The following is a 57671-nucleotide window of genomic DNA, read 5'->3' as shown; positions in this document are numbered from 1 at the left end:
TCGGCCGGGCCCCATCCGTTGACGTCCAGGCCGAACCCGTTGATCGTGGCGTTCGTCCCGACGCCGATGATGGTCTTGTTCGAGCCGACGTCGAGCATGTCGTCGCCGTTGTCGTTGATCGTGCCGGAGACCCGCACGATCCGGGGGACGTCGTCGGCGACGGCCGCCGCGAGCTGCGCGTAGGTGCTGACGGTCACGGTCGGGCCGCCGGCGCCGCCGTTGGTGCCGGTCCGCCCGTACGCGGTCATGGTGGCGAATCCCACCGGGGTCGTAGTGGCCTGGGCGGTGGCGGGCGCCCAGCCGGTCATGGCGACTGCGCCGACGATGGCGATCGAGGCCGCTTTCCTGCCAAATCCGCTGCTCACAACCGAACTCCTTGCTGGTCCGGCAGGACCTGAGGTCCCGCGTCCGGAAATACCCCCAGCGGCTGTTCCCGATGGCGAACAGTAGGAAAGCGCTTTCCTTATGTCAACGTGCCATGAAAGTTTCAGCGCATCACGTAAGGGCTGCTGCTGGAGTGCCCGGCCTCGTTGGTGGCCGTGACGGACGTCCAGGCGCCCTCCGGCGGCACGTACGGCACCCACGCCGACTCCAGCCGATCCCGCACGTGCCACTCCTGCGCGACCACCGCCCCCTGCGGATCGAAGCGCAGGTGGCCGCCCTTCAGGTTGTATCCCTCGACGAGCAGCCCGGCCCGCCCGTTCAGCTCTTTCCGGTACGCGTTGACGATGATCGGCTGCTGCCACCCCGCCGCGATGTCGTCGGCCAGTGAGGGGGTGTCGTGGCGGGCCTGGCAGGTGAAGAACGGGTCCCACTTGTAGGAGATGATCTTCATGGCGTGCGGCCCGGCCGCCATGATCTGCTGGTCGAGCCGGTTCTTGGTGGTCCGCCCGCGATGCGGCAGCGGATCCAGCCGCCCGCACTCCCCGGCCACCGGCGTGGGCTCGAAGCCCTCCGCGTTCACCCACAGCTCCACCCCGTCGGGCACCCGCTGCGCAGCCGCCTCGACGTAGTCTCCCGTGGACCCGTAGTACGCCTGGGCGTTGCTCACGTCCCCCACCATCGGCGTCAGCCGCGCGGCCACCTTGGCGTCGGATTCGTGCTCCCCGTGCACGGGCACCTTGCCGGTCCCCCGCCCGTCCTGCACGGCGATCGCCATCGGCAGCCCGGCCCTGGTGCCGGCGATGTCGGCCAGCCCCTCGGCCACCTGCGACGGCGGGAACCCGCGGCCCCTGCGCGCGTCCACGTACGGACTGACCACGATCTTCTTGTCCGGCAGCGCGGCGGCGACCACCTCGTGCTGGGCCGCGTACAACTCGACGATCGGATCCTTGTCCGCCCGGGCCCGCATGGCCAGCTCGAACGACTGGTAGACCCCGCCGAACGCCGGCAGCCCCTTGAACCGCTCCTCGTAGTCGGCCAGCACCCGCGCGGTGAAGGCGTTGAGCGCGCCGACGTGCTCCAGGTCGGGCTCCCACGACTTGTCCTGCTTCTGCGGCGCGGCGGGCAGCCCGGGAAAGACCGTCATCCCGTACGCCGCCGCCTCCCGCACCAGGTTGCCCAGCCCGTCGCCGTCGGTGGTGACGAGCACGAGGTCGTGCTCGGCGTCGGCACAGGACTCGGCCAGCGTCAGCCGGTAGAAGGTCCGTCCGCCGCTCTCGATCCGCCGGTCGATGTCGGGGCAGCGCAACATGCCCTGCCCGAACTCCTCGCTGGTCGTGTACGTGTAGAGCTGCCGTACCTCCTTGCCGGGCACCTCGGCACACGAACGGCCATCGACCTGGCAACCGGGAAAGTCGAGATCCTCACGGGCGTTGAACCTGGGCCCGAAGGTGATCATCGTGTCGCCGCCGATCGCGTGGATCGCCTCGACCATGCGCTGGGTGACGCACTGGTCGGCGCGCGGGATGACGAAATGGCCGGTGATCGGGTACGGCGCCACGACCCGGGTGTCACGCGGCGGGCATCCTTCCTCCGGCACGGCCTCGGGATCGTCCGGCAGGACCATACCCATCACGCCCATCGTGCCCACTACCAGGGCCACCGCCACGACCAGCCACAGGATCCGGTGCACCCACGCCCCTTTCACGCCACCCCCAGCCTACGCGGCGACCCGGTGCGAGCGGCTCCCCGTTGATCGCGGAGAATGGCGGCAGGGGGTGGGACATCGTGCGTATCGATCTCAGCGGCAGAACCGCGCTGGTCACCGGCTCGACCCAGGGAATCGGGGCGGCCATAGCCACGGGGCTGGCGCGGGCCGGGGCCCGTGTGGGGATCAACGGCCGCAGCGAAGGTTCGGTGGCGGCGGCCATCGAGCGGATGAACGGCGACGGCACGCGTTACGACGTGGTCGCGGCGCCGGGCGACGTCGCGACGGAGGACGGCTGCGAGCAGGTCCTCGGCCTGCTCCCGGACGTGGACATCCTGGTGAACAACCTGGGCATCTTCGGCGCCAAGCCGGCGCTGGAGATCGACGACGCGGAGTGGCGGCGCTACTTCGAGGTCAACGTGCTGGCGGCGGTCCGGCTCACGCGTACGTACCTGCCGGGGATGCGCGAGCGTGGCTGGGGCCGGATCCAGTACATCGCCAGCGACTCCGCCGTCGTCATCCCGCAGGAGATGATCCACTACGGCATGTCGAAGACCGCGCTGCTGGCGGTCTCCAGGGGGTTCGCCAAGGAGGCGGCGGGCAGCGGCGTGACGGTCAACTCGGTCATCGCGGGGCCGACGCACACCGGGGGTGTGGAGGAGTTCGTCTACCAGCTCGTGGACAAGGACCTGCCGTGGGAGGAGGCGCAGCGGGAGTTCATGCGGCTGCACCGGCCGCAGTCGCTGCTCCAGCGCCTGATCGAGCCCGAGGAGATCGCGAACCTGGTGGTCTATCTCGGCTCGCCCTTCGCCTCGGCGACGACGGGCGCGGCGGTGCGGGTGGACGGCGGGTACGTGGACTCGATCCTGCCCTGAAAACGCCGCACTCGGTCCTCCCCTGAAAGCGCCGCATTCGGTCCTCCCCTGAAAGCGCGCCATCCCCTCCCACCGCAGGGGGATGTGACCTGAGCGGGCCGGGGCCAGCCTGAGTGCATGATCCTCAACACCCTGCTGGCGGGCGCCCTGACCCTTGGCACTCTCGCCGCCCCGGCTCCCCCCGCCGTGACGTGGAAGGAGTGCCCGGCGTACTCCGACGACGTGCTGCGCTCACGCGGGCTCGCAGAGAAGGACTTCCCCGAGTTCAGACGCCTGCTCGCCCGTACGGACTGCGGCACTCTCAAGGTCCCCCAGAACTACGCCGACCCCGGCGGCAAGCAGATCACCATCGCCCTGACCAGGCTGAAGGCCACCGACACGAAACGAAGGCTGGGCAGCCTGGCGGTAAACCCGGGCGGGCCCGGCGGCAGCGGCTACCTCATGCCGTTCGAGCTGATCATGTCCGGCCTGAAGGTGAACGACCGCTACGACCTGATCGGCGTCGACCCGCGCGGCATCGGCTACAGCACGAAGGCCGCGTGCGAGGGCCTCATGCCGAAGGAGCCGCCACCCGGCCCGATCACCGAGGCGCAGGCCAGGAAGGAGTACGCGGCGGCGGCCAAGGCCAACCACAAGTGCGGCACGTCGGACCCGGGCTTCATCGGGCAGCTGACGACCGCGAACATCGCCCGCGACCTCGACCGGGTCCGCGCCGCGCTGGGCGAGCGGAAACTCAACTTCCTGGGCGTCTCATGGGGCACCTGGCTGGGCACGACCTACCGCGCCCTGTTCCCCGGCAGGGCAGGACGCATGTGGCTGGACAGCGTGGCGAACCCCGTCCCGAAGATGGACCTGTTCACCGAGGTGCGCGCCATGGCCACCGACCGGAACTTCCGGCGGATGGCCGCGTGGATCGCCGAGCGTGACGCCGAGTACGGGTTCGGCGACTCAACGGACGAGGTGGTCGGGGCGCTGACCCGGCTGCGCGAGAAGTACGCCGCCGACCCCGTGACCTTCACCGACATCGACGTCACCATCGACGGCCGGATGATCGCCGAGGCCGCGGGCCAGCCCAGCGTGGCCTGGCCGGACGTGAGCGAGGTGCTGGGGGAACTGGTGGACGCCACCGGGCCGGAGGCGCCGCCCGCGCTCAAGCGCCTCTTCCACGAGAACGGACCGCCGGCGCCGGAAGACGCGCCGGAGCGCCAGAACCTGGTCGCCCAGGTCGCGCTGTTCTGCAACGAGGACTTGGGGCCGCGGACGTTCGAGCCGGCCTGGAACGCCTACCGGCAGCGGCTGAAGCGCTACCCGGTGACCGGCGAGGCGAGCGCGTTCCGCCCGCTGTGCGCGGGCTGGCCGCTCCCGCCCCAGCCGTCACGCCCGGCCAAGGGCGGCGGCTCGCTCGTGTTGTCGGGTCACCTGCACGAGAACCAGTCCCCGTATGAGTGGACGAAGCAGACGCGGGCGGCGGCCGGCGGGCACGTGGTGACGATCGACGACGACGTGCACGGCTCCGCGCTGCGGACCCCCGGCTGCCTGGCGGCGATCGCCGCCTACTTCGAGACCGGCCGCCTCGCGAACACCTGTCCGGGTGTGCCGATGCCGTCCCGATGACCCTATGCCGTTACATTCCGCCTTCCCCCCGCCAACCGCGATGAGCTGGGGGAAAGGCATTTCAGTGATAGCCGAAGCCGTTCACGGCCTTCTCGCCCTTGACTTGACGAAATACCACCAGTCACATCTTTAACAAAGGCAACAAGGCAACTCTTTGCAGGCGGATTCAGATCATGTTAGAAGGGAGAGAAGCAGAGAGGACCGGGCACAGTGACGGTGATTCTCGACAGCATCTCCGTACGGCAACGCGGAGAGACCTGGCTCGACGACATAAACCTGGAATTAGCCGATGGAATGACCACTCTCATCGGCCCGATGACGGCGGGAAAGACGACTTTGATGCGCGTCGCCGCCGGTTTGCTGACGCCCGACTCGGGGCGCGTGGTGGTCAACGGAAAAGACGTCACCAAAATCTCGGTGCGAAAACGTTCGGTCGCTTTCGTCTATCAGCAATTCATCAATTATCCGTCGCTGACCGTCTACGAGAACATCGCCTCCCCGCTCCGCCTCGACGCCCGCTTCCGCGGCGACGGCGTGGACCGGCGGGTGCGCGAGGTGGCCGAGCTCATGGGCCTGGCCGACCTGCTCGACCGCCGTCCCGCCGAGTTGTCGGGCGGCCAGCAGCAGCGCACCGCCATCGCCCGCGCCCTGGCCAGGCCCGTGGACGTGCTGCTGCTCGACGAGCCACTGGCCAACCTGGACTTCAAGCTGCGCGAGCAGTTGCGCGCCGACCTGAAGACCATGTTCACCGGCTCCCCCGGAGTGGTGCTCTACTCCACCGCCGACCCGAACGAGGCGCTCACCTTCGCCGCGCCGACCGTGGTGCTGGGCGAGGGCCGGGTGCGGCACGTGGGCGACGTCGCCGACATGTACGCCCACCCGCCCACTCTCGCCGTGGCCGCCACGCTCAGCGACCCGCCGCTCAACCTGCTGCCGGGCGTCGTACGCGACGGCCGCATCGAGGTGCTCGGCACCTCCTTCCCCGCGCCCCGCGCGCACGCCTCGGGCCGTGACGTGCTGCTCGGCGTGCGTCCTCACCAGGTCTCGATCGGACGCGACGGCCCTGGCACGCTGGAGTTGCCCGCCGAGATCAGGCTCGCCGAGGTGACCGGCAGCGCGACCTTCCTGCACCTCCTCCTGGAGGGCGGCCGTCACCTGGTCGCCCACCTGCCGGGCACGCAGGCGTTCACACCCGGCGAATCCACCCGGGCGTACGTGGATCCCGCGCACATCTTCGTCTTCGACGAGGAGGGCGGCCGGCTGCTGGCCACCAGCGCCGCGGAGGTGGACCTGCATGGCTGACATCCGGCTGGAGGGCGTGGGCCACAGCTACGACGGCGGCCGGACGTGGGCGCTCAAGCCGATGACGTGGACGTGGCGGAGCGCGAAGGCGTACGCGCTGCTCGGCCCCAGCGGTTGCGGCAAGACGACGCTGCTGAACATCATCTCCGGCCTGATCACCCCCACCGAGGGCCGGATCTTCTTCGACGAGGAGGACGTCACCGGCGTGCCCACGGCGGGCCGCAACATCGCGCAGGTCTTCCAGTTCCCCGTCCTGTACGAGGAGATGTCGGTCTACGACAACCTCGCCTTCCCGCTGCGCAACCGCCGGGTCCCGAAGAAGGAGATCGACCAGCGGGTCCGCCAGGTCTCCCGGCTGCTCGGCCTCGACCACGTGCTCAACCGCAGGTCACGCCGGCTGGACGCGGGCCGCCAGCAGATCGTCAGCCTGGGCCGCGGCCTGGTGCGCTCCCAGGTGGCGGCCGTGCTGCTCGACGAGCCGCTCACCGTGGTGGACCCGGCGCTGAAGTGGACGTTGCGCAGCAAGCTCAAGGAGATCCACCGCGACACCGGCCACACGCTGATCTACGTCACCCACGACCAGACGGAGGCGCTGACGTTCGCCGACGAGGTGGTGGTGCTCAACGACGGAGCGATCATGCAGGCCGGGGAGCCCGCCGAGCTGTTCCTGTCGCCGGCGCACGAGTTCGTGGGCCACTTCATCGGCTCGCCCGGCATGAACATGTTGCCCGCCGAGGTGGTGGGCGGGGTCGTGCGGGTCGGCGAGTCCGACGTGGGAGCGGTCGGGAACGGCCTGCCGCCCGGTCCCGTGCGGATCGGGGTGCGGCCGGAGTTCGTGCGCATCGCCGGTACGGACCTCTCCCCCGGCGTGCGGGCCCGGGTCACCGGGATCGACCGGATGGGCGCGTACGACCTGGTCCACACCAGGGTCGGCGAGCACCAGGTGATCGCCAAGACCGAGGCGGACTCCTCCTACCGGCCGGACACGGTGGAGTTCCTGCACTTCCCGGCCGAGCGGACGTTCCTGTTCCGCGACGAGGTCAGGTGCGGCTCACTCGCGCCGCTCGACGGAAGGGGGCAGGCGTGAGCGGTCAGAGCGCCGTCTCGGCAGGCGAGAAGGACCCCGTGAGCGAGCCGCGCGGCACGATCGCCGCCGAGGCCCCGGCCGAGGACGAGCCGCGCCCCGTGCTCAAACGCAAGGACAACCGGGCCTGGTGGCTGGTCCTGCCCGTGGTGGTGTCGGTGGCGTTCACGGCGGTGATCCCGCTGATGACCGTCGTGAACTTCTCCGTGCAGGACGTCTTCAGCCCCACCGACCGGGTCTTCGTCGGCCTGGAGTGGTTCCGGTCGGTGGCCCGCGACCCCGAGGTGCGCGCCGCGCTGCTGCGCACGCTGCTGTTCTCGGCGCAGGTGCTGCTGCTGGAGATCCCGCTGGGCGTGGCGCTGGCGGTCTCGATGCCGCGCCGCGGCATGTGGGTGTCGGTGGCGCTGGTGCTGGTCGCGCTGCCGCTGCTCATCCCGTGGAACGTGGTGGGCACGATCTGGCAGATCTTCGCCCGCGGCGACATCGGGCTGGGCGGCTGGACGATCAACAACGTGCTGGGCATCAACTTCAACTACACGCTGGACTCGACGGACGCCTGGATCACGGTCCTGGTCATGGACGTGTGGCACTGGACGCCGCTGGTGGCGCTGCTGGCCTACGCGGGGCTGCGCTCGATCCCCGAGCCGTACTTCCAGGCCGCGCAGATCGACGGCGCCTCGGCGTGGGCCACGTTCCGGCACATCCAACTGCCCAGGTTGCGCGGGGTGCTGACGATCGCGATCCTGCTCAGGTTCATGGACAGCTTCATGATCTACACCGAGCCGTTCGTGGTGACGGGCGGCGGGCCGGGCAACGCCACCTCCTTCCTCAGCATCCTGCTGTCGAAGATCGCGGTCGGCCAGTTCGACCTGGGGCCGGCGGGCGCGTTCTCACTGCTGTACTTCCTGCTCGTGCAGATCCTCTGCTACGTCTTCTTCACCGTGCTCACCAGGTCGGGGAGGTGAGGATCATGGCAAGGACGACCGGCCGGCGGCTCCCCTGGGCGCGTACGGTCTTCTGGCTCTACATCGCCACGCTCATGTTGCCGCTGTTGTGGATGTTCGGCATGTCGATCCGGCCGAACGAGGACATCCTCGGCAGCTTCTCGCTCATACCCGGGCGGGTGACGTTCGACAACTACGTCACCTTCTTCACCGACTCCGTCTGGTATTCCAGCTATCTGAACTCCATCATCTACACCTCGATGAACGCGGTGATGTCGCTCATCGTGGCGCTGCCCGCGGCGTACGCTTTCTCGCGCTTCCGTTTCGCCGGCGACAAGCACCTGTTCTTCTGGTTGCTGACCAATCGCATGGCCCCGCCGGCGGTATTCCTGCTGCCCTTCTTCCAGATTTACCAGAGCGTCGGCCTGTTCGACACGCATCTCGGCGTGGCCATCGCGCACATGCTGTTCAACGTGCCGCTCGCGGTCTGGATCCTGGAAGGATTCATGTCCGGAATTCCGCGCGAAATTGACGAGACCGCGGCTATCGACGGATATTCGCTGCCGCGGTTCTTCATCCGGATTTTCCTGCCGATGATCCGCTCGGCGATCGGCGTGACGGCGTTCTTCTGCTTCATGTTCAGCTGGGTCGAGCTGCTGATCGCCAGGACGATCACCTCGGTGGACGCCAAGCCGATCGCCGCCACGATGACGCGGACGGTCAGCGCGGCGGGCGTGGACTGGGCGCTGCTGGCCACGGCCGGCGTGCTCACCATCGTGCCCGGCGCCGTCGTCATCTGGTTCGTGCGCAACTACATTGCCAAGGGCTTCGCGCTGGGGAGGGTCTAGCCGTGCTCGAATGGATGGTCTGGACCGGCCCCACCGCGCTGGTGTTCGCCGGGCTGGCCCTGCTGCTGGTCGTCATGGCGGTCTGGGCGCGCATCTCCCCTCCCGTGGCCAGGCGGGGCTTCCTGCGCATCGAGACCGACCGGGGCGACCGGCTCTACATCGGCCTGATCAGCGCCGCCGTCGTGCTGGCCGGCTGGATCGCAATCACCGACCTGTCCATGTGGCTCGCGCTCGGCTGCGCGCTGCTGGTGGCGGTCGTGATCGGCATATGGGGCTAACAGAAGAGGAGCCAAGCCAATGAGGCATCGGGCAGGCAGGTCCGCGGTCGTAGGGCTGGTCGCGATCTCCCTGATAGCGGCCGGCTGCAGCCAGGGCGCGCAGCAACCGACGAGCGACTTCAAGGAGGCCGACGGCAAGGCCGCGGCCCAACGGTGGATCTCGCAGGAGTTCACGCCGAGCACGCTGGGCAAGGACCAGCAGAGCGCGGAGATGGACTGGTTCATCAAGGCCGCGGCGCCGTACCGGGGCATGCAGATCAACGTGGTGTCGGAGACGATCACCACGCACGAGTACGAGTCGCAACAACTCGCCAAGGCGTTCACCGAGATCACCGGGATCAAGATCAAGCACGACCTGATCCAGGAGGGCGACGTCGTCGAGAAGCTCCAGACGCAGATCCAGAGCAACCAGAACATCTACGACGCCTACGTCAACGACTCCGACCTCATCGGCACCCACTCGCGCGGCGCCTACGTCTTCCCCCTGTCGGACTACATGGCCGGTGAGGGCAAGGCCGTCACCTCGCCCACGCTGGACCTGAACGACTTCATCGGCATCAGCTTCACCACGGGCCCGGACAAGAAGGTCTACCAGCTTCCCGACCAGCAGTTCGCGAACCTGTACTGGTTCCGCTACGACTGGTTCACCGACCCCGACATCAAGAAGCAGTTCAAGGAGGCCTACGGCTACGACCTCGGCGTACCGGTCAACTGGGCGGCCTATGAGGACATCGCCGACTTCTTCACCAACAAGGTCAACGGCAACGGCACCATCGACGGCAAGAAGACCTACGGCCACATGGACTACGGCCGCAAGGACCCCTCGCTGGGCTGGCGCTTCACCGACGCCTGGTTGTCCATGGCGGGCAACGGCGACCCCGGCATCCCCAACGGCCTGCCGGTGGACGACTGGGGCATCAGGGTGGAGAACTGCCGCCCGGTCGGCTCGTCGGTCACCCGCGGCGGCGACACCAACGGCCCCGCCGCGGTGTACGCGCTGACGAAGTACGTCGAATGGATGAAGAAGTACGCGCCACGCGAGGCCGCGGGCATGAACTTCAGCGAGGCGGGCCCGGTCCCCGCGCAGGGCAACATCGCCCAGCAGATCTTCTGGTACACCTCGTTCACGGCCGACATGACCAAGCCGGGACTGGCGGTCGTCAACAGCGACGGCACGCCCAAGTGGCGCATCGCGCCGAGCCCGCACGGCTCGTACTGGAAGGACGGCAACAAGCTGGGCTACCAGGACGCCGGCTCCTGGACGCTGCTGAACAGCACGCCGAAGGAGCGCAGGGCGGCGGCCTGGTTGTACGCGCAGTTCGTCACCTCCAAGACGGTGTCGCTGAAGAAGTCGATCGTCGGCCTGACGTTCATCCGCGACTCCGACATCAAGAGCCAGTACTTCGCCGACAACGCCAAGAACTACGGCGGCCTGATCGAGTTCTACGACTCGCCGGCCCGTAAGCAGTGGACCCCGACCGGCACGAACGTGCCCGACTACCCGAAGCTGGCGCAGCTGTGGTGGCAGAACGTGGCCACCGCCGTGACCGGCGAGACCACGCCGCAGCAGTCGATGGACAACCTGGCCAAGCAGCAGGACGACATCCTGTCGCGGCTGGAGCGGCTCTCGCGCGAGCGGCAGGGGTACGGCGGCCAGTGCGCGCCCAAGCTGAACCAGGAGCGCGACGCCCAGTACTGGTACGACCAGCCGGGCGCCCCCGCGCCGAAGCTGGCCGACGAGCGCGGCAAGCCGGAGACGCTGGACTACGACAAGCTGATCGCCACCTGGAAACAGGGCAACTGAGCCGGGAGGGCGAACCGCCGCCCGTGGCAGGAACGGGCGGCGGTCAGCCCTTCAGGTGCCCGCCCAGCCAGTCGAAGGCCCGCTCCTGCATGGGCACGTCGAAGCTGTGCGGCACGTCGGCGAAGACCGCCTCGTAACCCCCGGTGGCTCCGTAGCGTTCGCCGATCATGGCGTGGGCGCGGCGCATGCCCTCCTCGGGGAACAGGGCGTCGCGCAGGGCGTACTGGACCATGAGCGGCTGCGGGGCGCGCGCGGCGATCAGGTCGGGATAGTCGCCCAGCCGCGGCAGGCCGGGCGGCCAGAGCATCCAGGTGTGCTTCTCGACGTGCCCGCCGAGCATGTCGCGGAAGGAGGAGGCCATCGCGGCGACCACGACCGCCTCCACCCGCGGGTCGAACGCGCCGAGCAGCGCGGCCCGCAGGCCGCCGCCCGACAGGCCCGCGCAGCCGACCGCGCCGACGTCGGGACGCGAGCGCAGGTAGGCCGCCGCCGCCAGGTCCTCGCCCGCGACGACGCCCGCGAACGACGTGCCGAGCGCGGCGCAGTGCTTGGCCACGATGTGCTCGTGGTCCCTGGCCGCCGCGTCGTAGGAGTCGGGCTCTTCGACGCCGAGGGGGAAGCGGCGGCTGCCCCACACGAACACGTCGTGCGCCAGCACGGCGAAACCCCGCCGGGCCAGCGCGTTGGCGAAGGCCCGGCCGCCGTAGATCTCCTCGCGCAGCCGCCGCACCTCCTGCGACGGCTCCTCGGGGCCGTCGGCGATCTTCTCCTTGCCCACGAACTTCATGCCGGCGTGACAGTGCAGCGCCACCACCCCGGGCAGCGGCCCGGCGGCGTCGCGCGGCCTGAGCAGGTACGCGTGCGTGCGCGGCCCGAACCCCACCGACCAGGACAACTCCTCGCCGTACAGGTCGCCGTCGGTCCAGGTCCGCTCCACGCGTACGCCGGAGGCCACGAGGTCGAGCACCCCGATGGCCTCCCGCGCCGCCACGCGCAGCTCGGGCCCCGGCAGGACCGGGTACAACTCGCGCTGCGCGGCGACGACGCCGGCCAGCTCAGCGAACACGCGTGCCCTCGTCCGCCAGCAGCACGGGCTGCCCGGTACGCGCGGAGACGTTGGCCGCGTGCCCGGTCAGCACGCTGCGGATGCCGTCGCGGTAGCCGGCCTGCCGCGCCAGCGGGTCGTCGCCGGGCCCGCGGAAGACGTCGTCGAGCAGCAGCCGGTCGCCCCCGCCGTGCCCACCGGCCCCCGACTCGATGGGCACCTCCTCCGGCTCGCTCCAGTGCCGGCGCAACATGAGCCGCTCCCAGGAGCCGCTCGCGTGTTCCTTGGAGGACGCGCTGGGGTCGATGGCGGCGTGCGGCGGCGTCCACTCGCGCTCCACCACGTCCAGCTCCAGCCGCCCGGCCGTGCCGTTGAAGGCCACCCGGTAGCCCTCCCACGGGGAGTGGGCGTGCAACGAGTACGTCATGACCGCGCGGTTGGTGTAGCGCACCATGACGGACATGTTGTCGTCGATGTCGATGCCCTCGCCGAACACGTCCTGGTCGCGGATGTAGCCGTCCTCGTGCTCGGCGTCCAGGTAGAGCCGCTTGAGCCGCTCGTCCTTGGAGATGTCCTGCAAGTACGGGTCCGTGCCCAGCCCCGGGGCGCCGTGGGCGCGTACGGGACGGTCGGTGAGACCGCGTGCCGCGGCGTTCTCCGCGCCGTAGAACCGCAGGCCGGTCTGGGCGAAGACGAGCTCGGGCGCCGCGCCCAGCCACCAGTTGACCAGGTCGAAGTGGTGGGTCGACTTGTGCACGAGCAGCCCGCCGGAGTTGGCCCGCTCGCGGTGCCAGCGGCGGAAGTAGTCGGCGCCGTGGATCGTGTCGAGCATCCACTCGAAGTGCACCGAGGTGACATCGCCGATCGCGCCTTCGGACAGGATGCGGCGCACGGCGGAGTTGCGCGGCGAGTACCGGTAGTTGAAGGTGACGATCAGCTTGCCGGTGCCGCGCTCGGCCGCCGCGGCGATGGCCGCGCAACCGTCGGCGTCGGTCGTGAGCGGCTTCTCCACGATGACGTCGAGGCCCGCGTCGAGCGCCGCGCACACGTACTTCGCGTGCGTGGCGTCGACCGTGGTGACGATGACCGCGTCGGCGAGCTCGAGCACCTTGTCGAACTCATCGGCGGCGAAGCACGGCACCCCCTGGCCGATCCGCTGGGCGTAGTAGTCCATGCGGGTGCGGTTGGTGTCGCACAGGGCGACGATGGTGCCGGCGTCGTGCCATTGTCCGAGCAGCGCGTCGACGTACATCTGCGCGCGGTGCCCGAGCCCGACGAACGCGTACTTCATGTCTCTCCTATGCTCAGCCTGCGATGGAGGCGTTGACCTCCGTGATGAACTTCTGCGCGGCGTCGTCGGGGGTCATGCGGCCGAACATGACCTCCTCGGAGTAGCGCGTCAGGATGTCCTCCGTGGCGCTGGAGCCCTTCGGCGGGGCGGCCGGCGGGTCGGTCAGCTCGCCCTTGGCCTCGTCGAGGAAGGCCAGCGTCTTCTTGTCGGCGTCGGGGAGCTTGTCCTTGACCGCCGCCAGCACCTTGGAGCTGGCCGGCAGGCCACGGTCGCTGAGGATGATCGCGCCCGCCTCGGGGTCGTTGATCATGTAGTCGATGAACTTCGCGGCCTCGGCGGCGTGCTCGGTCTTGGAGGAGGCGCTGTAGAACATGGCCGGCTGCATGAACATGCCGCCGGCGGTGGCGCCCTTGATCTTCGGCATCCGCAGCAGGTCCAGCTCCTGGCCCGACGCCTTGCTGGCCGCGCCGAGCTGGTTGCTCCACCACATGCCCATGGCGCCGGTGTTGGTGCCGAGCAGCGACTGGTCGATGCTGGTCGCGCCGATCTCGGCGCTCTTGGCGGCGTCCGGCGCGCCCTTGCCCTTGATCAGGTTCTGCATGATCCCCCACCACTCCTTGACGGTGGCGGGCGTCACGCCGAGCTTGTTGCCGTCGTAGAACTGCTCGCCCTTCTGGGTGGCGTAGATCTGCAGGTAGCCGGGGTTCCAGCTGAGCTGGGTGCCGATGACCTTGCCGCCGCTGCCGGCGGTGACCTTGTTGGCCAGCTCGACGTACTCGTCCCAGGTCCACGCCTTGTCGTCGGGGAGTTCGGCCTTGGCCTGCTCGACCAGGCCCTTGTTGACGATTAACGAGAAGGCGTTGACGCCGGTGGGAATGGCGAACTGCTTGCCTTCGATCGCGCCGGTGGTCAGCACCTTGGCGTCGATGTCGGCGGTGTTCACCTTGCCGGTCATGTCGGCCAGGGTGCCGCGGTCGGCGTATTCGCGCAGGCCGCGGATCTCCAGGCTGATGATGTCGGGCGCGTCGCTGCCCGCGACCTTGGTGGACAGCGTCTCGTAATAGCTGGCCCAGTCGGAGAACTCGCCCTCGATGTCGATGGTCGGGTTCTTCGCCTCGAACTTCTTGATGGCCTCTTCGGTCATCTTCTGCCGCGCGTCACTGCCCCAATAGGAGAAGCGCAGCTTGGTCTTGCCGTCGGCGGTCTCGCCGCCGCTGCTTCCGCTGCCGCAGGCCGCGGTGACCGCCAGCACAGCGGTGGCGAGCAGGGCCGCCGACCACATCTTCTTGCCAGAGCTCACGGCTCTACCTCCTATGGGTGTTCACTGTTGGGGGGTGGAGGAGTTACTTCAGACCCGTGGTGGCGACACCACGGATCAGGTATTTCTGGCCGGCCAGGAAAAACCCGAAGATAGGGCCGAGCGCGATGATCGACATGGCGAACATCGGACCCCACGACGAATCGCTACTGGCGTCCAGGAACGTGCGCAACGCTACCGTCACGGTGAAATTATCGGGGTTGTTGAGATAGAGGAGTTGGCTGAGGAAGTCGTTCCACGTCCAGATGAATGTGAAGATCGCGGTGGTGGCCAGCGCCGGCATGCACAGCGGCATGACGACCCGCATGAAGATTCGCCAGTAGCCCGCGCCGTCGATCTCCGCGGCCTCGTCCAGCTCACGGGGCAGCGTGCGGATGAACTGCACCATCAGGAAGATGAAGAACGCGTCGGTCGCCAGGATCTTCGGCAGGACCAGCGGCCAGATCGTGTTGATCAGGTCGAGCTCGGAGAACATGATGTACTGCGGCACGATCGTTACATGGTGCGGCAGCATGATCGTGCCGAGCATGATCGCGAACCAGAGCTTCTTCAGCGGGAAGTTCAGCCGGGCGAAGGCGTAGGCGGCCAGCGAGCAGGCCACCAGGTTGGCCACCACCGAGATGGCCGTGACCACCGCGGAGTTCCACAGGTAGTAACCGAAGGGGTGCTTGAGCGCGTACCAGCCCTCGGTGTAGTTCTCCAGGGTGACCTCGCTGGGCCACAGGCCCGGCTCCCGGAAGATGATCTCCTCCGGCTTGAGCGAGCTGGAGATCATCCAGAGCAGCGGATAGAGCATGACCAGGCCGAAGCCGATCAGCAGGATGTGCTTGGCCACCCGTCCGCCCCTGAACGGGCGGAACAGGACCGGGACCGGCCTACTTGGTGTCGCCATAGAAGACCCAATACTTGGAAGCGAGGAAGTTCACCCCGGTGAGCCCGGCGATGATGAGCAGCAGGACCCACGCCATCGCGGCGGCGTAGCCCATGTCGTAGTTCTTGAACCCCTGCAAGTAGAGGTAGAGCGTGTAGAAGAGGGTGGAGTCGGCGGGGCCGCCCTTTCCACCGCTGACGATGAACGCCTGCGTGAACGACTGGAACGACTTGATCAGCTCCAGCACCAGGTTGAAGAAGATGATCGGGGTCAGCAGCGGGATCGTGATCGACTTGAACTGCCGCCACTTGCCCGCGCCGTCCACCGAGGCCGCCTCGTAGTAGCTGGCGGGGATCTGGCGCAGGCCGGCCAGGAAGATGATCATCGGGGCGCCGAACGTCCACACGTGAAGCAGGATCAGCGTGCCCAGCGCGTAGTCCGGGTGGCCGACCCAGCCCTGTCCCTCGATGCCGAAGATCCCCAGCACCGCGTTGACCAGGCCGTCGGCGCCGAAGACCTTGCGCCACAGGATCGCGATCGCGACGCTGCCGCCCAGCAGGGAGGGCAGGTAGAAGACCGAGCGGTAGAACGACAGGCCGCGCAGCCCCCGGTCCAGCACCAGCGCCAGGAGCAGGGCGAAGGCGAGTTGCATCGGGACCGAGACGACCACGTAGATCGTGGTCACCTTCAGCGAGGCGATGAACCTCGGGTCCTCGGTGAACATCTTGACGTAGTTGTCGAAGCCGACCCACTTGGCCTCCTCCAGGAGGCTGTAGTCGGTGAACGACAGGTAGAGGGAGGCGAAGATCGGGCCGATCGTGATGACGAGCAGGCCGACGAACCAGGGCGCCAGGAAGAGGTAGGCGGCCCGCGCCTCCCGGCGGGACCGTTTCGTGGAACGGTGGCCGCCGCGTGCGGGGTCCGGCACCGCGCGCTTGGGTTTCACCGCCACCGAAACTTCAGTCATCACGGACCTTCCGGCGAGAACACTAATGGATAGCGCTTTCCTATAGCTGGCGGGAAAGTTACGTCAACCCTTTGCAGGCGTTACATCACCGTTACCGATATATCGGAACGACGTTTTCCCTGCTAACAAGCTCGCACCCAGAATAAGTCTGATGAGTTACGATCCGATTTAGTACAACCGTTTGCAGTCGAGGAGCTACGTAGCGAGCTATCGGGGAGCGGCCGTGGAGTCCCTGATGACCAGGCGCGTCTCCAGCGAGGTCGTGGCGCTGACCTCCTGGATGAGCAGATCGACCGCCAGCCGCCCGGCCGCGGCCGTCGGCATGGCGACGGTGGTGAGCTTGGGCCGGTTCAGCCGCCCGGGAACGATGTCGTCGATGCCCACCACGCTGACGTCCTGCGGCACGCTCAGCCCCAGGTCGGCGAGTCCTTCGATGAGCCCGATGGCCACCAGGTCGTTGTAGGCCAGCACGCCGGTCGCCCCGCAGTCGCGCACCCGGCGCGCCGCGGCGAACCCGCCGCGTTCCGTGGGCGCGTTGGGACCGATCACGACGAGCTCGACGCCCGGCACCTGCTCGGCGGCCGTACGAATCTCGGCGCTCGTCCACGACCCGGCCGGTCCGGTGATCAGCGCGACGCGGGTGTGCCCGAGCCCGGCCAGGTGCTCCACCGCCAGCCTGGCCCCGTGCCCGACGTCCATCAGCACGGTGGCCGCGCCGCGCAGCCGCCGGTTGATGACCACGAACGGCACCCGTTCCGCCAGCCGTTCCAGCGCCTTGTTGGAGGAGCGCGGGCTGCACAACACCACGCCGTCCACCTGCTTGGAGAAGGCCTGGATCAGCTCCTCCTCGGCGGCCGGCTCCTCGTCGGTGTCGGCCACGAACAGGTGGTAGTCGCGCTGCCTGGCCGCCGAGTGCGCCGCCTTGATCAGCGGCGGGAAGAACGGGTTGGCGATGTCGGCCACGATCAGGCCCAGGTTGTGGGTACGTCCCGTGGTGAGCGCCCTGGCCGCCCGGTTGGGCCGGTAACCCAGCTCCTCGGCCACCGTCAGCACCCGGGAGCGGGTGGCGGCGTTCACCATGTGCGGCGCGGAGAACGTCCGGGACACCGTCGAGACATGCACGCCGGAGGCCCTGGCCACATCACGAATCGTCACTGTCACGTCGCTCACCCTAACGCAACCGATTGCAGTACCCATGAGTAGGATGAAAGCGCTTGCCGCACAACCTCGTTGTGGAAGGCTCCAGGAACCCCCAGCTAGACGGGCGGTAACGAAATCACCTCTTGACGCCTCACCCTTCCGGACATGAAGGTTTAGTGCAACTGTTTGCAGTCTTGAAGGAGCCCCACACGGTGAGCAGAGTCCTCGTCACCGGAAGCGCAGGACGCCTCGGCCGCAGCGTGGTCAGCACGCTCGCGGCGGCCGGGCACGAGGTCATAGGCGTGGACCGCACGCCCGGCACCCCGCCGGAGGCGGCGGCCACGTTGCCGGCCGACCTCACCGACACGGGTGAGACCTTCGAGGTCCTGGCCAGGTTCAGACCCGAATCGGTGATCCACCTGGCCGCGATCGCGACCCCGTTCAGCTTCCCGGAATCGGTGATTTTCAAGGTCAACACGCAGCTCGCGTTCAACGTGTGCGAGGCGTCGGTGGCCCTGGGCGTGGGCGGCGTGGTGGTGGCCAGCAGCCCCACGGTCATGGGGTACGGCGCGCCCGGCGGCTGGACGCCGTCGTACCTGCCGATCGACGAGGAGCACCCGGTCCGGCCCTGGAACGCCTACAACCTGTCCAAGGTGGCGGCCGAGCAGACGATGCGGACGTTCGCCGTGGCCAGCGCCACGACCAGGTTCGCCGCCGTCCGGCCGTGCTTCGTGATCCCGCCGGAGGAGTGGGCGGGCGCGCCCACGCAGCAGGGCCACACGGTGCGCGAGCGGCTGGATCGGCCGGAGCTGGGCGGGGTGTCGCTGTTCAACTACATCGACTCCCGCGACGCCGCCGAGATGATCTCCGTGCTCAGCGAGGCGCTGCCCGAGTTGCCCAGCGGCGAGGTCTTCTTCGCCGGCGCGGCCGACGCGCTGGCCAGGAAGCCGCTGGCCGACCTGCTCCCCCAGGTCGTGCCCGGCACCGAGGCGCTCGCGGCGGGTCTCACCGGCACCTCTCCGGCCTTCTCGACGGCCAAGGCGAAGCGCCTGCTCGGCTGGCAGCCCACGCGTACCTGGCGTACCGAACTCAAGGATGTTGACGAATGAACCTCAGCGGTGTCCTGTTCTTCCCCGTGACCCCCTTCGGCGCCGACGGCGCGCTTGACGAGCAGGTGCTCGCCCGGCACATCCGGCAGGGCATGGAGCACGGCCCCGGCGGCGTCTTCGTGGCGTGCGGCACCGGGGAGTTCTCCGCCCTGTCGGAGGCCGAGCACGCGCGGGCGGTGCGGGTGGCGTCCGAGGCGGTGGGCGGCCGGGTGCCGCTGCTCGCCGGCGCGGGCGGGCCGCTCGGCGCGGCGCTGAGCCAGGCGCGGGCGGCGCGTGACGCGGGCGCCGACGGGCTGCTGCTCATGCCGCCGTACCTGGCGCAGGGCCCCGGGCACGGCTTCGAGGCGTACGTGCGGGCGGTGGCCGAGGTGCTGCCGGTGATCGTCTACCAGCGCGGCTCCGTGGTGCTCGAACCGGAGGCCGCCGTGGCGCTGGCCGGCATTCCCGGGGTGATCGGGCTCAAGGACGGCGTGGGCGACATCGACCGCATGCAGCGCACCGTGCTGGCCGTGCGGGAGGTCCACCCGGACTTCCTGTTCTTCAACGGGCTGCCGACGGCCGAGCTGACCATGCCCGCCTACCGGGGCATCGGCGTGGAGCTGTACTCCAGCGCGGTGTTCGCGTTCGCGCCGGAGATCGCCCTGGCCTACCTCAACGGCGACGAGCGGCTGCTGACGCAGTTCTACGCCCCGCTCGTCCGCCTGCGCGGCAAGGTGCCCGGCTACGCGGTCTCCCTGGTCAAGGCCGGTGTACGGCTGCGCGGCCTGGACGTGGGCGCCGTCCGCCCGCCGCTGGTGGAGGTGAGCGACGAGCACCTCGCCGAGCTGGAGACGCTGATCAAGCAGGGGCTCGGCCTGGTGACGTCATGACGGTCGCGGAGCTGCGTACCGAACTGCGCACCGCCCCGCTGCCCCGGCCGTGGGGCGCGGACGTGCCGTACAACCATGTGATCGTCACCCACGTCACGCTGGCCGACGGGCGCACCGGCACGGGGTTCTCGTGGACGCCGCAGATCGGCGCGCACGCCGTCAAGGCGCTGCTCGACCACGACCTGCGCGAGGCCGTGATCGGGCTGCCCGCGCACCCCGAGGTGGTGTGGGACCGGTTGTGGCGGCACCTGCGCGAGGCGGGTCCCGGCGGGATCACCACGGTCGCGCTGGCCGGCATCGACCTGGCGCTGTGGGACCTGCGCTGCGGCGGCGAGGCGCTGCCCGACGTGCTGGGCCGGCGGCGCGAGGAGGTGCCGGTCTACGGCAGCGGTGTCAACCTGCACTACCCCCTCGACGAGCTGGTGGCACAGGCGCGGCGCTGGGTGGCGGCCGGGTACCGGGGCGTCAAGATCAAGGTGGGCCGCCCGGACCTGGCCGAGGACGTGGCCAGGGTGGCGGCGGTCCGCGAGGTGATCGGCCCCGACCGGCTGCTCATGATCGACGCCAACCAGCGCTGGGACCTGCACAGGGCCCGGCGGGCGATCGCCGCCCTGCGCGAGTTCGACCTGCACTGGATCGAGGAGCCGCTGCCCGCCGACGACGTGGCCGCGCACGTGGAGCTGCGCCGCTCCATCGACGTGCCGGTCGCGGTCGGCGAGAACGTCTACACCACCTACGGCTTCCGCGACCTGCTGGCCGCCGGGGCGTGCGACGTGGTGCAGCCGAACGTGGTGCGGGTCGGCGGGATCACGCCGTTCCTGCGGATCGCGGAGCTGGCCAGGACGTACGACGTGCCGGTCTACCCGCATCTGCTGGGCGAGGTGTCGGGGCAACTCGCCCTGGCCCTGCCGCAGCCGGTCATGGCCGAGGACGTCGAGGACGCCTCCTTCGCCACGCTGGGGCTGCTGAAGCCGCCCTACCCGGTGGAGGTGGCCGACGGAGTGCTGCGGTCGGGCGGGCACGCCGGGCTCGGGCTGAGGTGGTCGTGATGTCGAGGTGCTTTTGATGTTGAGGTGGTTCTGATGGCCCCCGTCAAGGTTGTTCTGGCGGGCGGCCACGGTCACGGCGCCCACCACCTGGGCGTTCTGCGCGGGCTCACTACCCGTGGCCTGGTCGAGCTGGTCGGGGTCTGCGACCTGCGGCCGGTCGAGGTGGACTTCGGCGCCCCGCTGCAGTCGCCCGACCTGGGCGAGCTGATCGCGAAGACCGGCGCGGAGATCACGGTCATCTGCACGCCGATCAACACGCACGCCGACCTGGCGATCACCGCGTTGCGCGCCGGCTCGCACGTGCTGCTGGAGAAGCCGCCCGCGCCCAGCCCCGAGGAACAGCGCAGGATCGCCGAGGTGGTGGCCGAGACCGGGCTGGCCTGCCAGGTCGGGTTCCAGTCGCTCGGCTCGGCGGCCGTCCCGGCGCTGCGCGAGCTGATCGCGAGCGGGCGGCTCGGCCGGGTGCGGGGCATCGGCGGCTGGGGCGCCTGGCACCGCCCGGCTGCCTACTTCACCCGCGCCCCCTGGTCCGGCCGGCGTCGCCTGAACGGCGTGGACGTGATGGACGGCGCGCTGACGAACCCGTTCGCGCACGCCATCGCGACCGCGCTGGCCCTGGCCGACGGCCCGATCGCGGAGATCGAGACCGAGCTGTTCCATGCCCATGCGATCGAGTCGGACGACACCTCCTGCGTACGGGTGCGGCTGGCGGACGGCTTCACCATCACGATCGCCACCACGTTGTGCGCCCCGGCGCCGCCGCCGCCCGAGCCCGGCGTGGCCGTGCGTGGCGAGGGGCACCTGATCGTACGGGGTGAGCGGGGCGTGGCCACGCTGACGTACACGCATGACCGGCTCAAGGTGGAGCTGCCCGACGGCTCGGTCACCACGACCGTGCACGACCGGGTGAACCTGCTGGAGAACCTCATCGAGCACGTCCGCACGGGCGCGGAGCTGCTGGTGCCGCTGGCCCGCACCGAACGCTTCACGCAGGTGCTGGACGCGATCCGGCTGGCCCCCGAGCCGACGCCGATCCCCGAGCGGCACCAGGTCGTGGAGCGCGACGACGAGGGCGAGGTCGTGAGCCGGGTGCTGCCCGGCGTGGCCGAGCTGACCCGGCAAAGCGCGCTGGAGCTGGCGCTGTTCTCCGAGCTCGACGTCCCGTGGACGCGGGTGGAGCTGCTGGTGGCGGGCCGGGCGGTGGCCGCCTATGAGCTGCGGCCCGAGCTGCCCGTCACCGACTCGCCCCGCCCGTACCTGCATCGGGTACGCACCCTCGGCGGCGTCGAGGTCACCGAGGTCCGTCCCGAGGACCACGTGCACCACCTGGGTGTCGGGGTGGCGATCTCGGACCTGGGCGGGGCGAACTTCTGGGGCGGGCGCACGTACGTCAAGGACCGGGGGCCGACCTGGCTGGAGGACCACGGCACGCAGCGGCACGTGCGTTTCTCCCGGCTGGCCGACGGCGGCTTCACCGAGCACCTGGAGTGGGTCGGGCCCGGCGGCCTGATGGCGCGCGAGGAGCGTACCGTCACGGCCCGGCCGCTCGGGGAGCACTGGGCGCTGGACTTCGCGTTCACGCTCACGAACCTCACCGGCGCGCCGCTGAAGATCCAGAGCTCGGCCACCAAGGGCCGGGCGGGCGCGGGCTACGGCGGCTTCTTCTGGCGCGCGCCCGGGACCTCGGTCGATCGCGTCACCCTGCCCGGCGGCGAGGAGGCCGTGCACGGCAGCACGGACCCGTGGCTGGCCATGTCGGGCACCACCCCGGAGGGCCGGGACTGGACGCTGGTCTTCGCCCAGGCCGACGGCGACCCGTGGTTCGTGCGGGTGGCCGAATATCCGGGGGTGGGGCAGGCGCTGGCCTGGGACACGCCGCTGGTGGTCGACACGACGCTGACCAGGCGGGTCGTCACGGCGGTGATCGACGGCCGGCTGGATCTGGCCGCCGCGTCCGCCGTCGCGGGTGAGCTGCTGCGATAGCCCTTGAACAACGATGCCTATCCCAGGTTCTCCTGGCGCGATCTGAGCTGGCCCCGGATCCGGGACACCTTCGACGAGCGAAGACGCCTGCTGGCGTTGTTACGCTTCAGCCGCCCCCGTACGCTCGCCGCACTGTGCGTGACGGTGCTCGCGTCGATCACCGCGGCGCCGCTGACCGCGATCTTCGCCCGCCATCTGGTGGACGCGATGACCTCGGCACCGGCCGCGCTCCTGTGGCCGGTGGCGGGATTCGCCACCGCGATGCTGACCAGGCAGGCCGCCGAGGTCCTCGGACGGGCGCTGAAGGCGGCCCCCTCCGCAATCGCAGGTCCGACTCAGAACCGGCCCGCCATGCCAGGGGCGCTCTGGAACGATCCACGTGAGGTGATCGCTATGCAACGTAAGCGGCGCGATGTGAGCGTCAGAACATCGAGGCGGCATCCATCCCATCCTGCCGACCCGCCGACCCGCCGACCCGCCGACCCGAGGGCATCACCCCTGGCTCACTCAACGTCATCATCCTCGCCCGTAGTCCAGCCGTGACGGGTCAGGTGGATTTCGATACTCCGGCGTCCCCACGCGCTACTCCTCGCCGTCTCCCACGAGCCCCACCTCCTCAACAGGTCCCTCCGAGCCTCATCCCGAGCATGGTCCGAGACCCGCTGAAGCACCGCACGAGCCTCAGCCACAACTTGCTCCGCCCTCGCTTTCGATGATCCAGCCTGGAAGGCGTCATCGGACATGGGTCTCCTCCTTCGTCTCCACCGGTAGTTGCACCCAGACGCCAGTCCGTCCCCAGTTGTATCGGCGAAACCCCCACATTCCCGCCAGGGCATCGACCAGGTCCAGCCCTCGCCCAGACTCCTTGCCGTCCACCGGCTCGCAGGGAAATGGCACCGTCGGGGACCCCTCATCGATCACCTCGACACCGATCAGCCCGTCCGCGACCTGTGCAAGCCGGATCTCGACCCGGCCGCCCGGCCGCCCCGACCTCGTGTGCTTGACGGCGTTCGCAACCAACTCGCTGACCACCAACAACACATCCCCGGCGCTGCAGCCCGCCCCTGCTAGGACTGCTCGCACGCAGTGACGCGCCACTGGCACTGACGTCGCCACCCCTGGCAGCCGGAAGCGGCCCAGTTCCCGCCCCATCACAGGAACATCACTGCGCGGCGAATTCGCTCCACAGCGCCCAGGGCTTCGACGTCCACCTGGCACCAGGGCCAAGGCCCCCATGTATAGGTCCAAACTCCATTCCGCATGACAGCGCGGACCCTTAGCCCAGGCAGCGCGATAGTAACTCGCCGAAGATCGAATTGCGGAGCTAGACCCAAGCTGCCCAGCTCTTGATCCAGATGCGTAAGGTGACCAAGTCGTTGCCGGTCGGAGTCGGTGATGGGCATGATAAACCTCCGGAAGAGCACCATTGATTGCGCGCTGCATCCGCATTTCCGGAGCGGTCAGCGCCTTGAAGTCCTACACTCGGAAAAATACCGTAAGAGAAACGCTCCTAGCAGCGTTCCAGCGGAAAATTACCAGAGAGTATGGCTTGGGAGTCATAAGCGTGTCACTAGAGACGAGCCCCACCGTGCGCCGACGCCGACTTGCGTCTGAACTGCGACGACTCAGAACTGAACGTCAGATGTCTATGCAAATTGTGGCAGAGCGTATGGAAATGGCCACCGCGACAATCAGTCGCATCGAAACGGGGCGTCGAAGCATCAGGCTCCGCGATCTGCGTGCGCTCCTTGACATCTACGAGATTGATGGGGCAGAACGGGAATCTCTACTCAATCTCGCACGAGAGGCGCAGGAGAAAGGATGGTGGCAAAAGTACGCAAATGTACTGCCCGGCGAATACTCCACCTTCATCGGGCTAGAAGCGGAAGCACGGCTGATCCGGCACTACAACCAGAGCCTGGTTCCAGGACTGCTGCAAACCGAGGCATATGCACGCGCGGTCACTGTAGCCACTCGCCCTGGAGAGTCTTCGGAAGAGATCGACCGACTCGTCTCGATCAGGCTGAAGCGTCAAGAGCGCCTGGATGATAACTCGTTCGAGCTGGCAGTTATCCTCAGCGAGACCGTTATCCGCCAGAGCATCGGCCCGACGGCGCTGATGGCCGATCAACTCCGCTGGCTAGTGCAAGCCAGCGAGCGCAGCAATGTCATGTTGCAGATCCTGCCGCTTCGCGCAGGAGAGCACGGAGCATTGACTGGATCGTTCAGCATTGTAGGGTTTCCCACCCCCAGCGACATGGATGTCGTTTATCTGGAAAACATGATCAGCGCCGTGTACTTGGAGGAGGCCCAGGAAGTCAGATCCTACGAAGGCGTGTTCGACTATCTGCGGGCCGCCGCCCTGAGCCCCAACGATTCCAGGGCTATGCTGGTGGAGGTTCTGGAAGATCTTGGGTAGAACACTGATGAAGGGAGCGAACGATGCGAGAGCCGGACGAATGGGTCAAGAGTTCTTATAGTGGCGGCAATGGCGATTGTTTCGAGCTGGGCAGGAGCGGCGAATTGATCGCAGTACGCGACTCCAAGGACCCTGATGGCGCAAGGCTGTACTTCACCCGTGCAGAGTGGAACGCCTTCCGCAAGGGGCTCGTGGATGGCGAGTTCGACTCGCTCTGAGCGATGAACACTCTGCTCAAACACACTCAAGTGCGCCTACAGCACCGTAATCCCTGCACCCGCTGCTCAATTTTCCGAGGCAGGCTAGCGGGAGCAGGGAAAGAAGTGGCCCGGCGTTGCTGCCTGCTCGGGCAAAGCCCTCCTCAGCGGCGCTGCCCGATCTCCTGCCCCACTTTGCGTAACTAAATGTCACAATCCGAAGGCGGGGAAGTCCACCCTGATCAAGCTGCTCACCGGAGTGCACCGGCCCACGTCCGGCACGATCCTGGTGGACGGCGTGGACCTGCGTGACCTGGACCCGGCCGCCTGGGCGGGCGTGTGCACCGGCACCCTCCAGGACTTCCTCAAGCTCCAGACCCCGCTGTCGGAATCGGTGGGCGCGGGCGACCTGCCCGGGATCGGGGACACCGGCCGGATCGAGCGGGCGCTGGCGCGATCGGGCGCGGACGGCATCGTGCGGCTCCTCCCCGACAGCCTGCGCACCCAACTCGGGCGGACCTTCGGCGAGTTCCCGGCCGGCGCGATCAGGATTGTCCGGGAGGCTCGTTGACCGGTTCGGCGCGGTCAGGTCGTTCGGGGGGCTCGCCGACCGGTTTGTTCGCCGTCGCGCGCAGGAGTCGCAGCGCCCCTCGTGACAGGGCCGTCAGGATGTCGGCGGCCTCGTCCAGGTCGGGGTAGCGCCCCTCCAGATGGCCCATCGCCAGCGCGTTGGTGGCCGCGTTGATCCCGTCGGCGATCATCTCCAGCCGCCGCCTGTCCCGCTCGTTGTCGGCCGTGTAACCGAGCGCGGCCAGGTCGGCGGCGTGGTGGTCGCGGTAGGCCGCCGCCGTCTCCGTCGCGAACTCGCGCAGTGAGGAGGCGGGGTCGTGCCGCGCCCTGAGCTGGATGCGCAGCAGTTCGGGGTGGCGGCAGACCGACTCCAGGGGGATGCGGAACGTCTCGCGGTGCAGGTCGAGGTCGCCGGGGGATTCGCGGGCCTTGCGCCGCGCCTCCCGCATCGAGGCGCGCAGCCGTTCGCCGCCCTCCTCCGCCAGCACCAGCAGCAACTCCCCCATGTCCTTGAAGTGCACGTAGAAGCTGGACTGCGCGATCCCGGCGGCCTTGGCGACCTTGACCGTGCTCAGCCCCGCCTCGCCCTCCTCGTCCAGGATCGCCAGGGCCGCGCGGATGAGCTTGCGTCTGGTCAGGTCCTTGGCCTCGCTCCTGCTGAGCGGCGGCGTGCTCGTCATCGATCCCCCTCCCTCCCCGTAACGATTGTCCCGCGGGTCTTGTGCGTAATTTCACCGATAGTACTATCGGTGAAATTGCTCTCGGGGGGATCTACCGGGAGGAGGCGTGGATGAAACGCTGGAGGACGCCGGCCACACTGTTGCTGGCCTCGATGGTGATGCTGGCCTGCAGCGGCCAGCGGCCGGTCGCCGCGCCGCAGGCCAGTGCACCCGCGACGGGCCCGGCCCAGGGCGGACGCCTGATCTATGCGCTCAGTGCGGACGCCAACGGGTTCAACCCGGTCACCGACCAGTTCGCGGCGCAGAGCTACAGCATGGCCGGCTCGATCATCGAGCCACTGGTGAGCGTGAACGCGAACGGCGAGTGGAAGCCGTACCTCGCAGAATCGCTCACCCCCAGCAAGAAGTACGACGAGTGGACCATCAAGATCAGGTCGGGCATCTCCTTCTCCGACGGCATCTCCCTGACCGGTGACATCGTCAAGGCCAACCTGGAAGCGCAGAAGAAGTCCCCGCTGACGGCGGCGGTGTTCGTGCCGATCAAGTCGTTCGAGCTGGCCGACCCGATGACGGTCGTGGTCAAGCTGAACCAGCCGTGGGTGGCCTTCCCCTACTACCTGGCCGCGCAGAACGGCATGATCGTCCCGCCCTCCTCCCTGACCGACACCAAGTCCGGCAGCCTCAAGCCGGTCGGCACCGGGCCGTTCATCTTCAAGGAGTACGTGCCGGACAACCGCATGGTCGTCACCCGCAACCCGCGTTACTGGCAGAAGAACCTGCCCCACCTGGACGAGATCGAGTTCAGGATCCTGCCCGACAGCCAGACCCGCGCCCAGACCCTCGAAGCGGGCGGCGTGGACGCCATCGGCACCTCCCGCGACGAGGACCTGAGCAAGTTCGGCGCGATGAAGGACACCTACACCGTGCACCGGGCTCAGGGCATGGCGGTGGCCGAGTACATGTTCCTGCTCAACACCGCCGTGGCGCCGCTCGACGACGTACGGGTGCGCAGGGCCATGGCCCACGCCATGGACCGCCAGACCGTGATCAAGACCCTGCGCGGCGGGCTGACCGAGCCGGCCGAGGGCCCCTGGTCCAAGGACTCCCCCTGGTACGCCCCGGGCGGCTACCCCGAGTACGACGCCGCCAAGGCCGCCGCCCTGGTCAAGGAGGTGGAGGCGGAGAAGGGCCCGATCCGGTTCGAGATGATCTCCACCCCCGACCCCAACACCATGCAGGGCGTCGAGCTGGCGCAGGACATGTGGCGCAAGGCCGGCATCGAGGTGTCGATCAAGCAGGCCGACCAGGCCGACCTGATCAACCGCGCCATCACCGGCAACTTCTCGGCCACCGTGTGGACGCAGTTCTCCGCCCAGGACCCCGACGGCGAGTACATCTGGATGCACCAGGGCTACGCCAAGCCCGTCGGCGCCATATCGCTCAACATGACCAGGCTCAAGGACGACCAACTGAGCGCCGCCCTGGACGTGGGCCGGGTCAGCCCGGACGAGGCCACCCGCAAGAAGGCGTACGCGACCGTGCAGGAACGGCTGCGCGACCAGGTCCCGTACGTGTTCATCGACCACCTCAACACCGGCGCGATCATCGCCAAGACCAGGGTGCGCGGCATCGGCGAGCACGTGCTGCCCGACGGCGACAAGGGGCTGCCGCTGACCGGCTCGCCCATCCCGTACCACCCGTTCGGCCAGCTCTGGGTCAGCGAACGGTGATCATCGTCCACCGGCTGGTCCGGCTCCTGGTGGTGCTGGTCGTGGTGACCTTCCTCTCCTTCGTCCTGCTCAACCTGCTGCCCGGCGACCCGGTCACGCAGATCCTGGGCCTGTCGGCGACCGAGGAGGCCCGCGCCCAGCTCCGCCAGGAGCTCGGGCTGGACCAGCCGCTGCTGGTGCGCTATCTCGACTGGCTCGGCGGCCTGGCCACCGGCGACTTCGGCAACTCCTACATCACCCGGATGCCCGTCGGCGCTGAGCTGGCCGAGCGGCTGCCGGTCACCCTGGAGTTGCTGGTCGCCGCGCAGCTCATCGCGCTGGGCCTGGCCGTGCCCGTGGGCGTGGCCGCCGCCCGCCGCGCCGGACGTCCCCTGGACCAGGCGCTCACCGCGCTCAGCTTCGCGTTGTTGTCCACGCCCGTGTTCGTGATGGGCGTGGTGCTGATCCTCATCTTCGCCGTCACCCTTCAGGTGCTGCCCGCGACCGGGTGGACGCCCATCTCGCTCGACCTGGGCTGGAACCTCACCTCGGTGATCCTGCCCGCGGTCACCCTGGGCTGCGGGCAGTTCGCGGTGTACGCGCGGTTGTTGCGTACCGACCTGATCGCCACCCTCCAGGAGGACTACATCACGCTCGCCCGCGCCCGCGGCCTGTCGCCGCGCCGCATCCTGTGGCGGCACGCGCTGCGACCCTCGGCGATCACGCTGATCACCGCGATCGGCCTGAACCTGGGCGCGCTCATCGGCGGCACCGTGATCATCGAGACCCTCTTCGGCCTGCCCGGCATCGGGCGGCTCATCGTCGACTCCATCTTTTCCCGCGACTACCTGACGGTTCAGGGAGGCGTCGTGCTGATCTCGGTCGGCTACGTGGTGGTCAACTTCGCGGTGGACCTGGTCTACGCCGCCGTCGATCCCAGGATCAGGCGTGCGTAGGCGGCTGGGCCTGGGTTTCTGGCTGGCGGCCGGCTGGATCGGGCTGATCTTGCTCGCCGCGCTGCTGGCCGATTTGCTGCCGTTCGCCCGCTACGACGAGACGCTCGCGGGGCCGCCTCAGTCGGGGCCCAGCGCCGCGCACCCCTTCGGCACCGACGGCCTCGGGCGCGACGTGCTCAGCAGGGTCGTGTACGGCGCCCGCGTCTCGCTCGGCGTCGGCATCGGCGCGGTCCTGCTGGGCCTGGGCATCGGCGCCCCGCTCGGCATCCTGGCCGGCTACCGGCGGCGGGCCGCGGACGCGGTCATCATGGCGGTCAACGACGTGGCGCAGGCGTTCCCCGCGCTGGTGTTCGCGCTGGCCGTGGTGGCCTTCGCCGGCGCGAACCTGCGCAACGTGCTGATCGTCCTGGGCGTCCTGGGCGTGCCCTCCTGGGTACGCCTCATCCGCGGCGCCACCCTCACCTTCGCCGAGCGGGAGTTCGTGCTGGCCGCACGCGTGCTGGGCACCCGAGACCGGCGGATCCTGTGGCGGGAGATCGTGCCGAACGTGGCCGTGCCCGCCGCCTCCTACGCCTTCATCGGCATGGCCGTGGTCGTGGTCGCCGAGGGCAGCCTGGCCTTCCTCGGCCTGTCCGTCCAGGCGCCCCAGCCGACCTGGGGCGGCCTGATCAACGAGGGCCGCACGCTCATGGAGACCGCGCCGCACGTGGTGCTGGCCCCCTCGGTCGTCATGTTCCTGACCGTGTTGTCGTTCAACCTGGTGGGCGACCGGCTGCGGGCCATGACGGACGTGCGCGAGAGCGGCCTGGAGCCGGTACGCCAGGCCGCCGCCCCCGCGCTGCCCACCGCCACGCACCCGATCCGCGACACCCTCCTCCAGGTCGAGGACCTGCGCACGCACTTCGACACGCCGCGCGGCACCGTCAAGGCCGTGGACGGCGTCAGCTTCACTTTGGAACGCGGGAAGACCCTGGCCATCGTCGGTGAGTCTGGGTCGGGCAAGTCGATGCTGATCCGCTCGATCCTGGGCCTGCTGCCCGGCAACTCCGTCCGGGGCGGCCACGTGTACCTGTCGGGCGACGACCTGACCGCCTACGACCCCGCCGAGATGCGCGCCATACTCGGGCTCCGGCTCGGCACCGTGTTCCAGGACCCGATGACCGCGCTGAACCCGGTGCGCACGATCGGCACCCAGGTCATGGAGCCGCTGCGGGTGCATCTGAAGCTGAACCGCGCCCGGGCCCGCACCGAGGCCATCCGGCTGCTGGCCTCGGTCGGCATCCCCGACCCCGTACGGATGCTCCGCCGCTATCCGCACCAGCTCTCGGGCGGGATGCGGCAGCGGGTGACGATCGCGATGGCGTTGTCGTGCGAGCCCGACGTGCTGTTCGCCGACGAACCCACCACCGCGCTCGACGTCACCATCCAGGACCAGGTGCTGCGGCTGCTGCACCGGCTGCGCGAGGAGCGGGACATGGCCGTGGTGCTGGTCAGCCACGACCTGTCCGTGGTGGCGCGGTGGGCCGATGAGGTGATCGTGATGTACGCGGGCAAGGTGGTGGAGCGGGGACCGGCCGCGGAGGTGTTCGCGCGGGCGCGGATGCCGTACACGGAGGCGCTGCTCCAGGCCGCCCCCCGGCTGACGGACCCGGTGCACCACCGGCTGCGGGTCATCCCGGGCCGCCCGCCGGACCTGGTGGACCTGCCGGCGGGATGCGCGTTCCGGGCGCGGTGCTCGTACGCGCAGGAGCGGTGCGGGCAGGAGGCGCCGCCGCTGTTCGAGGAGGGCGCCCACCATCACCAGTACGCCTGCTGGTACCCCAGGCAGGCGAACGCGGAAACATCGGAGGTCGAGAGCCGTGGCCGGTAGCGGTATTGCCCACCTTCGCCCCCGTGACGAGGTGTTGCTCCGGGTGGAGGATCTGGTCGTGGAGTTCCCCGCAGGCCGTGGCCGGACCGTACGGGCGGTCTCCGGAGTGAGCTTCGACCTGGCGCGCGGCGAGACGCTCGGCATCGTCGGCGAGTCCGGCTGCGGCAAGTCCAGCGCCGCCCGCGCGCTAGTCCAGCTGCCGCCGCCCCGCTCGGGCTCGGTCCTGCTGGACGGCCTGGAGCTCACCGAGCTGCGCGGGGAGGCGCTGCGCCAGACCCGCCGCCGCCTGCAGATGATCTTCCAGGACCCCATCTCCTCCCTCAACCCGCGCCGCCGCGTCCGCGACATCGTCGGCGAGGGCCCGCGCGTGTGGAACCTGCCCGGCGACCGGGTGGACGAGGTCCTGGAGGCGGTCGGGCTCGATCCGGCGACGGCCGCGGTACGGCGGCCGCACGAGTTCTCCGGCGGGCAGTGCCAGCGCATCTCGATCGCCAGGGCGCTGATCCTCGATCCGGAGGTGGTGATCTGCGACGAGCCGGTGTCGGCGCTGGACGTGTCGGTGCAGGCGCAGATCCTGGGCCTGCTGGAGGACCTCAAGGACCGCTACCGGCTCACGCTCGTCTTCATCGCCCACGACCTGGCCGTGGTGAAGAACGTCAGCGACCGCATCCTGGTCATGTACCTGGGCAAGGTGTGCGAGCTGGCGCCGGGCGCGGACCTCATCGGCCGGCCCGCGCATCCGTACACGCGGGCCCTGATCGCCTCCATCCCCGGCGGCGGCCTGGACCTGCCGCCCGCCGACACCCTGATCAGCGGCGAACCGCCGTCCCCCGTCAACCCGCCCACGGGCTGCCGGTTCCGCACCCGCTGCCCGCGCGCGGCGGCGAAGTGCGCCGAACAGGAGCCCCAGATCCGGCAGATCGGCGAGGACCACTGGCTGGCCTGCCATTTCCCTGATATTTCGCAATAAGGAGTGCTTGACGATATGGCCATTGATTTCACCCTCGCCCCTGAGCACGAGGAGATCCGCAAGCGGGTCCGCGCCTTCATCCAGGGCACCGTCGTGCCCGCCATGGAGGACCTGAAGGAGGGCGACCGCGACGCCTATCTCCGCGCGATCTTCCACCTCCGCTCCCTGGCCAAGGAGGAGGGGTTGTGGCTGCCCCACATGCCGAAGGAGTGGGGCGGCATGGGCCTGGGGCACGTGGAGCTGGCCATGGTGCATTCAGAGGCGGCCAAGACCCGCATCGGACCATGGGTGTTCAACTGCCAGGCCCCTGACGAGGGCAACATGCACACCCTGCTGCACTGGGCCGACGACGAGCAGAAGGAGAAGTACCTGCGCCCGCTGCTCGACGGCGCGAAGATGTCCTGCTTCGCCATGACCGAGCCGGAGGTGGCCGGTTCCGACCCGACGCTGATCCGTACCGAGGCCGTCAAGGACGGCGACGAATGGGTCATCAACGGCCACAAGTGGTTCATCTCCAACGCCCGCCGCGCCAGCTTCGCCATCCTCATCGCCAGGACCGAGCAGGACGTGCCGGCGGGTTCGCGCGGCGGCAACACCGCCTTCCTCGTGGACCTGCCCAACCCCGGCTGGAACGATGTACGCGAGGTGGAGACCATGCACGGCTCCACAGGACACAGTGAAATTGTCATCAAGGACCTGCGCGTCCCCGACAGCGCGGTGCTCGGCGGGCGGGGCAACGGCCACCGGCTGGGCCAGTACCGGCTCGGGCCCGCCAGGCTCGCCCACTGCATGCGCTGGATCTCCCAGGCCGAGACGGCGCTGGACATGATGGTCGACCGCGCGCTCAAGCGCTACAGCCACGGCTCCCTGCTCGCCGAGAAGCAGGGCATCCAGTGGCTGATCGCGGACTCGGCCATGGAGCTCTACCAGTGCAAGCTGATGGTCCTGCACGCCGCTTCCAAGATCGACAAGGGCGAGGACTTCCGTACGGAGGTGTCGATGGCCAAACATTTCGTGGCGGGCAGCCTCAACCGGATCGTGGACCGCGCGATCCAGGTGCACGGCGCACTCGGTTACTCGACGGACACGCCGCTGGCGAACATGTTCCAGCACGCCCGCTGGGCCCGCTTCGCGGACGGCGCCGACGAGATCCACCAGATGCGCATCGCGGAGCGTACGATCGCCGCCTACCAGGCGACCGGCTCGACCAGCTCCGCCACGGGCGGCCTGCCGCTGTAGCCGGCGAGCGGGCCGGGCCGTGGCGCGGGCCCCCGTACCCGCGCCACGGCCCGTTCAATGCGCGGGGACCCACACGGCCCGTTCAGTGGGCGGGGATCCGCGCTTTGAAGGCGCGGCCGTCCAGGGTGCCCTGGATCCGGGTGGACTCTTCGGCGCGGAAGGCGTCCCAGGTGAACTCGACGCGGCGGTCCCGCACGGTGAGCACCGCCCTGCCCTCTGGATGGACGACGCCGGTGACCGCGACATCGCCGGTGTAGCGGACCTGGTCCAGGCGGATCCGCGACTGGTCGTCGTCGAAGCTCACCTGGCCGCCGCGCAGCCCCGCCTCGGTCTTCAACCTCCCGTACAGGGCGGAGTACGGGTTGCGGCGGTGCAGCGCGTCGGTGGCCGTGCCGAACGCCACGGCCAGCAGGCGCCGCTCGCTCACGGAAAGACCCGCGCCGCGCGCCGGAGGCACGTCGTCGATGGTCCTCGGGAAAGAGCCGAGGGCCTGGTACGTCGCGGCGCTGCAGACCGGGCGGCCGGCGGCGAGACGTTCGAGGAAGCGCCGCATCTCCTTGCGCACGCATTCGACCAGTGGCGGGCGCTGGTTCAGGGACACGCTGTGGCTGCCGAACGGGATCGTGATGTGCCTGCCTCCGGGGAAACGGCCGAGCACCTCCGCCCCGGAGCCGTCGTCGTCCAGCTGCCCTCCCACCCCCAAGGCCGGCACGTCGGGGTAGTCGGCGCCGGGAGGAACGGGCGGGCTCTCGCGCGGCGTGGGCCAGCTCACGCACCAGTCCTGCCAGCCGAACGGCCCGGCCAGCTCTTCCACGACGAACGGCTCGAACGGGCGCTCGGTGGCGTAGTAGTGGTCGAGTTGCCGGCGTCGCTCGGCGGGAGACGCCTCGCGATCGTACGGGTGGCGGAAGTCCCCGCAGTAGTAGGCGAGCATTCCCGCATATGTCGGATCCTTGAGCGGCATCCCCTGGAAATCGCCGACGGCCTTGCCCAGCCGGTGGAGGGGGCGCCGGTCGCCGGCCAGGTAGGCGGTGGCCGCCGCGGCGGTCTCGCGCCCGAAGGCCGGGTCGGTGAGAACGTTGCCGACGGCTCGCAGTGTCGTGATGGGCAGGGCCGAGTCCGGCTCGGCGCGCAGGTGCCGTACCAGCTTGCTCCAGGTTCCGCGGGGATCGCCGGGCAGTTTCCGGCAGGCCGGAGAGGGCCGGCAGACGTCGTCGTGGTCGCTCATGGGGGTGGCGATGGAGGCACGGGCGTAACCGTCCGCGCCGATGGAGACGACGCTGTCGAGGAAGACCGCCGCCGTGTTGCGCGGGAACCTGGTGGCGTAGGCCGGGCCCAGGATCGTGCCGTAGGAGTTGCCGTAGAAGCTCACCTTCGGCACGCCGAGCGCCTGCCGTACCGCGTCCATGTCCCGTACGGCCTGGTCGGAGGTGTAGAAGGCGGTCTTCGGGCCGAGCTGGGCCGCGCAGGCCGCGATCGTCCTCTGTTCTGCCAGGTCCAGGCCGGGGCAGAGCAGCGGGCTGGACTCGCCGTGCCCGCGCGGCTCGACGACCAGGAGGTTCTGCCGCTGGAGAACCGGGCCGAGGGCGGCGGCGATGGTGGGCACGGCGGGCAGCGCGGGCGCGATCCCGCCCGGGTTGGCGAGCACGGTGCCGGTGGCCGGGCGCGACCGGTCCGTACGGGGCAGCCAGGCGAACGCCACGCTGATCCGCTCCGACCGGGGATCGTCCCAGTCCAGCGGCACGGAGATGCGGCCGTCGCAACGCTTATCGGCGACGGCGCACTCGTGCTGATCCGCCGAGGCGGCGGGCGTGGCCGTCAGGGGCGCGCCGACCAGGGCGAACGCTAGCACCGCAGATTTCCACGGGGTGAACATGACACCCAGCATGGTTCGCGCCCCGGGGCATCTCATCCGACGGCGGGACGGTCTTCCAACTGGGACCACGGACCCCGTGGGTAGGAGTGTGGTCCTATGTCCGTCGCGCGTCCAGCCGTTCGGCGCTCGCGTCCGGCTTTCAGGCGCGCAGCTTGTCCAGGCGGAGGGCTCCGCGCAGGAGGGGTCGTGCCGCCAGGGCCACGAGCACCGCGGCCAGAACCCCGATGCCCGCCACGGCCACGGCCCTGGCACCCGCCCAGCCGAGCCATCGCACCTGGTAGATGTCCCCCAACGGAAGGATCACCGCCAGCGTTCCCACGAGCGCCGCCACGGCACAGACGGGCAGCGCCGCGACGAACGCCTGCCGTACGAGCACCGCGCCGAGCGCCCGCTCCGGCACCCCGGAGGCGGCGAGCGCGGCGAACGAACGCTGGTGGTCGATCAGCTCCTCCGCCTGGTGCACCACCAGGGCGACCGCCGAGGTCACCAGCGCCACCAGGAGCGCGAGGTCCACCAGCGCATGGGCATGCCAGTACGCACCGACGCCCGCCTGCTGGGCTCCGGCTGCCGCGGCGAAGAACACGGTCAGGCTCACCACGGACAGCGCCCTGGCCCACGCCCTCGGATCCGCCTCGACCAGCCGCGCCGCCAGCAACATCTCCGGCGACCTGGCCCGCCGCCCGGCGCGGCGGGCGTACAGCCTGATCAGCCAGGTCGTGGCCAGGGTCACGCCGAAGAGCACGAGCACCAACCCGGCCGCCATGGACACGGCCAGCCCGTACCCGCCGAATGGCACGGGGATCCGGAAGTAGCCCTTGGTCATCAGCAGGGGCAACACGACGAGACCGACACCCGCCACCGTCAGGAGCAGGTCCGTCTTCCTCGGCCCCCGCAGACGTGAACGGCGGACCAGTCCCAAGGGCGAGGAGATGACGTGCCGGCCGGCGCGCGCCCCCGACACAACCCCGCTGAGCGTCACCAGGATCAGGACCACCGGCACCTGGACCATCGGCCCGGACAGGTGGGTGATCAGGTAGATCAGGGCGCCGGCCAGCGAGCCGGACAGCGCCAGCCAGCCGCCTTCCAGCGCCGAGAGCAGCCGTACGTCACGAGGCGTGGCCCCGGCCAGGCGCAGGCCCGCCAGCCGCCGTTCCCTGGTGGCCGAGGCCAGCCGGTTGGCCTGGTGCACCAGCCCGGCGACCGGCAGGGCCAGCAGGGTCAGGGCGAGCGCGGTCAGTGAGCTGCCCTCGTTCCTGGTGTCCACCAGGCTGACGGCCGTGCAGATCAGCAACGTCGCCGCGCCCGCCCCTGCGGCGACCAGCAGGGCGCGTACCCGCTCGGTCCGCGACCGCCCCCGGTTCAGCATTCGCATGACTGCGATCACGGGGTAACCCCCGTCAGGACGGCCCCGTCGCGCAGGGTGATCTCCCGGTCTGCGTAGGCGGCCACCCGGTTGTCATGGGTGACCAGGACGACTGCGGTGTTGCTGGCGCGGGCCGCGCCGAGCAGCGCGCTCATCACCTGTTCGCCGCCGAGCGTGTCCAGCGCTCCGGTGGGCTCGTCGGCGAAGATCACACGCGGTTCTGTCGCCAGCGCCCGCGCGACGGCCACCCGCTGTAACTGGCCCCCGGACAGCTCGCCGGGCCGCTGGCCGGCGCAGTCGGACACGCCCAGCCGGTCCAGCCAGTCCGCCGCGACGCTCATCGACGCCTGCCTGTCGCGCCGGTTGAACAACATCGGCAGGGCCACGTTCTCCGCCGCCGTGAGCTCGGGCACCAGCTCGCCGAACTGGAAGACCACGCCGAAGTTCTCGCGGCGCAGCCTGGTCAGCTCCGCCTCGGCCAGCGTGTCTATCCGCTTGCCGTCCAGCACGACCTCCCCGGACTCCGGTCGGATGATCCCGGCCAGGCAATGCAGCAAGGTGGACTTTCCAGACCCGCTCGGCCCGGTGATCGCGAGGATCTCGCCCTCGGCGATCTCAAGCGAGACGCCTGTCAGCGCGAGTGCCTTGCCGTACGACTTCACCAGGCCCCTGGCCTCAAGCATTGCCGTCCTCCTTCAGCCGTGTGAGTGCGGTCTCGATCCAGCGCAGGTCCGCGTCGAGGTGCTGGAGCGCGTAGTCGGCCGCCAGCACCTCGGCGGGCGTGCCGGCCACCTTCGTGGCGGTCAGCTCCCGCATGCGGGTCAGGTGCGCCTCGCGCTGCCGTACGAGATAGGCGTCGGCGTCCTTCCCGGCGACGGCGACGCGGGCGAACAGCGGGCTGGCGACGTAGGGGGCCGGCGCGTCCACCGTGTTCAGCCACTGGGTCAGTTCCGCCCGGCCGCCATCGGTGATCGCGTACATGGTCCGCTCGGGACCACCCTCCTGCGACGTCTCCGCCACCTCCGCGAACCCGTCGCGCTCCAGCCGCTGCAACGTCGCGTAGACCTGCCCGTAGGCCAGCGGCTTGGCGCCGGCCAGGCGTTGATCGTGCTCCTTCTTGAGCTCGTAGCCGTGCTTGGGCCGCTCGACGAGAAGGCCGAGCAGCACGTGACTGGTTGGCATGATCGCGACTATACATCGAATGAATAGTCATCCCCACCCGTTGGGCATCGGCACGGCAGTCCGGCGCGCTGCTGCACACCCCCACACGGAGAGCCCGGCACGACGCCGAACACGCCCGCGGGGAGAGCCCGGGGCGACGCCGAACACATCCGCACGGAGAGTCCCAGCGCAACACGGAACACGCCCGCACGAAGAGTCCCAGCACGACGCCGAAAACGCCCGCACGAAGAGTCCCAGCGCAACACGGAACACGCCCGCACGAAGAGTCCCAGCACGACGCCGAAAACGCCCGCGCGGAGAATCCAGCGCCACGGGGTTCTGTTGAGGCGGTCAGACGATCTCTCTTAGGGTGGCTCGTGTGATCACCGAGGTGCCCTACCAGCCGCTTCCGATCGACCAGTCACACGTTCGCTACGCACACGGCCCCGACTCCACCGCACGGGCCGGCGTCCCCTCCGGGAAGACGATCGAGTTCGACTGGAACGAAAGCGCGATCTACCCGGGCACATCACGGAAGTTCTGGGTTCACGTGCCCGCGCAGTACGACCCTGCCGAGCCGGCATCGCTGATGGTGTTCCAGGACGGATGGTGGTATCTGGACCCCGAAGGCGAGGTACGCGGCGCGATCGTCCTGGACAACCTCGTCCACCGCGGCGACATCCCGGTCACCATCGGCGTGTTCGTCGATCCTGGCGTCTTCCCCAACGTCGCGAACTCCAAGAACCGGAACACCGAGTACGACGCCTTCGACTACCGATATGTGACCTTCCTCCTGACCGAGATCATCCCTCAGGTCACCCAGCGCTACTCGGTCTCGGAGGACCCCGAGCGGTGGGGCATCTGCGGGGGCAGCAGCGGCGGCAACTGCGCGTTCACGGCCGCGTGGATGCGCCCGGACAAGTTCCGCCGCGTCATCGGCTACCTGTCCAGCTTCGCGCAGATGCCGTACGGCAACCCCTACCCCGCGATCATTCCCAGCGTCCCCCGCAAACCGCTGCGCATCTTCCTCCAAGCAGGCCATCGCGACCTGCGCTGGAACGAGCCCGACTGGAACTGGTTCGCCAGCAACCTGCGCGTCGCGGCGGCTCTCGCGGAAGCCGGCTACGACTTCCGCCTGGTCCTGGGCGACGGCGACCACAGCCCCAACCATGGCGGCGTCCTGCTCCCCGATGCCCTCCGCTGGTTGTGGCGCCCGGAAGCGGCGTCCTGACCTCCCGCCGAGCCCCACGGATGACCTCCCGCCGAGCCCCACGGACCTTTCGACCGAGGCTCCACGGACCACCGCAACGACAAAACTCCTCAACCTGTTCGGCGGCCGCTCGGAAGATGAATAAATAAATTAGTCACAGCCATCAGCCCGCTAAGGCCCTAATTGTCCGGCAGGCGATTCCCATGAAGGCTATATAATTGCCCAGGCCCAATAGGGCGCATCGGAGGGACTTCTCAACGAGAAAGGCTCGTCACGTGATAAAGCTGTGGAACGTCGCCCTCAGGATGTGGCAGTGCAGCAAGTGCGGGGGCTGGGGGTCCGAACAGGGCGGAACGTGTCACGTCAACGGCTGCGGCGGGACGTACGGCGGGTAGCGAGGGTAACCTAAGCACCGTGGTAGCCGAAGAGAAGGCCGCGCCTTGGCAGGTCGGACAGGCCAAGCGGATCAAGTACTGCACCGCCCCCAAGTGCAGGATGTCCACGTCCGACCCTGAAGCCACTGTCTGCTTCAGATGTGGGACGGCTTTGAGTTTCGACCCCGAAGCCCGTTACATCGGCGAGGCCGACGACGAAAAGCCGCCCACGGGGAAGCTCGCTCCCGCAGACACGAGCGGCCCGGAGGCCACACCGTATCCCAAGCGATACGGCGACGGATGATGGAAGAAGAGGGGCTCACGGGCCCCTTTTTCTCCTGACCGGTATAGGCATTCCCGGCCCCAACATCCGACGCAAGCGCCGCAAGCCTCGCCCGCCCTGAGGCGCGAGTGGGAGGGCAAGCCTTTCGCGTGCCGTGGCATGGCAGCCTGGCCATGCCTGCGTGCCTGGAATGGCGTTCTAGCCGGCCACTGCACGGGTGCACCTGAACGGCATGAGCAAGCCCCCAGAGAAACGGCGCGACCCCCGACGGTCACCCAGGGGCCCACTCAAACGGTCACCCACCGTAAACAGAGCTCACGCAGACGGCTACCCCACCGGGGAGAAGGCCCCACACCCAGACCGCCACCCCACCATGCAGAGGCCCCACCCAGACCGCCACCCCACCATGCAGAGGCCCACCCAGACGGCCACCCCACCGGGAGGAGGACCCGCTCAGACGGCCACCCCACCGGGGAGAAGGCCCCACACAACCATGCAGAGGCCCCACCCAAACGGCCACCCCACCGGGAGAAGGTCCCGCGCGGACGGCCGCCCCATGGGAGAAGGCCCAGCTCAGATGGTCTCCCGGGGAGCGGGGAGCGGCACGATCTCCCGCTCGTAGTAGGTCTGGAACTCCTCACCTTTGGCGAACAGCTTGTCGAGCTCACCACGGCAGGCCGCGATCACTTCCCGATCGTCGATCCGCCGCGCCCCGCTGTGCGTGCCCGCGGCGTCGTACGTCACCTCGTACATGACCAACGTCCCCAGCACCACCAACTCCGGCAAGCACCGACCGACCTCGACCTCAGCCACCTCACCAGCGTCGAGAACCCGCACCCGCTCCACATCCGCGACCTTCAGCGCCAGAACGTGCATCTCCCACTGCAAATAGGGCGTGACCGGCTGCTCGACGACCCTGATCCGCTTGCACACGAGCTTCTTCCCCGAACGCCCACGCTCACTTCCGCCCCCGCTCCTACCCCCACCCCCACTCTCGCTCCCGCTTACGCCGCCACCTCCGCTTACGCCGCCGCCCCCACTTACGCTGGCACCCTCTCTTCCGCTCCGCCCCCCGCTCCGGTCCCTGCGAAGGACCTCGCCCGCGCTGCCGTCCCCGCGAAAGGCCTCACCCCCGCTACCGTCCCCGCGAAAGACCTCGCCTCCGCTGACGCCACCGCGAAGGACCTCGCCTCCGCTCCCATCCCTGCGAAGGACCTCGCCCCCGCTGACGCCACCGCGAAAGACCTCGCCCCCACTAACGCCCCCGCGAAGTACCTCGCCTCCGCTGGCATCCTCACCCACGGTTCCACGCCCGTCGCCGATCAGCTTCAGCGAGCGATCCCAATCGCCCTCCATCATCGCGACCCAGCTGGGCTCACCCGTCTGCCGAAAGCTCTGAATCCTTTCGAGCTTCCAGAAAACATCATCGATCCTGCGAAAGTTCGGCCAGAAGTCATCGAGATACTCATCCGCACTCAGCACGACGCCCGGTATTTCGTTGATGCGCTCAAGCATAAGGAAAGTCCTTTTTGCCGGGCAGCAAGCTTCCGCGGATTAATCACCAGGCGTTACGGCATGGCCGCCCCACAAATCCGACGGGCAATCGCTACTCATCTCGCAGATCCATTTCCTGCCTATCACCACGAAGCATCCGTGTCGAGTTTCAGCAGGTCAGCCCAGGCGGGTCGCCTCCAAAACCACCACTCCCCACCCCAAGCCCCACCCTTCACCACCACCCGCCTCCCCACCCCAGGCCCAACCCTTCGCCGCGACCCATGTCCCCGCCACAGCACAGGCCCCTCACCACATCCCAACCCCACGCCACCACCCACGTCCCACCACGGCACAAGCCCCCACTACCTCTCAGCCCTTCACCACATCCCAGCCCTTCGCCACGTCGGCCCTTCGCCACGTCAGCCCTTCGCCACCTCAGCCCCTCGCCACCTCGCAGTCCTTCGCCACCTCAGCCCCTCGCCACCTCAGCCCCTCGCCACCTCGCATTCCTTCGCCCAGCACCCGGCCCTTCACCGCCGCACGCCCTTGCACCCGGCACGGTCGCAAATCCCCCGGCGGCCGGCGGCGATCTTCCAGGCGGTCTTCGGTCAGTGGCCGATCGTTGTCGACGATGGCCGGTCACCATGCCAGCTCTCTGGGATGGCTCGCCGTCGCTCGGCGAATGTGGGGCTGCGGAGCGTGCCCGGGGTGCTGCCCCAACCGTAGGCCCGGCTCGGGGCGTGTCCCCTGGGGGTTGCCGGACGTCGGGGAGCGGGACGGTGCTGGAGGTAGCGGTGCAGGACCGGGTGCCAGCGGTTGGCCGGCAGGTCGCGGAGGGCGGCGACCGCGAGGCAGTACTTGCTCACGCTCACCGGCCGCACCCCCATCCCCCGCAGCAGCCTGTCGATCAGCGCCTTGCCGTCCGCCGACTTCGACTCCAGAAGCACCATGTCCTCGCGGGCCGGCGTACTGCGGCAACCGTCGCGGCACAGCAGGCCGGTGTCGCAGGTCACGCGGGCCGCGCCGGAACGGTCGATGAGCGTCACCCGCTTGTAGTCGGTGGCCAGCACCGGCTCCAGCGTCTCCGGCGCGATGAGGTGCAGCTCACCGAGCAGTGTGTCGCGGACAAAATTCAGCCCCTCCGCCGTGAGCGTCCGGCTCGGCACGCCGTCGTACGGGATGCGGTGCTTGTCCGTGCTGCCCCGCGCGCCGCTGAGCTTGAGCTCCAGCCACTGGCCGCCCCCGTCGAGATAGGTACGGGTGCGCAGCTTGAACCTGCGCCGCCGGTCCTGCCGATGCTGGCGGTAGGTGAGCAGGTCAGGGGTGTCGAAGTAGGTCGAGGTGTAACGGAACTGCCGCCTGCCTCCGATGGCCAGCGCGCAGAAGCGGTCTCCCAGCTCCGCCGCGAGGCTCGCCATGGTCGAGGCCGTCACGATGTACTTGCGGTCCACCCGGCTCATCAGCTCCGGCACGTCCTCCAGCCCGATCGTCGGCATCGTGGCGGCGATCCCCGCCATCAGCGTGTCCGCGTACGGCTCAGCCACTGGACCGTTCCCCCCTCGATGAACTGCCGACCAGAGTCCGGCGGCGACACATGGCGGCCCGGTTCATCCGCACCCGTCGGTCTTCCGACTTACGCCGCACGTCACGCCCACCCGTATCCGACTTACGCCGCACGTCACGTCCACCCGTATCCGGCATACGCCCCATCGCACGCCCACCAAGTTCCGGTGTCCGCCTCATCGCACACCCACCCGTTCCCGGCATGCGCCTCATCGCACACCCACCCGTGCGTTCGGCACCACATAGCGGACGTCCACAACCGTCACATCCCGTACGTAATCCACCTGCTGGACCACGCACTGCACCACCCGCGCCCGCAACCGGCTCTCCAGGTCCACCCGCAACATCTCCGGATCGGCGTGGACGACGTCCAGCGTCACGACCTGCTGGCGGGTGCGGCCGAGCAGTCCGGGGTGGTCGGCGACGTACATCACCGCCAGCAGCACCCCGTTGAGCAGGAGCGCCGTCATCGGCCACGACCCGGCTATGCCGTTGACCAGGCCCAGCACGATCGCGACGAAGTAGTAGGCGATCTCCTGCTGGGTGATCTCGTTCGATCGGAGCCTGATGATCGACAACACGCCGAACAGTCCGAACCCGACGGCGATGTCGACCCGCTGGACCAGCAGCAGCGACACCACCGCGAAGATGCCCACATTGAGCGCGATGTAGGCGAACAACAGATCGCGCCGATGATGGCGCCGATAGTAGAGGCCGTAGGCGAGCACGACGATCGCCACAAGGTCCATCGCAAGTCCGGCTATCACAACCGCTCCTTCCGTAGTGTTCCTGATGAACAGCTTGGTGGTGGGGAGTGAAGCGGTTGTGAGCTGATGATTAGGCAACTCTCATCCAGCCGACCGGTCTCCCGGCGGCATGAGACGAAACAGCTCCGAATCGCGCACCAGGCCAGATGGCAGGTGACCAGGCGGGACTCATCAGCCAAGAACCGGCGCCCCGAGGCAGCTGGCCAAGCGGGACCCATCCGCCAAAAGCCGACACCCCAAGACAGGTGGCCAGGCAGGACCCACCCGCGAGGCAGGCGGCCGAGCAAGGACCCGTCCGCCAAAAAGCCGACGCCCCGGGGCAGTTGGCCGGGTGGATGGCTTTCATCCACCGATGGCCAGTGCCTCCGGGGCTGGTGGTCGAGCGGCTCTCATCCAGCCGGCCGGTCTCCCGGGACTGCTGGGCGGGCAACTCTCATCGTGCTGGGACTGACGGTCAGGCGACTCTCATGCGGTAGCCGGTGCCGCGGACGGTTTCGATCCGGTCGGCGCCGATCTTGCGGCGCAGGTAACGCACATAGACGTCCACCACGTTGGAGCCGGGGTCGAAGTCGAACCCCCACACGTGGCTGAGCAACTGCTCGCGCGTCAGCACCTGGTCCGGATGCCGGCAGAAGATCTCCGCCAGCGCGAACTCCCTGGTGGACAGGTCCACCGCCCGATCACCGACATAGGCCCGCCTGGTACGCAGGTCGAGCGACAGATCGGACACCCGGAGCACGGTCACCTCGGGCGTACGGTCGGCCCGCAACCGCAGCCGCACCCTGGCCAGGAGTTCCTCGAAGGCGAAGGGCTTGGCGATGTAGTCGTCGGCGCCGCCCTCCAGCCCCGCCACCGTGTCGCTCACGCTGTCGCGCGCGGTCAGAATGATGACGGGAATGCTCACCATGGCCCCCCGCAACCGCCGCAGCACGGTGAACCCGTCGCTCAGCGGCAGCCCGATGTCCAGGATGAGCAGGTCGAACCCGCCCGTGCTGGCCAGGTCGTACGCGGCCACCCCATCCCCCACGACGGCGGTGACGAAGCCGTTGGCCCGCAGCCCCTTCTCCACGAAGGAGGCGATCCTGGCCTCGTCCTCGGCGATCAGTATGCGGTTCACCCCACCCTCCACAGCTCCCATAGCGGAAGAGAGATGACAAAGCAGGCTCCGCCCCCGGCAGCCTCCGTCACTTTCACTGTGCCTCCATGGGCTTGGGCGATGGATTTGACGATGGCCAGTCCGAGGCCGGCCCCGTCGTGGGCCCCGGTACGGCCGGCGCCGCGGACGAACCGGCCGAAGATGCGTTCGCGCTCGGCGGGCGCCACTCCGGGGCCGCTGTCGCGTACCCACAGATCGACGCGACCCTCGCGCACGGCGGAGCCGACGGCGATCAGGTCACCGTCGGTGGTGTGGCGCACGGCGTTGGCCGCGAGCTGCATGAGCGCCTGCGTGAGCCGCTGGCGGTCGGCGGGCAGGCGCGCCTCGGCCACGTCGTCGACCCGCCACGTGCGTTCACCGAGCGCACGTGCCTTGGCGACCACGCTGACCGTCAGGTCTGCCAGCTCGACGTTGTCCAGCGCCAGGAAGCCCGGCTGTTCGGCCTTGGCGAGGGTGAGCAGGTCGTCGACCATGCGGTTCATCCGCGACAACTCGTCGGTGACCAGGGCGATGGTCTCGGCGCGATCGTCCGGGTCGTCGCCCATGAGCTCCAGGTGACCGCGGATGACGGTGATCGGCGTGCGCAGTTCGTGGCCGGCGTCGTCCATGAAGTTGCGTTGCACGACGAAGGCCCGTTCGAGCCGGTCGAGCATGTGGTTGAACGTCGCCGCCAGCGCCGCCACGTCGTCGTCGCCCGGCACGTCGAGCCGCCGGGTCAGGTCGGTGGAGTCGCTGATCTGCTCCGCGGTCTGGCGGACCAGCCGGACCGGCGCGAGCACCTGCCCGGCGACTAACCAGCCGACCGCCCCTGTCAGCCCCATCGCCGCCAGCGAGGACAGGCCGAGCACGCTCACCGCGTCGACCATCTCGCGCCGGTGCAGGTCGTAGAACTGCGCCACGACGACATGACCGCGGCGGGAGTCGCCGGACACGGTGACCGGGATCACCGCGTACTGGACCGTTCCCGCCGCGCTGTCGAACTCACCGTGCTCGACCCTGGTCGCCCTGATCATCCGCGCCACCAGCTCGTCATCGGTGTCGATGCGGGCGAGCGGCGGCGCCGCGGGGATCTTGTGCGCCTTGCCGTCGAGGATGGTGAACAGGGTCTCCCATCGATCGGGGACGTTGAGCTGCAGGTAACCCGTCATCAGGTTCTCGACGTCGGTGACCGGTTTCCCGGTCTCCGGATCGAGCGCCCGGTCCGCGTACTGCCGCAGCTTGTCCACCTCGTTGCGCAGCTCGGCCTCCATGCGGTCGTTGAGCCGGACGAACAGAATGGACCACGTCGCAAGAATCGAGACCAACAGGGCAAGTCCGACGACGGCGAGCATCCAGCCCACGATCCGGGCACGGGCGCTCAACCGCATGTGACCTCCCCATCAGTCGTCGCCATCATCGTCGCCACCATCATCGTCGTCATCATCGTCCCCGCCGCCGGGGCGCGGGGACAGCGGTTTGACCGGCTCCGCCTTCGTCTTGCGGGCCGTGGGCCGCTCGCTCGGGCTCCGGTCGGCGCTGGGCGAGGGCGAGGAGCCGACGCTGGGCGACTCGCCGGGTCGCGTCGGATCGGACTCCCCGGACTGTGTGGGCTTGGACTCCCCGGTCCGCAGAGTCTCCGACGCGCTCGCCCGGCCGGGCGAGGCCAGGGGCGACGGCGAAACCATGATGGCTTCGCCCAGGTCGGGACCGCTGTCGGCGGCCTGTACCAGCCCCACGGAAGTGACGGCGACCGCCGCCGCCAGCAGGACGAGAAGAATCACCGTTCCCCGATGTTTCATGTGTCCGACCCTGACGCCCTTCGAGGAGACCAAGCTGAGCCACAGATGAGAAACCTCTCATCTAGCCCTGGGCCGACCCGTGCAAAATTCATCATTTTTTCAACGTTCTGACCTGCGAAAACAGTTCCCGCCTGTTACGGAAGTGACGTGTGGGGTGTTTGAGACTTGGAATCACGGTTAAGGGTCAGGGGATGAACTTGTGGGAGTACGTCGAGGACAGATGGGATCTCATCGTCTTCGAGACAGTCCAGCACGCCAGCATGGTGGCGCAGTGCGTCCTGATCGCGGCCGTGCTCGGCGTGCTCATCGGTGTGGCCACCTACCGCCGCCCGAGGCCCTCGGCGCTCGCCACAGCCGTCGCGGGGGTGCTGTTCACGATCCCGTCGCTGGCCATGCTCGGCCTGCTGATCCCCCCGCTCGGACTGGGAGTGGCGCCGAGCGTCACCGCGATCGTCCTGTACGCCCTGCTGCCCATCATCCGCAACACCATCGTCGGCCTGCGCGGCGTCGACCCCATGCTGGTGGACGCCGCCCGCGGCATCGGCATGAGCCGGCGCAGATCACTGACCAGGGTCGAACTGCCCCTGGCCTGGCCGGTGATCCTGACGGGCATCAGGGTCGCCACGCAGCTCGCGATGGGCATCGGCGCGGTCGCCGCGTACGTCTCCGGCCCCGGCCTGGGCGAGCAGATCTTCTCGGGCCTGGCCAGGCTCGGCGGCGCCAACTCCATCAACGCCACGCTCACGGGCACGATCGGGGTGGCGATCCTGGCGCTCATCTTCGACGGTTTCTTCGTACTGCTCGGACGGTTCACCACCCCGGGCGAAAGGTTGGGAGGTGCTCGTGCCTGACCAGCCAACTGGCGGCGTGCCGATCGAGCTGCGCAAGGTGACCAAGTCCTACCCCGGAGTGGACGAACCGGCCGTACACGAGCTGGATCTGAACATCCCGGCCGGTGAGATCGTGGTCCTGCTCGGCCCGTCCGGGTGCGGCAAGACGACCACCATGCGCATGATCAACCGCCTGATCGAGCCCACCTCGGGCGACATCGTGATCGGCGGTGAGAACTCCCGCGACATCGACCCCGACCGGCTGCGCCGCCACATCGGCTACGTGATCCAGCAGGCGGGACTGTTCCCGCACATGACCGTGGCCGCCAACATCGGCCAGGTGCCCAAGATGCTCGGCTGGGACAAGGCGCGGGTCGCCGAACGCGTGGACGAGCTGCTCACGCTGGTGGGCCTGGAGCCCGAGCTGTATCGCGACACCTACCCGCGCCGCCTGTCCGGCGGGCAGCAGCAGCGTGTCGGGGTGGCCAGGGCGCTGGCCGCCGACCCGCCCGTACTGCTGATGGACGAGCCGTTCGGCGCGCTCGACCCCATCAGCCGCGAGCGCATGCAGGACGAGCTGCTCAGCCTCCAGGAAGAGCTGGCCAAGACGATCGTCTTCGTCACCCACGACGTGGACGAGGCGCTCAAGATCGGCGACCACATCGCGATCATGCAGCGCCCCGGCCACATCGAGCAGTACGCCACCCCGGCCGAGATCCTCACGAACCCGGCCAGCGACTACGTCGAGCAGTTCCTCGGCGGCGGCTCCTCGATGCGGCTGCTGCGACTGACCAAGGTGGGCGACATCGAGACGGACCAGGTCCCCTACACCACCGAGGACGCCGACGCGCGGGAGCTCCTGGCGGAGGTCGAGAGCGACGGCCGCGGCTACGCGCTGGTCCTCGACGGGATGCGCCGCCCGCTCAGGTGGGTCGGCCAGGCCGAGCTCGAAGGTCTCAGCGGCCCGGTCGGTACGGCCGGCGACCCCGTAACCGGCTTCATCAGCGCCCGCATGACCTTGCAGGACGCCCTGGAGTCGCTGCTCAACGCCGATACCGAGGTCGTACCGGTGGTCGGCAGACGCAGGGCGTACACAGGATCGTTGTCACTGACCACGGTGCAGAACGCGATCGCCGCCATCAAGACCCACGAACGCGAGCGCCGACAGCGCAGGGGTGAGGGGACCCGGTGACGGTCGAGAGCGCTTCGGCCAGGGAGGCCACCGCGCCCGAGCCGCGCATCGGGCGCTCCTGGCACGTGATCCTGCCCCCGCTGTGCTACCTGCTGGTGGGCGTGGCGATGGTGGTCTACACGCAGGTCGTCCCGCTCGACGGCATCGAGTCGGGCTCGCTCAACCTGCCCTACATCCTGCGGCGCACGTGGGAGCACATCCAGCTCGTGTTCTTCTCGACCGTGCTGGTGCTGGTCGTGGCGCTGCCGCTGGGCATCCTGCTCACCCGGCGCGCGTTGCGCAAGGCGACGCCACTGGTGTTGTCCCTGGTGAACCTGGGCCAGGCCACCCCGGCGGTGGGCCTGGTCGTGCTGCTGGCCGTGGTGTTCCAGATCGGGTTCTGGACGGCGGTGGCGGCGCTGTTCGCCTACAGCCTGCTACCCGCGCTGCGCAACACGATGGTGGGCATCGAGCAGGTGGACCCGCGGCTGGTGGACGCCGGGCGGGGCATCGGCATGTCGGCGGCCGGGGTGTTGTTCAAGGTCGAACTGCCGATGGCGGTGCCGGTCATCCTGGCGGGGGTGCGGACCACGCTGGTGCTGAACGTGGGTTCGGCGGGCATCGCGGCCTTCATCGGATCCGGCGGGCTCGGCGACCTGATCACCACGGGCGTGACCACACAACGCAGTCTGGTCCTGATCACGGGGTGCGTGCTGATCGCCGTACTCGCGCTGCTCATCGACTGGCTTGGTGGGCTGGCCCAGCGTTACCTCTCACCGAAGGGTCTGTCGTGAGAGCACTCATGGCGCTGCTCCTGCTCATCGCCCTCTCGGCGTGCGGGCTGCGGCCCGCCTCGTCCTTCGTGCCACCGGTCGAGGCCGGCAGCATCAAGCCGATACCCACGTTGGAGGGCGTCCCGATCCGGGTGACGTCCAAGGAGTTCACCGAGCAGCTCGTCCTGGGCAAGATGGCGGTGCTCGCGCTCGCGGCGGCCGGGGCGGACGTGACCGACAAGACCAACGTCCAGGGCAGTGTGAACGCCCGCGCCTCGCTGATCAGGGGCGGCGCCGACGTGATGTGGGAGTACACCGGCACCGGCTGGATCACCTACCTCGGCCAGAGCAAGCCGATCCCTGACCCGCATGAGCAGTACGTGGCCGTGCGCGACCTGGATCTGCGCGAGAACGGCATCGTCTGGTTGCCGCCCTCCGCGATCAACAACAGCTACTCCATCGGCATGACCCGCGCCACGTCGGAGAAGTACGGCGTGACGAAGCTCTCGGAGATGACGAAGATCCCGGTGGCGGAGCGTACGTACTGCGTCGACCACGAGGCGTTCGGCCGGGACGACGGCTTCCTGGGCATGCTCAAGGGCTACGGCCTGCGATACGGCACCGACGTGCCGGCGGCCAACGTGAAGCGGATGTCGGTCGGCATCCTGTACAACTCGATCGCCAGCGGCCAGTGCGCCATGGGCCTGATCAGTACGACCGACGGCCGGATCCCGGCGCTCGGCCTGGTCCTGCTGGAGGACGACAAGCACTTCTTCCCGCAGTACAACGCGGGGATCACGCTGCGTAAACAGCTCTTCGACGCCCATCCGGAGATCGCCAAGATCTTCGCGCCGATCAGCGCCAAGCTGAACAACGACGTGATGCAGAAGCTCAACGCCAAGGTGGACGTGGACGGCGGCGATCCCGCGCTGGTCGCCCGCGACTGGCTCAGGTCAGAGGGATTCGTCAAGTAGCCGGTGTTATCCATACCCGGCCTCGGGCAGGCCGCTGGTCATGCAGAGTCAACCGTACCCAGGCCACACCGCCGAGATGAGCCCGCAGCCGCGTGACGAGATGCGCGACTACGAGGGCAGGAGCCTGCTGGAGGGCAGGAGGGCCCTGATCACCGGCGGCGACTCGGGCATCGGCCGGGCGGTGGCCGTGGCCTTCGCCAAGGAGGGGGCGGACGTCGCGATCGCCTACCTCAGCGAGCACGACGACGCCGCCCACACCGGGAAGCTCGTCGAGGCGGCCGGGCGGCGCTGCGTGTTGCTGCCCGGCGACCTGGGAGAACGCGCCCACTGCGGCTCCGTCGTGGAACAGACCGTCTCGGAGCTGGGCGGGCTGGACGTGCTGGTGAACAACGTGGCCTACCAGCAGCCGGTGAACGGTCTGGAGGAGTTGTCCGACGAGCAGTGGGAGCGCACGTTCGCGGTCAACATCCACAGTTTCTTCCACGTCACGAAGGCCGCGCTCGCGCACATGCGCGAGGGCGCGGCCATCGTCAACACCTCCTCGATCAACGGGCTGCGCGGCAACAAGACGCTCATCGACTACTCCGCCACCAAGGGCGCCATCAACGCCTTCACCTACTCCATGGCGCAGAACCTGGTCGATCGCGGGATCAGGATCAACGCCGTGGCACCCGGGCCGGTGTGGACGCCGCTGATCCCGGCGACCATGCCGGAGGAGAAGGTGGCGAAGTTCGGCGAACAGGTCCCGATGGGGCGGGCCGCCGATCCGGACGAGATCGCCCCCTCGTACGTGTTCTTCGCCTCCAACCGGCTGTCGTCGTACTACACGGGCGAGATCCTGGCCCCGATCGGCGGGGAGACGCTACCCGGTTAGTCGACGTAGAGATTGCCGCCGAGCCTCCTGAATTCGGCGGCTTTCTCCGCGTAGCCCGCATCCCTGATCTCGGCGGCCTTCTCCGCGTAGCCCGCGTCCCTGATCTCGTGGCTGATCCGCATGGAGCAGAACTTCGGCCCGCACATCGAGCAGAAGTGCGCGGTCTTGGCCGGCGCGGCGGGCAGCGTCTCGTCGTGGAAGGCGCGCGCCGTGTCGGGGTCTAGCGACAGGTCGAACTGGTCCTCCCAGCGGAACTCGAAGCGCGCGTCGGACAGCGCGTCGTCCCACTCCTGCGCCTTCGGATGCCCCTTTGCCAGGTCAGCGGCATGAGCGGCGATCTTGTACGTGATCACGCCCGTCTTGACGTCGTCCTTGTCCGGCAGACCGAGGTGCTCCTTGGGCGTGACGTAACAGAGCATCGCGGTGCCGAACCAGCCGATCATGGCGGCCCCGATGCCCGAGGTGATGTGATCGTAGCCGGGCGCGACGTCCGTCACGAGCGGGCCCAGCGTGTAGAACGGCGCGTCGTCGCAGAGCTCGCGCTGCAGGTCCACGTTCTCCTTGATCTTGTGCATGGGCACGTGGCCCGGCCCCTCGATCATCACCTGGACGTCGTGCTCGCGCGCGATCCCCGTCAGCTCGCCCAGCGTGCGCAGCTCGGCGAACTGGGCCTCGTCGTTGGCGTCGGCGATCGAACCGGGGCGCAGGCCATCGCCGAGCGAGTACGACACGTCGTAGCGGGCCAGGATCTCGCACATCTCGGCGAAGTTCTCGTACAGGAAGCTCTCGCGGTGGTGCGCCAGGCACCAGGCGGCCATGATCGAGCCGCCGCGCGAGACTATTCCGGTCTTACGCCCTGCGGTGAGCGGCACGTACGCCAGCCGCACGCCCGCGTGCACGGTCACGTAGTCGACGCCCTGCTCGCACTGCTCGATCAGGGTGTCGCGGTAGACCTCCCACGACAGCAGCTCGGGCCGGCCCTTGACCTTCTCCAGCGCCTGGTAGATGGGCACGGTGCCGACCGGTACGGGCGAGTTGCGCAGGATCCACTCGCGCGTCTCATGGATGTCGTTTCCGGTGGACAGGTCCATGATCGTGTCGGCGCCCCACCTGGTGGCCCAGGTCATCTTCTCGACCTCCTCCTCGATGGAGGAGGTCACCGCGGAGTTGCCGATGTTGGCGTTGATCTTCACGAGGAAGTTGCGGCCGATGATCATCGGCTCGGACTCGGGGTGGTTGACGTTCGCGGGGATGATGGCCCGGCCGGCGGCGACCTCCTGGCGTACGAACTCGGGCGTGACGCCCTCGCGCACGGCCACGAATTCCATCTCCCTGGTCACCAGCCCGCGCCGGGCGCAGCCGACCTGCGTGACCGGCTGACCGGCCGCGCGCCGCTCGCCGATCCACCGCTCACGCAGGCGTGGCAGCCCGCGCCGCAGGTCCGGCTCGTAGGCGGGGTCGGTGTACGGGCCCGAGGTGTCGTACAGCGTCACCGACGAGCCGTTGGACAGGTTGACCTGCCGCATGGGCACCCGCAGGTCACCGTTGTAGATCTTGGAAAAGCGCGCGTCGCTCATCGCGCAAACTCCCTTCGCCGGCATTATCCGGAGCAGGTTCTGGCGGTCGGCGGCTGTCAGCCGTCCTCTCAGCCCGGTCCGCACCGGGCTCCCGCGTTGGTCGGCGATGATCGTACCCACGGCCCGCCCGGCCCGAAACCTCGCGGGCGAGGTTTGGCGATCGCCGTCAGCGGTACGGTCCCATCAGGGGAAACATGAGAAAAATCGCCGCTGTCGTTGGACTACTCGTCGTGATGACCGCCTCCGGCGCCACTGCCGCCGCCGGTGACGGCATGCAGCAGCACGAAGTGAGCCAGGAGCAGTACGACACTCTGATCGCCCAGTGCCGCTACGCCGACACGGGGAAGGGGAAGTGCCGTGCGGCGGTCAGGGAGATGTATCGCGTCGGCAAATCCGACTCGACGCTCGACTGCCGGACATACTCCGGCGTGTCCGTCTGTGGCACACTCAGGCTCAGCAAGACCGAACGCGCGTGCACCCGCGACTCACAGGCGGCCGGAATCCCGTTCCGCCGGGCGGAAGTGGAGTGTTACGCCCTGCCCTGAGGAGCTGTGGTCTTGATCATCGTAGGCGCCGACGGCTCCCGTACCGGCCTGGAGGCGGTCGGCTGGGCCGCGGCCGAGGCGGAGCTGCGCAACTCTCCGCTGACCATCGCGTACGCCGTACCCAAATGGGTGAGCGAGGACACCGCCGTCCAGCACTACGCCGAGGTGGCCAGGTGGATGCGCGACGGCGCGCACTCCGTGCTGGACGCGGCCAGGGACCGCGCCCGCCGTGAGTGGCCGCAGGTGCTCGTCGAGGGCATGCTGGTGCCGGGCGACCCCCGCTCGGCGCTGATCAGGATGTCCGAGGGCGGCGCACTGCTGGTCGTGGGCAGTCGCGGGATCGGCGGGGTGCGGGGGCTGCTGGTGGGGTCGGTCGCGCACGGGGTGGCCGCGCACGCGCGTACGGACGTCGTGCTCGTTCACGAGACACCCGCCTCCCCGCGCGGCGAGATCGTGGCCGGGGCCGACGGCTCGCCGGGCGCCGAGCGGGCGCTCGAATTCGCCTTCACCGAGGCCGCGTTGCGGGGCGCACGGGTGCGCGCCGTCCGGGCCTGGGCCTGGCCCCAGGCGGGCGGCTTCGAGGCGGCCTCCCCCGAGCGCGAACGGGACACGGTCGGAGCCCTGGAGGAGTCGCTGGCCGAGCACCGGAAACGGCATCCCGGGGTGCAGGTGGTGGCCGAGGTCGTGCGCGGGCATCCGATGGAGGTGCTGAAGGAGGCCGCGGTACGGGCCGATCTGCTGGTCGTGGGGTCGCGGGGGCATGGGCAGCTGGCCGGGATGTTGATCGGCTCCATCAGCCAGGCCCTCCTGCACCACGCGCCCTGCCCATTGGCCGTGGTACGCGGCTGAAAGTTACATTCGTCCGCCCTGGTCAGAGGCTCCGACTTGATCGCCTCCTTCCCGCGTACGGCCGCCGATTTTACGATCTGCGCAGGCTTACGACGGGAGAGCAGACGATGCGCAAGACCGGCTCCGTGCTGGCCGCGCTGGTGGCACTGGCCGCGGCGGTGTTATTCGCCACCACCGCCACGGCCAGCGCCGCCGCCACCAGGATCATGCCCTTGGGCGACTCGATCACCGGATCCCCCGGCTGCTGGCGGGCGATGCTCTGGAACCGCCTCCAGAGCTCCGGCCACACCAACATCGACTTCGTCGGGACCCTTCCGCCGCAGGGCTGCGGAGTGGCGCACGACGGCGACAACGAGGGGCACGGCGGCTACCTGGCCACCAACGTGGCCAACCAGAACCTGTTGACCGGCTGGTTGTCCGCCACCCGGCCCGACGTCGTACTCATGCATTTCGGCACCAACGACGTGTGGAGCAACATCGCGCCGGCGACGATCCTCAGCGCGTTCACCACGATGGTGAACCAGATGCGGGCCAGCAATCCCAACATGAAGATCCTCGTCGCCAAGATCATCCCTATGAACCCGTCCAGCTGCGGAGAGTGCGCCCAGCGCACGGTGAACTTCAACAACGCCATCCCCGCCTGGGCCGCGGCCACCACGACCGCGCAGTCGCCGATCACGGTGGTGGACCAGTGGACGGGCTTCAGCACGGGCACCGACACCTACGACGGGGTGCACCCGAACGCCGCGGGCGATCAGAAGATGTCCGACAAGTGGTACACGCCCCTGGTCAACGCACTCGCCGGCACCGACCCCGGCACCCCCACCCCCACCATCACCCCGACCATCACCCCGCCGCCTACGGGAGGTTGCACGGCCACGTACAAGGCGACCGGGCAGTGGCAGGGCGGGTTCCAGGGCGAGGTCACCGTCAAGAACACCGGTACGACGCCGATCAGCGCGTGGACGGTGTCGTGGACGTTCGCCAACGGTCAGCGGATCACCCAGATCTGGGGCGGCACGCTGGGCGGGAGCGGGTCCTCGGTGAGCGTGCGCAACGTCTCGTGGAACGGCCTGCTGGCGCCCGGGGCCTCGACCACGTTCGGCTTCCTGGGCTCCTGGACCGGCACCAACACCGCCCCAACACCCACCTGCGCCTAGCAGTTCTCCTTCAAGCCGATCGAGACGCCCACCTGCGCCTAGCTCTCCTTCGAGACGATCGGGACGCCCACCTCCGCCTTATCCTCCTTCGAGACGATCGGCTCGATCCGGGGCGCCGCCAGCCGTACGTAGTCGTCGGTGGACAGCGCCACGGATCGGTCGAGGCGGGCGGCGTTGAAGTACAGCTCGGGGCGGCTCAGCAGCGACGGGTCCGCGACCAGCTCCAGCCGGGGGTCGAAGCTGAACGGCAACACCGTCCCGCTCTCGCTCCCGGCCAGTTCCTCGGCCTTGTCCTTGGCGGCGAAGGCCACGTACGTGCCGTCGAGCAGGCCCTTGACCGCCTGAAGGTCGAGCCGCGCGTCGCCCGGCACCACGGCCAGCACGTGCCGGGTCTGCTTCTTGCCCACCTTGACCATCACGATCAGGCACTTGGCGGCCTGCGAGGCGTCATGCCCGCGCAACGCGCTGACCTCGTCCGTACGTCCCTCGGGCGGGTGGTCGATCAGGCGGTAGCGCGCCCCGGCGGCGTCCATCTCCTTGATGAGACGGTCGTAGGCGGCATGGGGCTCACCAGTCACTGCTCAGCAACTCCTTCACCGCGGCGATCCGATCCTCGTCGCGCCGGTAGAACACCCACTGCTTGATCTTCGTCCCGCGAATCAGCCCCGCCTTGGCCAGCACCTTCAGATGCTCGCCGCAGGTGGGCTGGCTCACGCCGAGCTTCTCGGCCATGAACAGTGAGCAGACTCCGTCGCGTACGAGGTCGCCGTCGCGCTGCGGCCGGAAGTGCCGCTCGGGGTCGCGCAACAACTCCAGGATCAGCAGCCTCTTGTCATTGGCCAGTGCCTTGATCAGATCGACGTCCAGCACCGACCCATTATGGCAATTAGCTAATTCCCTGTCTACCTACCGTTGGCCACCCGCCGGGCCCACCATCGACCCTTCGCCGGCGACTAGGAACGAGGCGCCGGAACGGGAACCCCTTCACTGGCCTGCACCAGCACGAACCCCTGCCCGGTGAACGCGAGTTGCATGGCCTCCCCACTCCCCCGCCCGATCAACGCCCCCATCTTCACCGTTCGATTGACCCCGACGTTCAGCCCCGCACTCCAGCAAACAGCCGACTGCCCATCCGCGAACGTCGGCATGGCGGCCGCGTCCAGCAGCACCGGCGTGCCATGAGTGGTCACCGCCACCCACCCCGTCCCGGTGACGGTCGTGTTGAACAACCCACCGGCCGCCACCCCCGCCCCCTGCACACGCTGGATGTCCCAGGTGAGCTGCGGCTGGAACGCCAGCAGATTGCGCCCGTTGACCGTGATCCCCTCGTTCTCCAGATAGAAGAGGTGAATGTCATCGGCGTTGTCGGCGAGGAAGAGCCGCCCCTCACCACGCACCCGCATCAGGGAGGCGCCCTCCCCCGTCATGGCCTTCTTGAACAGCTTCCCGATCCCGCCGGAACCCTCGTAGTCGAAGTCCATCTTTCCCTGAAAGGCGACCATGGACCCCTGCTTGGCCAGCACCTCGTGGGGCAGCTGGACGCGCAGCATCTTGTGGTTCTCCAGCACGAAACCGCCAGGGGGCATCTGCTGGGGGTCGAGATTACCGAAGATCGAACTACGCACGATCCCACCTTCACATCTTGGGCCGGACGAAGAACCTCGCCCTACACATATGACTCACAGCAACCCCGCACGAGTTCCCGGCCCTACCCACGCCCCCACAAACCGACCACGAACCATCCAAGAAGCACCCGCCCGCCCACTCACCCAAACGTTTACGGACGGCCGTCATACCCGGAAGGGCGCCGCCGGCGTGGCCCTCTCATCTCCGAGACCCAGCAGCCAGATCCCGCACAACCTGAATCAACTCGGCCGGATCAAACGGCTTGGTGAGGTACGCATCCACCCCGATCCCCCGCCCCCGCACCTTGTCATCATCCTGAGCCCTGGCCGTGATGAGCACGACCTTGATGTGGCTGGTGGCCTCCTCCGTCCGCAACCGGTGCGCCGTCGTCCACCCGTCCAGGAACGGCATCATCACATCGAGCGTGATGACATCAGGCATGACTTCGAGCACCTGCTCGAGGCAATCCTGCCCATCAGTCGCAGTCGCCACCTCGAACCCCTCGAGGTGCAGGTTGACCGCGATGAGCTGCCGGATGACCTCATCATCGTCTACGACCAGTACTTTCCCAAGAAGCTCGCCCACGGGCGCAAAGTTAACCTGTAGCGGGCCGGTCACGGGCGGTTTTCGCTGGAAGTGTTCACCGACCTTTATCTGGTGCCAAGCGGTCCCCAGATACTGCTAGCCTTGTCACTCGTAGCGCCCCCTTAGCTCAGGGGATAGAGCACCGGCCTCCGGAGCCGGGTGCGTAGGTTCGAATCCTACAGGGGGCACTCGACCTTGATCAGCGATTTCGGCCGCTGACCAGGGCAAACATCGCAGGTACGGGCGGGCCTCCAGTCTCACGGAGTCCCGCCCGTTCTCGTTGCAGCTCGCTGGTTGTGGACCAACTGTGGACCATGATCGAGCTTCCACCTGAGCCTCGAACGGCGAGGCGACTCCACGTCACCGGCGCTTCTCAGGTGCGACTGAGATTGACGCCGGGCCGGCAGGTCCCCATCCCGACCCAGGTGCTGGGCGGCCAGACGGGCGTGCGGCCTCTCCAGGCTGGTCGCGCTCGGCCACCCCGCCGCACCACCTAACCTCGGGTATTCAGCCGAGGGAGTCGGCTCTTCCTGAAACATGAGAAAAGGTGCCCCTGACCTGCAAGGATTTGGGTGTCGACGCCATATCCAGT

General features: G+C 68.8%; 55 protein-coding genes, 1 tRNA gene, 1 pseudogene and 1 riboswitch (1 of these 58 running past the window's edge). Of the genes and pseudogenes, 32 read left to right on the top strand and 25 right to left on the bottom strand.

The features are described from left to right. Both AB0I81_RS54490 and AB0I81_RS54485 read right to left on the bottom strand, forming a co-directional pair. Window positions 1-365: the start of a pectate lyase gene (locus tag AB0I81_RS54490; RefSeq protein WP_360676469.1), read on the bottom strand. It extends 703 nt beyond the left edge of the window; the window shows 365 of its 1068 coding nt (coding positions 1-365); the start codon lies at window positions 363-365; the stop codon falls past the left edge of the window. Window positions 366-487: 122 nt separating this feature from the next. After that, window positions 488-2074 carry a hypothetical protein gene (locus tag AB0I81_RS54485; RefSeq protein ID WP_360676466.1) on the bottom strand — a complete coding sequence of 529 codons (1587 nt, stop codon included), beginning with the start codon at window positions 2072-2074 and terminating at the stop codon, window positions 488-490. Window positions 2075-2169: 95 nt separating this feature from the next. Here AB0I81_RS54485 and AB0I81_RS54480 point away from each other — a divergent pair, with 95 nt between their 5' ends. The 8 genes from AB0I81_RS54480 (at window position 2170) to AB0I81_RS54445 (ending at window position 10838) form a co-directional block, all read left to right on the top strand. Next, on the top strand, window positions 2170-2964 hold the full coding sequence (locus AB0I81_RS54480; protein WP_360676463.1) for an SDR family oxidoreductase: 795 nt from the start codon (window positions 2170-2172) through the stop codon (window positions 2962-2964). Between the two features lie 117 nt (window positions 2965-3081). Beyond that, entirely contained in the window at window positions 3082-4578 is a 1497-nt protein-coding gene (locus AB0I81_RS54475; protein WP_360676461.1) for an alpha/beta fold hydrolase, read from the top strand. A gap of 210 nt (window positions 4579-4788) precedes the next feature. Then, complete coding sequence (locus AB0I81_RS54470) at window positions 4789-5880, top strand: ABC transporter ATP-binding protein (RefSeq protein WP_360676458.1); 1092 nt, start codon at window positions 4789-4791, stop codon at window positions 5878-5880. Next, window positions 5873-6967: an ABC transporter ATP-binding protein gene (locus AB0I81_RS54465; protein ID WP_360676455.1), complete on the top strand. Its 1095-nt coding sequence runs from the start codon at window positions 5873-5875 to the stop codon at window positions 6965-6967. Before AB0I81_RS54470 ends, AB0I81_RS54465 begins: the two co-directional genes overlap by 8 nt. Next, the gene (locus AB0I81_RS54460) at window positions 6964-7929 is read left to right on the top strand and encodes a sugar ABC transporter permease (protein WP_360676452.1); all 966 of its coding nucleotides are present in this window, start codon (window positions 6964-6966) and stop codon (window positions 7927-7929) included. The genes AB0I81_RS54465 and AB0I81_RS54460 overlap by 4 nt, the downstream gene beginning before the upstream one ends. A gap of 5 nt (window positions 7930-7934) precedes the next feature. Beyond that, window positions 7935-8756 carry a carbohydrate ABC transporter permease gene (locus AB0I81_RS54455; protein WP_360676449.1) on the top strand — a complete coding sequence of 274 codons (822 nt, stop codon included), beginning with the start codon at window positions 7935-7937 and terminating at the stop codon, window positions 8754-8756. A gap of 2 nt (window positions 8757-8758) precedes the next feature. Beyond that, complete coding sequence (locus tag AB0I81_RS54450; RefSeq protein WP_360676446.1) at window positions 8759-9034, top strand: DUF2160 family membrane protein; 276 nt, start codon at window positions 8759-8761, stop codon at window positions 9032-9034. 19 nt (window positions 9035-9053) lie between these two features. Further along, window positions 9054-10838, top strand: coding sequence for an ABC transporter substrate-binding protein (locus AB0I81_RS54445; RefSeq protein WP_360676443.1), 1785 nt, complete (start codon window positions 9054-9056; stop codon window positions 10836-10838). A 43-nt stretch (window positions 10839-10881) separates the two neighbouring features. Here AB0I81_RS54445 and AB0I81_RS54440 read toward each other — a convergent pair whose 3' ends face one another. From AB0I81_RS54440 to AB0I81_RS54415, 6 genes are all read right to left on the bottom strand, one after another. After that, the gene (locus AB0I81_RS54440) at window positions 10882-11904 is read right to left on the bottom strand and encodes a hypothetical protein (RefSeq protein WP_360676440.1); all 1023 of its coding nucleotides are present in this window, start codon (window positions 11902-11904) and stop codon (window positions 10882-10884) included. Continuing rightward, on the bottom strand, window positions 11894-13174 hold the full coding sequence (locus AB0I81_RS54435; RefSeq protein ID WP_360676437.1) for a Gfo/Idh/MocA family oxidoreductase: 1281 nt from the start codon (window positions 13172-13174) through the stop codon (window positions 11894-11896). Before AB0I81_RS54435 ends, AB0I81_RS54440 begins: the two co-directional genes overlap by 11 nt. A 13-nt stretch (window positions 13175-13187) precedes the next feature. After that, entirely contained in the window at window positions 13188-14474 is a 1287-nt protein-coding gene (locus AB0I81_RS54430; protein ID WP_360676434.1) for an extracellular solute-binding protein, read from the bottom strand. A 43-nt stretch (window positions 14475-14517) separates the two neighbouring features. Further along, entirely contained in the window at window positions 14518-15384 is an 867-nt protein-coding gene (locus tag AB0I81_RS54425) for a carbohydrate ABC transporter permease (protein WP_360676431.1), read from the bottom strand. After that, complete coding sequence (locus AB0I81_RS54420; RefSeq protein WP_360676428.1) at window positions 15368-16330, bottom strand: sugar ABC transporter permease; 963 nt, start codon at window positions 16328-16330, stop codon at window positions 15368-15370. Before AB0I81_RS54420 ends, AB0I81_RS54425 begins: the two co-directional genes overlap by 17 nt. Before the next feature lie 207 nt (window positions 16331-16537). Then, window positions 16538-17491, bottom strand: a complete 954-nt coding sequence (locus AB0I81_RS54415; RefSeq protein WP_360676426.1) for a LacI family DNA-binding transcriptional regulator — start codon at window positions 17489-17491, stop codon at window positions 16538-16540. 191 nt (window positions 17492-17682) lie between these two features. On the opposite strand from AB0I81_RS54415, the gene AB0I81_RS54410 reads away from it, so the two are divergent. From AB0I81_RS54410 to AB0I81_RS54390, 5 genes are read left to right on the top strand one after another with little or no spacing between them, the layout of a single operon-like run. Continuing rightward, entirely contained in the window at window positions 17683-18579 is an 897-nt protein-coding gene (locus AB0I81_RS54410; RefSeq protein ID WP_360676423.1) for an NAD(P)-dependent oxidoreductase, read from the top strand. Next, entirely contained in the window at window positions 18576-19448 is an 873-nt protein-coding gene (locus tag AB0I81_RS54405; RefSeq protein WP_360676420.1) for a 5-dehydro-4-deoxyglucarate dehydratase, read from the top strand. The genes AB0I81_RS54410 and AB0I81_RS54405 overlap by 4 nt, the downstream gene beginning before the upstream one ends. After that, window positions 19445-20497: a mandelate racemase/muconate lactonizing enzyme family protein gene (locus AB0I81_RS54400; protein WP_360676417.1), complete on the top strand. Its 1053-nt coding sequence runs from the start codon at window positions 19445-19447 to the stop codon at window positions 20495-20497. The genes AB0I81_RS54405 and AB0I81_RS54400 overlap by 4 nt, the downstream gene beginning before the upstream one ends. Window positions 20498-20530: 33 nt before the next feature. Continuing rightward, window positions 20531-22480 (top strand): DUF6807 family protein, encoded by a 1950-nt coding sequence (locus tag AB0I81_RS54395; protein ID WP_360676414.1) that lies wholly within the window; start codon window positions 20531-20533, stop codon window positions 22478-22480. Between the two features lie 3 nt (window positions 22481-22483). Beyond that, window positions 22484-23023 (top strand): hypothetical protein, encoded by a 540-nt coding sequence (locus AB0I81_RS54390; protein WP_360676411.1) that lies wholly within the window; start codon window positions 22484-22486, stop codon window positions 23021-23023. A gap of 189 nt (window positions 23024-23212) precedes the next feature. On the opposite strand, the gene AB0I81_RS54385 is transcribed toward AB0I81_RS54390, so the two are convergent. Next, complete coding sequence (locus tag AB0I81_RS54385) at window positions 23213-23632, bottom strand: ATP-binding protein (protein ID WP_360676408.1); 420 nt, start codon at window positions 23630-23632, stop codon at window positions 23213-23215. Window positions 23633-24044: 412 nt separating this feature from the next. Here AB0I81_RS54385 and AB0I81_RS54380 point away from each other — a divergent pair, with 412 nt between their 5' ends. The 3 genes and pseudogenes from AB0I81_RS54380 to AB0I81_RS54370 all read left to right on the top strand — a co-directional run. After that, a complete protein-coding gene (locus AB0I81_RS54380) occupies window positions 24045-24899 on the top strand; it encodes a helix-turn-helix transcriptional regulator (protein ID WP_360676405.1) in 855 nt (284 codons plus the stop codon). A 23-nt stretch (window positions 24900-24922) separates the two neighbouring features. Beyond that, window positions 24923-25117, top strand: a complete 195-nt coding sequence (locus AB0I81_RS54375; protein ID WP_360676402.1) for a DUF397 domain-containing protein — start codon at window positions 24923-24925, stop codon at window positions 25115-25117. Window positions 25118-25331: 214 nt separating this feature from the next. After that, window positions 25332-25667, top strand: a pseudogene (locus AB0I81_RS54370) (ABC transporter ATP-binding protein); the annotation flags it as partial. Here the strand turns inward: AB0I81_RS54370 and AB0I81_RS54365 are convergent. After that, a complete protein-coding gene (locus AB0I81_RS54365) occupies window positions 25642-26346 on the bottom strand; it encodes a TetR family transcriptional regulator (protein ID WP_360676399.1) in 705 nt (234 codons plus the stop codon). The pseudogene AB0I81_RS54370 and the gene AB0I81_RS54365 sit on opposite strands and share 26 nt — an antisense overlap. A 110-nt stretch (window positions 26347-26456) precedes the next feature. Here AB0I81_RS54365 and AB0I81_RS54360 point away from each other — a divergent pair, with 110 nt between their 5' ends. From AB0I81_RS54360 to AB0I81_RS54340, 5 genes are read left to right on the top strand one after another with little or no spacing between them, the layout of a single operon-like run. Next, window positions 26457-28076, top strand: coding sequence for an ABC transporter substrate-binding protein (locus AB0I81_RS54360; protein ID WP_360676396.1), 1620 nt, complete (start codon window positions 26457-26459; stop codon window positions 28074-28076). Continuing rightward, a complete protein-coding gene (locus tag AB0I81_RS54355; protein WP_360676393.1) occupies window positions 28073-29011 on the top strand; it encodes an ABC transporter permease in 939 nt (312 codons plus the stop codon). The genes AB0I81_RS54360 and AB0I81_RS54355 overlap by 4 nt, the downstream gene beginning before the upstream one ends. After that, window positions 29004-30881 carry a dipeptide/oligopeptide/nickel ABC transporter permease/ATP-binding protein gene (locus tag AB0I81_RS54350; RefSeq protein WP_360676390.1) on the top strand — a complete coding sequence of 626 codons (1878 nt, stop codon included), beginning with the start codon at window positions 29004-29006 and terminating at the stop codon, window positions 30879-30881. Before AB0I81_RS54355 ends, AB0I81_RS54350 begins: the two co-directional genes overlap by 8 nt. 43 nt (window positions 30882-30924) lie before the next feature. After that, window positions 30925-31851 (top strand): oligopeptide/dipeptide ABC transporter ATP-binding protein, encoded by a 927-nt coding sequence (locus tag AB0I81_RS54345; protein WP_360676387.1) that lies wholly within the window; start codon window positions 30925-30927, stop codon window positions 31849-31851. A 15-nt stretch (window positions 31852-31866) separates the two neighbouring features. Further along, the gene (locus tag AB0I81_RS54340; protein WP_360676385.1) at window positions 31867-33090 is read left to right on the top strand and encodes an acyl-CoA dehydrogenase family protein; all 1224 of its coding nucleotides are present in this window, start codon (window positions 31867-31869) and stop codon (window positions 33088-33090) included. A gap of 82 nt (window positions 33091-33172) precedes the next feature. Here AB0I81_RS54340 and AB0I81_RS54335 read toward each other — a convergent pair whose 3' ends face one another. The 4 genes from AB0I81_RS54335 to AB0I81_RS54320 all read right to left on the bottom strand — a co-directional run bounded on the left by AB0I81_RS54335 (window position 33173) and on the right by AB0I81_RS54320 (window position 37511). Beyond that, window positions 33173-34942: an alpha/beta fold hydrolase gene (locus tag AB0I81_RS54335; protein ID WP_360676382.1), complete on the bottom strand. Its 1770-nt coding sequence runs from the start codon at window positions 34940-34942 to the stop codon at window positions 33173-33175. A gap of 163 nt (window positions 34943-35105) precedes the next feature. Continuing rightward, on the bottom strand, window positions 35106-36338 hold the full coding sequence (locus tag AB0I81_RS54330) for a hypothetical protein (protein ID WP_360676379.1): 1233 nt from the start codon (window positions 36336-36338) through the stop codon (window positions 35106-35108). A gap of 8 nt (window positions 36339-36346) precedes the next feature. Beyond that, on the bottom strand, window positions 36347-37012 hold the full coding sequence (locus tag AB0I81_RS54325) for an ABC transporter ATP-binding protein (RefSeq protein ID WP_360676377.1): 666 nt from the start codon (window positions 37010-37012) through the stop codon (window positions 36347-36349). Further along, window positions 37005-37511 (bottom strand): PadR family transcriptional regulator, encoded by a 507-nt coding sequence (locus AB0I81_RS54320; RefSeq protein ID WP_360676375.1) that lies wholly within the window; start codon window positions 37509-37511, stop codon window positions 37005-37007. The genes AB0I81_RS54325 and AB0I81_RS54320 overlap by 8 nt, the downstream gene beginning before the upstream one ends. Before the next feature lie 358 nt (window positions 37512-37869). Between AB0I81_RS54320 and AB0I81_RS54315 the strand changes: the two genes are divergently transcribed. Further along, window positions 37870-38721, top strand: a complete 852-nt coding sequence (locus AB0I81_RS54315) for an alpha/beta hydrolase-fold protein (protein WP_360676372.1) — start codon at window positions 37870-37872, stop codon at window positions 38719-38721. A 393-nt stretch (window positions 38722-39114) separates the two neighbouring features. Then, the gene (locus tag AB0I81_RS54310; RefSeq protein WP_360676369.1) at window positions 39115-39378 is read left to right on the top strand and encodes a hypothetical protein; all 264 of its coding nucleotides are present in this window, start codon (window positions 39115-39117) and stop codon (window positions 39376-39378) included. Between the two features lie 552 nt (window positions 39379-39930). On the opposite strand, the gene AB0I81_RS54305 is transcribed toward AB0I81_RS54310, so the two are convergent. From AB0I81_RS54305 to AB0I81_RS54280, 6 genes are all read right to left on the bottom strand, one after another. Continuing rightward, window positions 39931-40872 carry a DUF6879 family protein gene (locus tag AB0I81_RS54305; RefSeq protein WP_360676367.1) on the bottom strand — a complete coding sequence of 314 codons (942 nt, stop codon included), beginning with the start codon at window positions 40870-40872 and terminating at the stop codon, window positions 39931-39933. A gap of 587 nt (window positions 40873-41459) precedes the next feature. After that, window positions 41460-42395, bottom strand: coding sequence for a polyphosphate polymerase domain-containing protein (locus AB0I81_RS54300; RefSeq protein WP_360676365.1), 936 nt, complete (start codon window positions 42393-42395; stop codon window positions 41460-41462). Between the two features lie 228 nt (window positions 42396-42623). Further along, window positions 42624-43163: a DUF4956 domain-containing protein gene (locus AB0I81_RS54295; protein WP_360676672.1), complete on the bottom strand. Its 540-nt coding sequence runs from the start codon at window positions 43161-43163 to the stop codon at window positions 42624-42626. Between the two features lie 472 nt (window positions 43164-43635). Then, window positions 43636-44298, bottom strand: coding sequence for a response regulator transcription factor (locus AB0I81_RS54290; RefSeq protein WP_360676362.1), 663 nt, complete (start codon window positions 44296-44298; stop codon window positions 43636-43638). Then, the gene (locus AB0I81_RS54285; protein ID WP_360676359.1) at window positions 44295-45704 is read right to left on the bottom strand and encodes an ATP-binding protein; all 1410 of its coding nucleotides are present in this window, start codon (window positions 45702-45704) and stop codon (window positions 44295-44297) included. The genes AB0I81_RS54290 and AB0I81_RS54285 overlap by 4 nt, the downstream gene beginning before the upstream one ends. A 12-nt stretch (window positions 45705-45716) precedes the next feature. Then, window positions 45717-46115, bottom strand: coding sequence for a hypothetical protein (locus AB0I81_RS54280; RefSeq protein ID WP_360676356.1), 399 nt, complete (start codon window positions 46113-46115; stop codon window positions 45717-45719). A 191-nt stretch (window positions 46116-46306) separates the two neighbouring features. Here AB0I81_RS54280 and AB0I81_RS54275 point away from each other — a divergent pair, with 191 nt between their 5' ends. Genes AB0I81_RS54275 through AB0I81_RS54255 form a run of 5 tightly spaced genes read left to right on the top strand, consistent with a single transcriptional unit; the run spans window position 46307 to window position 50737 of the window. Further along, complete coding sequence (locus tag AB0I81_RS54275; protein WP_360676353.1) at window positions 46307-46966, top strand: ABC transporter permease; 660 nt, start codon at window positions 46307-46309, stop codon at window positions 46964-46966. Next, window positions 46959-48137: an ABC transporter ATP-binding protein gene (locus AB0I81_RS54270; protein WP_360676350.1), complete on the top strand. Its 1179-nt coding sequence runs from the start codon at window positions 46959-46961 to the stop codon at window positions 48135-48137. The genes AB0I81_RS54275 and AB0I81_RS54270 overlap by 8 nt, the downstream gene beginning before the upstream one ends. After that, entirely contained in the window at window positions 48134-48910 is a 777-nt protein-coding gene (locus AB0I81_RS54265; protein ID WP_360676347.1) for an ABC transporter permease, read from the top strand. The genes AB0I81_RS54270 and AB0I81_RS54265 overlap by 4 nt, the downstream gene beginning before the upstream one ends. Continuing rightward, window positions 48907-49863 carry a glycine betaine ABC transporter substrate-binding protein gene (locus AB0I81_RS54260; protein ID WP_360676344.1) on the top strand — a complete coding sequence of 319 codons (957 nt, stop codon included), beginning with the start codon at window positions 48907-48909 and terminating at the stop codon, window positions 49861-49863. Before AB0I81_RS54265 ends, AB0I81_RS54260 begins: the two co-directional genes overlap by 4 nt. Window positions 49864-49903: 40 nt before the next feature. Further along, window positions 49904-50737, top strand: coding sequence for an SDR family oxidoreductase (locus AB0I81_RS54255; protein WP_360676341.1), 834 nt, complete (start codon window positions 49904-49906; stop codon window positions 50735-50737). Here the strand turns inward: AB0I81_RS54255 and thiC are convergent. After that, complete coding sequence (gene thiC / locus AB0I81_RS54250; RefSeq protein ID WP_360676339.1) at window positions 50734-52314, bottom strand: phosphomethylpyrimidine synthase ThiC; 1581 nt, start codon at window positions 52312-52314, stop codon at window positions 50734-50736. The genes AB0I81_RS54255 and thiC overlap by 4 nt on opposite strands. Next, window positions 52307-52419: riboswitch (TPP riboswitch) on the bottom strand. (Overlaps the previous gene by 8 nt.) A gap of 89 nt (window positions 52420-52508) precedes the next feature. On the opposite strand from thiC, the gene AB0I81_RS54245 reads away from it, so the two are divergent. The 3 genes from AB0I81_RS54245 (at window position 52509) to AB0I81_RS54235 (ending at window position 54868) form a co-directional block, all read left to right on the top strand. After that, window positions 52509-52859, top strand: a complete 351-nt coding sequence (locus AB0I81_RS54245; RefSeq protein WP_360676336.1) for a hypothetical protein — start codon at window positions 52509-52511, stop codon at window positions 52857-52859. Between the two features lie 12 nt (window positions 52860-52871). Then, complete coding sequence (locus AB0I81_RS54240; RefSeq protein ID WP_360676333.1) at window positions 52872-53708, top strand: universal stress protein; 837 nt, start codon at window positions 52872-52874, stop codon at window positions 53706-53708. Window positions 53709-53815: 107 nt separating this feature from the next. Then, window positions 53816-54868 (top strand): cellulose binding domain-containing protein, encoded by a 1053-nt coding sequence (locus tag AB0I81_RS54235; RefSeq protein WP_360676331.1) that lies wholly within the window; start codon window positions 53816-53818, stop codon window positions 54866-54868. Window positions 54869-54906: 38 nt separating this feature from the next. On the opposite strand, the gene AB0I81_RS54230 is transcribed toward AB0I81_RS54235, so the two are convergent. The 4 genes from AB0I81_RS54230 to AB0I81_RS54215 all read right to left on the bottom strand — a co-directional run bounded on the left by AB0I81_RS54230 (window position 54907) and on the right by AB0I81_RS54215 (window position 57079). Beyond that, window positions 54907-55446, bottom strand: a complete 540-nt coding sequence (locus AB0I81_RS54230; RefSeq protein WP_360676329.1) for a YbaK/prolyl-tRNA synthetase associated domain-containing protein — start codon at window positions 55444-55446, stop codon at window positions 54907-54909. Beyond that, window positions 55436-55738, bottom strand: a complete 303-nt coding sequence (locus AB0I81_RS54225; protein ID WP_360676326.1) for a metalloregulator ArsR/SmtB family transcription factor — start codon at window positions 55736-55738, stop codon at window positions 55436-55438. Before AB0I81_RS54225 ends, AB0I81_RS54230 begins: the two co-directional genes overlap by 11 nt. An 83-nt stretch (window positions 55739-55821) precedes the next feature. Continuing rightward, on the bottom strand, window positions 55822-56493 hold the full coding sequence (locus AB0I81_RS54220) for an AIM24 family protein (protein ID WP_360676323.1): 672 nt from the start codon (window positions 56491-56493) through the stop codon (window positions 55822-55824). 199 nt (window positions 56494-56692) lie between these two features. Beyond that, window positions 56693-57079 (bottom strand): response regulator, encoded by a 387-nt coding sequence (locus AB0I81_RS54215; protein WP_360676320.1) that lies wholly within the window; start codon window positions 57077-57079, stop codon window positions 56693-56695. A 116-nt stretch (window positions 57080-57195) separates the two neighbouring features. Between AB0I81_RS54215 and AB0I81_RS54210 the strand changes: the two genes are divergently transcribed. Next, window positions 57196-57267: transfer RNA gene (locus AB0I81_RS54210), tRNA-Arg, on the top strand. The last annotated feature ends 404 nt before the right edge of the window (window positions 57268-57671 follow it).

This window comes from Nonomuraea sp. NPDC050404 (assembly GCF_040655495.1).
Lineage (GTDB): Bacteria > Actinomycetota > Actinomycetes > Streptosporangiales > Streptosporangiaceae > Nonomuraea.
This window is presented reverse-complemented; position numbering and strand designations above follow the sequence as displayed.

Coding starts and splice junctions, on each gene's coding strand:
- AB0I81_RS54475 (WP_360676461.1), top strand. CDS start 3,082: ATGATCCTCAACACCCTGCTGGCGGGCGCCCTGACCCTTGGCACTCTC.
- AB0I81_RS54465 (WP_360676455.1), top strand. CDS start 5,873: ATGGCTGACATCCGGCTGGAGGGCGTGGGCCACAGCTACGACGGCGGC.
- AB0I81_RS54455 (WP_360676449.1), top strand. CDS start 7,935: ATGGCAAGGACGACCGGCCGGCGGCTCCCCTGGGCGCGTACGGTCTTC.
- AB0I81_RS54445 (WP_360676443.1), top strand. CDS start 9,054: ATGAGGCATCGGGCAGGCAGGTCCGCGGTCGTAGGGCTGGTCGCGATC.
- AB0I81_RS54435 (WP_360676437.1), bottom strand. CDS start 13,174: ATGAAGTACGCGTTCGTCGGGCTCGGGCACCGCGCGCAGATGTACGTC.
- AB0I81_RS54425 (WP_360676431.1), bottom strand. CDS start 15,384: ATGGCGACACCAAGTAGGCCGGTCCCGGTCCTGTTCCGCCCGTTCAGG.
- AB0I81_RS54420 (WP_360676428.1), bottom strand. CDS start 16,330: ATGACTGAAGTTTCGGTGGCGGTGAAACCCAAGCGCGCGGTGCCGGAC.
- AB0I81_RS54405 (WP_360676420.1), top strand. CDS start 18,576: ATGAACCTCAGCGGTGTCCTGTTCTTCCCCGTGACCCCCTTCGGCGCC.
- AB0I81_RS54400 (WP_360676417.1), top strand. CDS start 19,445: ATGACGGTCGCGGAGCTGCGTACCGAACTGCGCACCGCCCCGCTGCCC.
- AB0I81_RS54395 (WP_360676414.1), top strand. CDS start 20,531: ATGGCCCCCGTCAAGGTTGTTCTGGCGGGCGGCCACGGTCACGGCGCC.
- AB0I81_RS54385 (WP_360676408.1), bottom strand. CDS start 23,632: ATGGGGCGGGAACTGGGCCGCTTCCGGCTGCCAGGGGTGGCGACGTCA.
- AB0I81_RS54375 (WP_360676402.1), top strand. CDS start 24,923: ATGCGAGAGCCGGACGAATGGGTCAAGAGTTCTTATAGTGGCGGCAAT.
- AB0I81_RS54365 (WP_360676399.1), bottom strand. CDS start 26,346: ATGACGAGCACGCCGCCGCTCAGCAGGAGCGAGGCCAAGGACCTGACC.
- AB0I81_RS54360 (WP_360676396.1), top strand. CDS start 26,457: ATGAAACGCTGGAGGACGCCGGCCACACTGTTGCTGGCCTCGATGGTG.
- AB0I81_RS54340 (WP_360676385.1), top strand. CDS start 31,867: ATGGCCATTGATTTCACCCTCGCCCCTGAGCACGAGGAGATCCGCAAG.
- AB0I81_RS54330 (WP_360676379.1), bottom strand. CDS start 36,338: ATGCGAATGCTGAACCGGGGGCGGTCGCGGACCGAGCGGGTACGCGCC.
- AB0I81_RS54325 (WP_360676377.1), bottom strand. CDS start 37,012: ATGCTTGAGGCCAGGGGCCTGGTGAAGTCGTACGGCAAGGCACTCGCG.
- AB0I81_RS54320 (WP_360676375.1), bottom strand. CDS start 37,511: ATGCCAACCAGTCACGTGCTGCTCGGCCTTCTCGTCGAGCGGCCCAAG.
- AB0I81_RS54305 (WP_360676367.1), bottom strand. CDS start 40,872: ATGCTTGAGCGCATCAACGAAATACCGGGCGTCGTGCTGAGTGCGGAT.
- AB0I81_RS54295 (WP_360676672.1), bottom strand. CDS start 43,163: ATGGACCTTGTGGCGATCGTCGTGCTCGCCTACGGCCTCTACTATCGG.
- AB0I81_RS54285 (WP_360676359.1), bottom strand. CDS start 45,704: ATGCGGTTGAGCGCCCGTGCCCGGATCGTGGGCTGGATGCTCGCCGTC.
- AB0I81_RS54280 (WP_360676356.1), bottom strand. CDS start 46,115: ATGAAACATCGGGGAACGGTGATTCTTCTCGTCCTGCTGGCGGCGGCG.
- AB0I81_RS54275 (WP_360676353.1), top strand. CDS start 46,307: ATGAACTTGTGGGAGTACGTCGAGGACAGATGGGATCTCATCGTCTTC.
- AB0I81_RS54255 (WP_360676341.1), top strand. CDS start 49,904: ATGCAGAGTCAACCGTACCCAGGCCACACCGCCGAGATGAGCCCGCAG.
- thiC (WP_360676339.1), bottom strand. CDS start 52,314: ATGAGCGACGCGCGCTTTTCCAAGATCTACAACGGTGACCTGCGGGTG.
- AB0I81_RS54245 (WP_360676336.1), top strand. CDS start 52,509: ATGAGAAAAATCGCCGCTGTCGTTGGACTACTCGTCGTGATGACCGCC.
- AB0I81_RS54235 (WP_360676331.1), top strand. CDS start 53,816: ATGCGCAAGACCGGCTCCGTGCTGGCCGCGCTGGTGGCACTGGCCGCG.